Below are 57,671 nucleotides of genomic sequence, written 5' to 3'. Positions count from 1 at the left end.
GATTGCTCGCATTATCTGGCCCGCCTTTTGTCATTATCCACAAATGGTCGACCAGCTTGAAAGCGTTCGTTAACGCGACGACCCCCACAAACAGGGTTGTCGGCATCGTCAACGGTATCGTAATTCGTGTAGTCACCTTCCATGCGCCAACGCCATCCATAGAAGCGGACTCATACAAGTCCTTCGGAATGTTCTGAAGACCAGCCAAATAAAAAATCATGAAATAGCCGGCTTCCTTCCAGATCATCATCACGATCATAGCTCCCATTACCGTATCTGGATGACCGAGCAGATTCATATCCGCACGCCCTACCCATTGCGCCAACTGCGCCAGCAGCCCGTACTGCGGGGTATAAATAAACAACCAAATGTTAGCCACCGCTATCATCGGAACCATATTCGGATAGAAGAAGGCAACGCGGGAGAACGTCTTGCCCGCCATCGCTTTGTCCGCGAAGAGCGCCATCAGAAATGCCAAGATCATAGACGTCGGCACCGTGCCGACAGCAAACCACAAGTTGTTGCTGAACACCTTCTGGAACACCGGGTCGGAAAATAGGAACGCATAATTGTCCGCTCCGTTAAAGACCGGCTCCGGCACGGCCAAGTCCGCTTGAAACAGACTTAGCCACGCCGTCTTCAGCATCGGATAATATGTAAACAAAATTAGAAATAACAAGGATGGCAGCAGCAAGGCCCAAGCTAATCCGTTGCGCGCGAGCCGTTCTTTCCATGTGACGCTCATCCGCATCTAGTCCTCCTTGTGTGGACACATTGTTATTTATTGAACGGCTTGAGCGCACGCTCCGCTTCTTCTTGCGCCTTCTTCAATGCGGTCGCGGCGTCGGTCGTTCCAGTCAGGACAGCCTGCACCTGATCGGTCAGCGCTTTGGACACTTTGCCGTTGTTATGTGTAGACAATTCCGCATATGCATGTTCCAACTGGTCGCGCGCGACAACCGATTGCGGAAAATCTGCCGCATAGGTCTTCATGACGTCCGTCTCATAAGCTGATTTCCGTACTGCAACATATCCCGTATCAATACTCCATTGTGCCGCCTGCTCCGGCTCGGTCATGAACTTGATGAATTCCCATGCAGCCACTTGCTTCTTCGGATCAATATCTTTAAATATGTACAAATTTCCTCCGCCTGTCGGAGATCCATACTGCTTGCTCATCGGCAGAAAAGCGACGCCGAAATCGAACTTGGCGTTATTTTTAATATTGGTCAGGTTGCCGGTCGTATGAATCATCATCGCCGTCCTCTGCTCCAGGAAATCAGTCGGAACGGTGGCCCACTCAATGACGCCATCCGGCATTACCTTATGCTTGAGAGACAGGTCATGCCAGAATTGCAGCGCTTCAATATTTTCCGGTGTATCAAAAAATACTTTTTTGCCATCCTGCGTCATCAAGTTCTGCTTCGGGTCGCTCATGTTCTGTAAAGCAAACTGCTGGAACATCCAATAAGCAAAGCCGGAGCCCGGAACCTCGATGCCATGGCGCCCTGCTTTCTTTACCTTCGCTGCAACTTCGACAAGATCCGCCCACGTTTTCGGCGGTTGCTCTGGATCCAGATCGGCCTCCTTGAAGACATCCTTGTTATAATAAAGCACGATCGTGCTGCGTTGGAAAGGAATGCTATACGTCTTTCCCTCCACTTGCGAGTTCGCAAGAAAAGCCGGATAGAAATCTTGCAGCACGTCTCCGCTTTCCTTCGCAATGAAATCATCGAGCGGAAGTATCGCATTCGTGTCAAGCATGCTGAACAATTCCGTGGACAGCATCACGGCTACATCCGGCGGCTGCTGCGCTTGAATGCCGGCTTGAATCTTCGTCGTCGTGTCCGCGTAGCTGCCCGTATACACTGGCTTGACCGTAATGTTCGGGTGCTTCTCCGTAAATTTCTTCGTCATGTTCTCAACCACTGACGTTAGCGGTCCGCCTACGGCAATCGGATAGTAGAACGTCAGCTCAATGTTCTCTTCGCCACCGTTCGGCTTCTTGTCGCCAGATGGCTCTGCGCCGCTGATTCCTTGCCCTGCCGCCTTATCGGCAGCCTGCCCTGCGTTCGAGCTTCCCGACTGTCCGCATCCGACCAACATCGTGAAGCAGAGCAGCAGGAGCAGCATCCACTTTGCTTGCATTTGCATGTTACGATTCTCCCCTTCTAACGGTAACGTTCATAATGTGATGGCATGTCATTCACCACCCTCATCTACCATAACTTTCCTCTGGTAAGAGAGTATTAAGCTGATATGAAATTTTTGTTAATTTGTGACAAAAAACGACTGATTCAGGCGGTTCATTACGAGTGTATCCCTCAACACACGGCTTGCTGCAACTAGCGTTACGTGCCTGCTCTTTCTCCGTAAAGAAGATTGCCTTCAAAAGCCCTTTTGTTCACTCTCCCAACTATTCAGAATAATGTGAACCATATCGAATCACCGTTTGAGACAGATAAGTTTAAGCAAAGCGCTCAGAGTCTTCTTACCATTCACGGAATCCTTTCTACCTCCTATCATTAATCTATTTTCCACACCCTGTTCCTCAGAACCATCTCATTCAAATCGCTCCAATAAACTATTACTTCAGCTGCCGAGCTGTTGCGTATCTGAACCAATCACGGCAGCTCGCTAGTCCGTTCATAACATGCACGGATCGATCACTGCGCGCCGAGCCATTCATTGCAATACTGAGAAATGGGGAGAGTGGGCGAAAGGGATGAGCGGAACAGGGGGCAGTGAACACGAAGGATGTTGTAAGATACGTGGACATTATCTTTTGGATCAAAAAATCGGGCCTCCTCTTGGAGAACCCGATTCATTATTCAATATGGATACCAGAACGTTCCGTAGCCCTGTACTCGCCAAGCTATCGCTGCAATAAGCACGATGAGACTCGTGACGATGACGATATAATCCTCGCGGTGCCATACCGTCGCAGAATACCACGTCCGCTTGGAATGCTTGCCGAAGCCGCGCAAATCCATCGCATTCGAGATCGTCTCAATCCTGTGAAGCGAGGATTGGACAAGCGGAATGGCAATCGAGACGAAATGCTTGAGCCTTTGGCTCAGCGTCCCTTCGCCTTTGCCGAAGCCCAGCCCCCGTGCTTGCATAGCGTTCGAGATGTTGCGAAATTCCGCCTGCATATCTGGAATGTAGCGGAACGCGATGCTGAACGCGTAAGCCACCTTATACGGAACCCCTACCCGGTTCAAGCTGCTGGCCAAACGAGTTGGATGCGTCGTATAAATAAACAATACGGTAATCGGCATAAGCGACATATATTTCATGGATAAGGTCAGTACGTAAACTACCGTTTCAAGCGTAAGCACATTGTATCCCAAATCCAATATGACCGTCGTCGAGCCCGACACTTCACTTCCATAGGCCGGTGTAATGGCAAGCGTAAACAGAGAGTTAAAGATATTGAATACGATCATGAGCCAAACGAGGAGACGGATTCGCTTCCATGGCAGCTTGGCGGACAGCAACATGATGATCCCGATCAGAAAAAGCGGGACAAAGATACGAATATCCTGAAATAAAAAGACGACGACGGTCCAGACAGCCAAGACGATAAGCTTGGCCGCTCCGTCCATGCGGTGGAACAAGGTGTCACTGTCGATATAGAGCATTCCAGCCTTACTCATGATGATTCACCTTCTTCTCCTGCACGATAAAATGACGCACGAACGCTTCCGGTGCGGAGACACCGGTTAAACGCGACAGAGCGCCCAACGACGTTTCTTTCAAATTCGCCTGCGCGATTGCGTCTGTATCCGTCAACACATGCGCGGTATCGCCTACCGCAATCAGTTCCCCGTTGCACAGAACCGCGGCCCGTTCCGTATATTCAAGCGCCAAATGCATATCATGCGTAATAAAAAGAAACGACATGCCGCTGTCGGCCAAGTGCGAGATGAAGCTCATGAATTCGGTATAATGCTTATAGTCCTGTCCAGCTGTCGGCTCATCCAAAATCATCAGCTTCGGCTCCATAACTAAGATGGAAGCTATCGTCACCCGTTTCTTCTGACCGTAGCTGAGCGCAGATACCGGCCATTCCCGATACCCGTACAAGCCGCAGATGCGCAGCGTCTCTTCCACCCGCGTCTTCACTTCATCTTCCGATAAGCCGCGCACGCGCAGGCCAAGGGCGACTTCGTCCCAGATCATCGGCTGCGTAATCATATGATTCGGATTTTGCATCACATAACCGATATGTTCACCGCGGCGGCGAATTGACCAAGAATTGATCGGCTCTCCTTGCAGCCGGATGACTCCGGCATTCGGCTTCGCGATACCGGTCAGCAGATGGGACAGCGTCGATTTGCCTGCGCCGTTGTTGCCAAGCAGCGCAACGCGTTCCCCTATGCCTATCGCAAGGGAAACGCCGCGGATGATTTCCCGTTCCCCATCATAGGAGAAGCGGACATCCTCCATTTCGATGAGCGGAGGATGAGGAGCAGACTTTGATGCGGGTTCAGCGCTGTCCGCCCACACAGCCAGACGTTCCTTAACAACAGGGCTGGCGCTCACCTGCGCCAAGGAGGACGGCTTGTCCTTCGGCAGCAAGTCGCAGCCGGCATATTTCAACGCAGAGACGTAAAGCGGTTCCCGCAATCCGTGCTCGCGCATGATGCTGGAGGATAGAATTTCATCCGGTGTTCCCACCTTAACGATTCTTCCCTCTGCCATAATGACGACACGGTCGACAGGCTGCTCCAGCACATCCTCGACGCGATGTTCGATAATGATGATGGTCTTCTCGGTCTGACGGTGAATCTCCTCCATCAGCTCCATCGCATGCTTGCCGCTGGCTGGATCCAAATTGGCAAGCGGCTCGTCAAACAGCAAAATATCCGCCTCCATCGACAGCACGCCCGCCAGCGACACCCGCTGCTTCTGTCCGCCCGATAATTCGTGCGGGCTCTGATCGTGAAGCGGCAGCATGTCAACAATATCGAGCGCATGCGTCACCTTCGGCTTCATGTCCGCCGGTGCCATGCAGTCGTTCTCGAAGGCAAAGGCAACATCTTCGCCGACGGACAAGCCGATGAATTGACCATCCTGATCCTGCAATATTGTGCCGACGCTGCGGCTGATTTCAAAAATGCTGAGGTCGGCCGGACGCTGCCCTCTAAGGGAGTATTCTCCGGACAACGTGCCGCTGTAAGTAAAAGGAATCAGCCCATTGATACAATGGGCCAACGTAGATTTGCCCGAGCCGCTTGGCCCGGCAATGAGTATTTTCTCACCTGGATAAATGTCCAGATTAATTTGTTTCAATGTCGGCTCAGACAAGCTGCGGTATTGAAAGCTAAAATCTCGAAACGAGATAAGCGGTTCCTTCATAGATTCAATAGCTCCTGTCATCATGCTGCAATCTAGCAACCTATTTAAGTACGCGCAAATTCGAGTTGCGACGGTTCAATTTAAGTAATCCAAGCACAGCTGACACACCGAGAATCAAATGTACGGCAATGTTGGCAATGGCGGACGCATAAAATTGCACCCACATTTTGTCCGGCGCCTCGCCAAACAAATAGACATCAAGAATACTGGAAATCCCGTAGCCGACTGCCAAAGCAACCGATCCGGAAATAGCTAGTGTAACGATATTGCCTTTCGTGGAACGACCTTCATTTACGTTAAAAGAGCTGCTTGCATACACGAGCCCCATTCCTAAACCGGAAATCGCAGAACCGAGCACCCAAGACCACCAAATCGTGCCGCCACCCCATGTTAAATCGGTAATGATATGGCCGATCGCTCCGCTTAAAAAGCCAACGACAGGACCAAACAGCGCGCCGAAAATAGTAAGAATGGCAATGGCCGGGCGCAATCCCGTCTGAGGAACTAACGGTATCGTAATCGTGCTGAGCAAGCCGTACAGAGCAGCTCCAATACCGATAGCGACTACCGTTTTGGTATCAAAGTTGAAAATCGATTGTTTCATCCCATTCAACCCTTCCTTTTCACTCATTATAATATTTATCGACGCTCTCCCGTTCGATGTCCACTATTTACGCACTTATTATCATGAAATCCGAACGTTTGAATGTGATTCCGATCATAATATAAAGGATTTTCCATAGTATGGGTACAGGTTTTATTTACCAAAAATGATGTTTTCAAACACATTTTCAAGATATGAAGGTAAAAAACCGTGAAAAGTGGGGATTTTATGAACAAAAAGCGTCGATTTCCGTGAAAAGTTTCTGTTTTTCATGACTATTCCAGGTTGATATTTGCAAGAAACAGGCCACAGTTATCAGGCTGCGGCCATTTCTAGTTTATCCCATTGTAACAGGATGATCACTTATTAGACTAGTCGTTCAGTCATTCGCAACTGCTCGATCGTTCGCGCCCCAATGCCGAACATCGCGATGCGCAGCTCCGTCTCCACCTGTGCCAGCACCGCGTCCACCGCTGTTTCCGAATCGGCCGCCGCCGCAAGCAAGGAGCGTCCGAAGCCAGCTGCGTTCGCACCCAGAGCGAGCGCCTTGGCCGCATCGACGCCAGTGCGGAGCCCGCCGCTGGCCACCACCATGTGGTCAGGCAACGCAGCGCGCACCTGCCGCACGCTCTCTGCCGTAGGAATCCCCCAATCGGCAAAGGCCTCGGCAGCTTGCCGGCGAATCGGATCCGGGAGCCGCATCTTCTCGACTTGACTCCAGGAGGTCCCTCCCGCTCCGGCGACGTCGATGAAGGCGACGCCCACCTCGGCCAACTGCTTGGCCGTGTCCGCCGCTATCCCCCAGCCGACTTCTTTCACGCCGACGGGCACTTCCAATGCGCGGCACACTTCCTCGATACGGTGAAGCAGCCCGGCAAAGTTCAAGTCGCCTTCCGGCTGAAACACCTCCTGCAGCGCATTGAGATGCAAAATGAGTCCGTCTGCCTGCACCAGTTCCACTGCACGGCGGCATTCATCCGCCCCCATGCCCATATTTAACTGCACCGCGCCCAAGTTCGCGAACATAGGAATCGTCGGCGCCAAATCGCGCATCTGGAACGTGTCCGCGACGCCTGGATTCTCTACCGCCGCCCTCACTGAGCCGACGCCCATCGCCCAGCCGCGCGCTTCCGCCACGACAGCCAAGCGACGATTAATCGACGCCGTATGGCTGCTGCCTCCCGTCATCGAGCTGATCAAGAGCGGCGTCCGCACCGGCTTGCCCAACCAAGCGGTAGCAAGATCAATGTCGCGATAGTCGATGTCCGGGAGCGCCTGATGCACAAAGCGGTATCGTTCCAGTCCCGTTGTAATGCCAATACCGTTCACCGGCTCCTCCAAACAGATGCGAACATGCTCTGTCTTGCGCCGCCCGGTCAATCCCCCCGGTTCGGGCTGTCGCTCTTGCATTTTGGTACCCCCTACAGATCTGGAGTCCAACCATTCGGACTCCAGATCTTTCATTTATCTCGTTCATTTAGCGATAATTTCGTTTATTTTGTCGTCTGATCTCCAAAAATTTGCTGCTTCAATCGCTGACCTGTCGGAGTGGCAGCCAAGCCCCCGCGCGCAGTCTCCTTCAGCGTAGTAGGCATCGTCTGTCCAATGCGGAACATCGCCTCGATGACTTCGTCGCACGGAATGACGCTCTCCACGCCGGCAAGCGACATATCTGCCGCCACCATCGCGATGGCCGCGCCCATGGCGTTGCGCTTCACGCACGGCACCTCGACCAAGCCTGCAACAGGGTCACAGACGAGGCCGAGCATGTTCTTCAGCGCGATCGCCATCGCATGCGCCGCTTGGCGCGGGCTTCCGCCCGCCAGTTCAGTAATGGCTGCCGCCGCCATACCTGCGGCTGACCCCACTTCAGCCTGGCAGCCACCCGCCGCGCCGCTGATCGAGGCGTTGTTCGCCACAACCATGCCGAAGGCTCCCGACGTGAACAGATAGTCCACCATCTGTTCACGTGTCGGCTGCAGCTTCTCCTTGAGCGCGAACAGCGTTCCCGGCACGACACCGGCCGAGCCTGCCGTCGGCGTCGCGCAGATGAGCCCCATCGCAGCGTTCACTTCGTTCGTCGCCACCGCTTTGCTGACGGCGTCCATTATGGTTTCGCCGCTTAATACTTTGCCGGAGTCAATATACTGCTGGATCTTGACCGCATCTCCTCCCGTCAGACCAGAGTGGGAGCTAACACCTGACAGACCGCGCGCGACCGCTTGCTCCATGACGTCTAGATTCCGAGTCATCAGCTCGATAACCGATTCGCGCGACGTTTGGCGCACTTCCATTTCCTGCTGTATCATAATGTGCGCGATCGAGCACGAACGCTCTTCGGCAAGCGCGACTAATTCAGCTACATTGCGGAACATAATCTTGTCCTCCCTTCCTCGATGGCGTCATTAATCTTCCATGCGCAGCACGCGGTTAACCCCCGCTAGAGCGCGAATCTCATCTATAATGGATTCGTTTATCTTCTCATCCGTTTCAATGACCATGAGTGCCATCTTGCCTTTCTCCTTGCGGCTTACTTCCATATGTCCGATATTGACGTGCTGGCCGCTCAATATTTGCGTCACTCCGGCGATGACTCCATACCGGTCATGGTTCATTACGAGAATGGCCGGACATTGACCGGAAAGCTTCAGCTCGAACCCGTTCAATTCCGTAATTTCCACCTTGCCCCCGCCAATGGAGATGCCTGCTACTTCCATCTCGTCCCGTTCGTCCGACATCATAATGCGGGCGGTGTTGGGATGCTCAGGCACGGCGTCTTCTGTCGTAATGACTACCTCGATGCCGGCTTCATCGGCATACTGCGGCGCCTGCGGCAGGCGCGGGTCATTCGTGTCATAATCCAACACCCCCGCAATGAGCGCCACATCCGTCGCATGTCCCTTGTACGTCTCTGCGAACGAGCCGTACAAGGAAATATGCACCCGCTTCGGCTGTCTGCCGAAGATGCTTCGCGCAAGGCGTCCTATCTTGGCTGCTCCGGCCGTATGCGAACTGGACGGACCCACCATAATCGGACCAATGATGTCAAACACACTGCGATACTTCATCGCCCTTCCTCCTCTTTAGCGTTCCCCCAACGTTCTATCCAATCTATCCTGATGGTTCCACTATTCCACTCGTCTTGCTCGTTTCTATTGTACGCAACCGGTCCCGCTTTCTCCACGACGATAGCCGACCGCTGCAAGCACTTTCAGACTCATCCTACCAAGGCTTCGCCAAGAACACAACCCCTCCGGCACGGCGATTTATAGACGTCTCCCATTCAATCGTTATGTTGCAGAATCGCGGCGCATAAGTTGTAGAAATCTGACATGGAAAAGTTTTATATTGGAAGACATCACTTGCGAAGGAGTGACTGCATGCACGCGATTTACATGGGCAATGAACGCCTGCTCGTCAAGCCTGTTTACGGAGGGAAGCTCATCGTCCCTTCCGCTGATTTGAGCATTACACCAGAACTCGTCATGCACGGCGCGATGGAGTGGCCACTAACGAAGTATTTGGAGAATCACGTAAAAAAGGGGCACGTACTCGTCGATATCGGGGCTAATGTCGGTTACTTCACCGTCTCTCGCCCATTTGACGGGACCGTCCGGCCAAGCTGAACAAGCATAGCCAACAATATTTCAAGCATTACCGGGACGATATATCGGAATTCGAGACGGAGGCCATACGGCTGGACGATGCACTCGCGCATCTGCCGCATATCGACATGATTAAGGTAGACATCGAGGGGGGAGAATACCAAGCGTTTCTCGGCATGGAACAGCTGCTGGAGCATAACGTGAAATGTGTCGTCTTTGAATGAAACGAAATGATGCTGCAGGAACAAATGGAGCCATTCGCGGCCTTGTTGCGCCGCCATGAAGATGCTGGAAAGAGCTTCTACTTGCTCGATCATCATGGGGCAGAGGTCCAGATGCCGCTGGAGCAGGTACTATCCATAGGCAGCATTCCTAACGTCATCATGAAGTGACAATAGCCAGCATATATACTTGGAAGCTACAAACCGGAGGTTTGCGCCTCCGGTTTTATTCATTCATTATAAAATTCTCTGTCCGAATAACGAACCGATAAGTTCCTTGGCCAGCCTTGCCGTTTTGTTGTTCACATCTAACGTCGGATTCACTTCCACGAACTCCGCCGAAGTGACAAGGCCAGATTCGTGCAGCAGCTCCATCGCCAAGTGCGCTTCCCTGTAACTCACTCCACCCTGCACTGGCGTGCCCGTTCCCGGCGCTTCGTAAGGATCGACGCTATCCACATCGAAGCTGAGATGAACTCCATCCGTGTCGCTGCCGACAATGCGCAGCGCTTCCTGCACAACCCGTTCCATGCCCATGCGGTCAATCTCGTGCATCGTAAAGCAGGTAATGCCTTGCTGACGAATGAATTCTTTCTCTCCGGGGTCGAGGTCGCGCGCCCCGATAAGCACGACGCGATCCGCTCTCACGTATGGTCCTGACCACGGCATTTCCGCGAACTCGGCTCTGCCCAACGCAACAGCCAGCGACATGCCGTGAACGTTCCCGCTCGGACTCGTCTCCTCCGTATTTAAGTCGGAATGGGCGTCGAACCAAATGACGCCTACATTGCGATAATGGCGCGTCAATCCAGCGAGCGTGCCCATCGCGATACTGTGATCGCCCCCTAGCACGAGCGGAAAGCAACCGTCCGTTACGGCTGCAGACACCTGTTCGGCCAACGCGGAACAAGTATAGAGCACCTCGGCCAAGTGCTTCGCGTTCCGCGCGGGAACAGGCGCTTCATCCAACTGCTCTCTAGCTGGAGCCGCCGATGGCAAATTCACTTCGCGCTCCGCCGCCACTTCTATCCCCAACTGCTTCAGCTGCCGCAGCAATCCGGAGCGAACAATGCTCTCCGGTCCCTGCTCCGCTCCCGCTCTGCCAGCCCCTAGTCCGAATGGAACACTAATCATTGACAGTTTTCGATTCATCGTCATCGTCATCGACAACTTTCTCCTCCTTGCAAGCTAATATGCAACATAGTTCCAAGACTGATAAGCGGGTACGGCTATGCGCGAGCCAAAACGCGCTGGATACGCTCCAACGCCCAATCGAGCTCCGCTGCCTCAATAATTAACGGGGGCGCTAGGCGGATGATATTCTCATGGGTCTCTTTGCAAAGCATGCCAAGCCGCATCAGCATCTCGCAATACGGTCGTGCAGGCTCCGTCAGCTCCACGCCGATGAACAACCCTCGTCCCCTCACATTGCGGACTACCGGACTGTGAATGCCCTCTAGCCGCTGCTTAAAATACGCTCCCTGCTCCTCCGAGCGTTCGGCAAGCCGTTCGTCTTCCAGCACTTCCAAGGCGGCTACCGCCACCGCACAAGCAAGCGGATTGCCTCCGAAGGTGGAGCCGTGCGATCCAGGCTGCAGCAAGCCCAGAATCTCTTCATCCGCCGCTACGGCCGAGATAGGCAGCACGCCTCCTCCGAGCGCTTTACCCATGATATAGACGTCTGGCACGATCTGTTCCCAGTCGCAGGCGAACCGTCTGCCCGTACGCCCGAAGCCGGTCTGAATTTCATCCGCCATGAACAGGACGTTGTGCCGTTTGCATATTTCGTAGGCCTGGCGCAAATAACCGTCGGGCGGAATGACGATGCCATTCTCCCCTTGAATCGGCTCTACGAGAAAAGCGGCCGTGTTCGGTGTGATAGCCTGCTCCAGCGCTTCAGCATCACCGAATGGAATGATCGTGAAGCCTGGCGTAAACGGACCGAAGCCTTCCTTATATTCCTCCGCCGAGGAGAAGGAGGTGACCGTAATCGTCCTCCCATGAAAATTGCCGCTGCATACGATGATGTCTGCTTGATTGGCGGGGACCTGCTTATGGTTATATGCCCAGCGCCGCGCTGCTTTGAGGGCAGTTTCCACCGCTTCCGCACCTGTGTTCATCGGCAAGACCATCGCTTTCCCCGTGTAGGCCGACAGCTTCTCATAAAACGAGGCCAACGATTCACTGTGAAACGCCCGGGAAGATAGCGTCACCTTCTCTGCCTGGCGCAAGAGCGCCTGAATAATGCTCGGATGGCGGTGTCCGTGGTTCAAGGCCGAGTATGCGCTTAACATGTCCAAGTAGCGGCGCCCTTCCGGATCTTCTACCCATACACCTTCCGCTTTGGAAATGACAATAGGCAGCGGATCGTAATTCCTTGCTCCATACCGTTCCGTCGTGCGGATAATCTCTTCTGAGCCTGCCATTCACTATCCTCCTCTGTCCTCTACGAAATCGCTTTCTATACCATATTCAGAGTATAGCACACTGTTTCACATAACGGTAAAATATTGCCATATGTCCTCCAGGAAAATACAAAAGTTCCCGCCGCATTTCTCTAACACAATGCGAACGGGAACTGATTACATCGGGGTACTCCCCGTTTCCACACTTGGCCCGCCATGCTTGGAGAGCATTCGTGCCGTTATCTTGTCGGAGTAAAGCAAGGCATACAGCGCCAACACCAATGAAATTCCGCCGAAGATGAGCACCATGTATTGGAGCCCGATCGTATCGAGGAAAAAGCCCGTCCCAAGCAGGACGATTTGGAACAGCACCCGGTCTAGCATATTCCGGAACGAGAAGAAGCGGCCATGATAGTCCTTCGGAATGGTCGTCTGGAAATACGTCGACAGCAAAGGGAAGAAAAAACCTGCCGCCAGGCCGAACAAGCCAAATGACAGCAGCGCCACCCATCTGATATCCCCAAAGAACAACAGCATTTGCGAGATGGCGATAACAAATGAAAACGAGAGCAGCATTTTCAACAAATTCACTTTTCCGGAAATCCGTTTCACGAAAAATGCGGCAACTATAAAGCTTGTCCCCTCCACTGCATACAGCAGGCCCTTAATCTGCTGATCATGCTGCAATTCGCTAATGTTGATAACCATCAGGTTGAAGCCTCCGATAAACAGCGCTGGAATAATCGACAACCCGAGCGCCATGACAGCTACAGGGAGTTGTTTGAGCATCGGAACGATTTCCTTGAACCCGCCGCTCTCTTTGCCTTTCTGGTTCCTATTGCGATGTGGCGTGCCTGTATCCTCTACCTGCAAGAAGAAGGTGGACGCAAGCAGCAGCGCGTACGCAACGAGAGAGGTGAGATATAATGAGGACAGACTCATGACGGCCAACATCATTCCCGCCATCGCCGTTCCCAATATACGAGCGATAGTGGAAGCATTCATATGAACCCCGTTTAACGCAATCAAATCTTTATCTTGGACGATAAGCGGAATAACCGACTGAAGTGCCGGAAAGTAGAACGCCGCAGACACCTGCAAACTGACTGCAAACAGGACCATCCACCATACCGAATCCATCGACAAAGCGAGAAACATGAAGCACACGCTGACCATTCGCCCGATTCCGGCGTATATCATCACCTTCTTCTTGCTGCTCGTATCGATGACCTTCCCTGCATACGGACCGACCAGCACGCCTGCAAGCAGTCCCACAAATAAAATGAGCGATTTCATAAAGTCTGACGGCACGTGCTGCTGCATAAATTCCAAATTCGCGATAATTGAAGTCCACAAGCCGAGACCGGCGATAAACTCTCCGCTCAGCACAATCCATACGTTGCGGTTACTCCACATTGCATCCATCCCCGTTCTCCCACTAAAGTCTGTTAGAGGTTATTCAAAAAGTCCCCTTTTGATCATGAAGCTGCCCAGAATCAAAAAAGCTGCTCCGCCATCAAGCGAAGCAGCTCTAATTACGTATATGAATGATACCTGTATGAATGAGATATTTCACCTTGTAAATCTTGTAGAAAATGAAAATCGTTCTCAAATGAATGATTAGTAACATCATGCCATAAACGGTGCCAGCAGTCAATCAGTCCCAGCCCCTTTTGACGGGGGTCATTCCGGCCATCCGTGTGACAGTTCAAGGCAGTGGAATGGCGGAGTTTATCGGGGCGAACACAGCACCCGTACCGCACACACAACGCTAAGCTTTTGGTCGGCGGATCGACCCTCGGCGTGTAATTCGCCAGAAAGCTGGTGCGGAATGCGGGTATATGCACCGCAAGCCGTCTCGTTAAAGCAATGGTGAAAATAGGCGGGCAGCGGATTCCAAAAATCGGGTTATCATTTTCTTGTGCGCAAACTCTTCTTCCTCTATCGGCGTCGTGTACTGCAAATCCCGTTCAAAATCTTCAACCAACGCCGCCACACTATCCGTTCGCATCAAAATCGCATTGACCTCGAAATTCAAATGGAAGCTTCGCATATCCATATTAGCTGTTCCTATCGTAGCAATCTCGCCGTCTACTATAATAAGCTTGGAATGCAGAAAGCCTTTTTCATATTCATAAATTTGTACGCCCGTTTCCATGAGGCCGGGAAAATAAGAATGGGACGCAAGAAACGGCAGCCATTTGTCTGGCTTGGCCGGAAATAATAATTTCACATCGATTCCTGCCAATGCCGCTACCCGCAGCGCCGTAAAAATATCTTCATCCGGAATGAAATAAGGCGTAGCAATCCAAATGGACTTTTTGGCCGAGGTCAGCATTGAGAAAAAGACGTTTTTCATCGTTTTGAAATCTTGATCAGGCCCGCTTGCGATAATTTGCACCGCTCCGGCTGTCGCCTCCACCGGCCGCGGCAGCAAATATTCCGGCCCGTAGAGGTTGGCGGCCGTCGTATGCGCCCAATCCTGCAGAAATATAATCTGAAGCGTCTGCACTGCCTCGCCCCGCACAATCATGTGCGTATCTCGCCAGAAGCCGTACGTCTTGCTGCGGCTTAAATATTCATCGCCGACGTTCAGTCCACCGATAAACCCGACATCGCCGTCGATAACGACAATTTTGCGGTGATTGCGATAATTGACCCGATTCGAGAACAGCGGGAATTTCACCGCACCGAAGGCGGCTACTTCTACGCCAGCCCTCCGTAGATCATTCAGGAACGATTTTGGCAATTGCATGCTGCCTACTGCATCAACCATGAATCGAACTTCCACGCCTTGCCTCGCTTTTTCCATCAGAATGTACTTAATCTTCCGTCCGATATCATCGTCTCTATAAATGTAATATTCCATATGAATATGGTGAACCGCTCGGCCAAGCTCTGCAAGCAGGGCAGCAAACGTTTCTTCCCCGTTGTTCAGAATGCGCGTATCCGATGAGAACGAGATCGGGCTCTTGCTGAGACGGCTGGTCAGCCGCAGCAATTGACGTTGATCATCGGTAAACGAGCCTAATATTTGCTCCCTGCGAAGCAATGATTCGTTATCGATGAAGGCGTACGCTTGTCTGTCCTGCTGCGCTTTACGCGCATACCGCCGCCGCTTGCGATAGTTCTGTCCGAACAGCATATAAAATATGAATCCGACTACCGGAACGAGCGCCAACACTAATATCCAAGCCACCGTGCTGGACGGATGACGGTTCTCCATAAAGATAATGATTGCCAGCGTAATGACCGCCAGCGTCGTCATAATGCTTAGCGCTGTAGCAATTGTATTTCCAAACGTATCATTAATATATAGACCAAACGTCAACAACATGATGATGAATAACCCGACCTGCAGTGCTCTTCTCATCCACATGCTCCCCCATTCTAACTAGCCATTCTATCTATTCACCCATTTTCTCCTATTCCTATCGTTGTACTTATCTACATATACGCAGCATAAACCAATGTTTTTTCCAAATAAATGATAAGACGACTACATAACGCATAAACCCTTCCGGCTGATGGGACAATGAAGGTAGTGCACAAGCTATATTGCTTTACTATACCCGAAAACAACAACATCAAATATGTCATTGACAACGGTTACAATCGTATGACATAATTTTCGAACGAACGGTAGGTAGCTAAGTAGAGGCGGCCATCCGCCTATTACTGTAAACACAGGACCGTTTCTGCGAGATGAAGGAACAGCGAGGAATGGAGGAATTCCCTTTGACCGCAAACCGCATTCAACTCATCGCCCTCTCCCATTTTGCCAAGTATGGCTATGACGGGACGTCTTTAGCCAAAATCGCCGAAGACGTCGGCATCAAGAAACCGTCCATCTATGCTCATTATAAGAGCAAAGACGATTTATTTCTTCATGTTCTTCAAACCGTATTTATAGATGAGTGGAACTGGATTACCGATTTTTTCAATAAGCATGATCATCTGTCACTTCACGATCAGCTCACCCTGCTGATTCAATCATACCGTCAGCGTTATGAGCAGTACGATGTGCTGAAGTTCATTTTACGTGTTTCCTTCTTCCCCCCAGAAACGCTGCGGGAGCAAGTCATGGAGCGCATGAATGAATTTTTGGACCGGTTGGAAAATGGACTGGTTCCCCGAATGGCTCAAGCCCTCAGAACACAAGAAATATTTGGCGTGCATCCGGAACAAGCTTCCAAAGCGTTCATATGCATCCTGGATGGACTATTCGTAGAGCTGCTGTACGGTGGACCCGATCGCTTTGAGAAAAAGCTTGAAGCCGCTTGGTCGATATATTGGCGAGGGCTGACTATCAAGGATGATTAGCCTTGAACTAGCACAGGTCGCTTATCTTTGTTACAAATCTAAGTGAGGTCATCTGGGGAAACCGAGCGAAGCATCTGCATCTATTCACCCTCATTGGGATGTTGGAAAAAAGGGACCTTTCTACTGGAAAGGTCCCTTCGCTATGAATAATCATGTATCTCATAATGGATTGGCAATATCGAGTGACTCAATTCTAGAAACTTAATTTTAGTGACGCAATTCTGTTTTGCGAATCGTAACGCAATATTTATGCAGTCTTCGTCTTCTCCGCCCAAGTTACTTCCTTAGAAATAAATTCTTTAAGCAGCAGACCAATGGCCTGATATACCGGATGCTCCGCATGCTGCTTCAGGTCATCCCCGAAACGCGGCGCCCACCGCTTCAAATGATGCAGCACGAATTCACGCTGTCCGTTCATGTAACGGTCAAAGCGCTCTTCCGTCATGACGCTGTTCATCATCTTCTCAATCAGAACGGCCATGAACTCCAGTTCAATCGCGATATGATCGTCAGGCTCACCATTCATTTTTTTAAAATATAAGCTGAATTCAGCATACGTCTGCCGCACAACTTGAGCGTAGGACTTCGGCAGCATCTGTTCGCTGGCACGATACATCGTCTCGCACGGAGTCACGGGCAGTTGGCCCGAGGAACCGAAGAGGCGCATATATTCATCGCGCAGCGAAGAGAATACGGCGTACAACTCGTTAATCGACAAGTTCTCTAACAACAAGCGCAGCTGCTTGGCTCCTTCAGACGCGCAGGACATCTCCTGTAACCCCTGATGATTCCGCCAAGACATAATGACATCGAGCGTTGGCATTTCGCCAAGGAAATCGGCTAACAATTGATACACCGCCTTGCGTGTCTCCAAACGTTCTACGGTCTCATCGTTCCACTGCACCGGCTGTTCTGCCGTTAACAACATCGTCCGTCCCCTCCATATGATGATTTCTTCCTGCATCCATATTGTGCCATATTCAATTGTTAAAAGCTGTGACAAAATGCAAACAATAAGGAAGAAGAAAGCGTTTTATGTGACGCTTCTGTGAAGTGTATTTCGGTGCGTGATCCTGCCGAAACGGTTCACTGTTTTAGTCGTAAAGATTATTGTAACAAACGTCACACTAAAGAGACAGTTCCAAATGTTTCCTCATAATATAGGTGGCGCCGAAAGGAGACAACGATGAAAAAACAACCGCGCAAAGGATTTATCCGTCTTCGTGCCATCGTATCTTTTATAGCTATGGGCTTAATGGTGGCGGGCATTGGGATGGAGCAGGATCTCCGCTCCCTCATTTCCGATGTCGAACAGTCCAATGTGCAAACCACCCTTGATCCCGGTAAGGAAGCATGATGATGAACCATTCCGTTTTCAAAAAAGCAAACACGGCGCTCAATGTGCATGCCACCATGCTCCGCAATGGTCCCATCGCCTTTCGCGTGCATTATTGGGGCTTTATGCCGCAGCATTATAATAATACTGTGCATCGCCACTCCTTCTTAGAAGTGTGCTATGTGCTAAATGGCGAGGGCGAGTACACCGATGACGGACAAGAATACCCGCTAGCCCCCGGAACCGCCTTCTGTTCCCGCCCTGGCATCTGGCACCAGATTCGCAGCGATCAAGGGCTGACATTATGCTTCGTTGCCTTCGATATGGATGAGGAGCATACGGAGGATGATTACGCCCAGGCGTTCCAGCATATGGCCGCTCACGCCTTGCCTATCATGCCGGATGCCTCTGCGTCCCCGATGGCAAAGTTATGGGAGGCGCTGCTTGGCATGTTCGACGCCGGGCAGGCGATCTACCCGCCCCCTGTCCTGCAAGCGGCCTCGCATGCATTGCTCTATTCCATGCTGCCGCTGTTCACGCCGGATCCGAATCAGCTGCCGACCTCGTTCGGTGCAGAAGAAACGGCGCGTCCGGTCAACGACTTATTCCACCGGGCGCAGCTTTATTTGGAAGATAACTTGAGCGGTCCGCTGTCGTTAGAGATCGTTGCTCAGCATTTGCATATTTCCCCGCGGCATCTCTCGCGCTTATTCGTTCAGGAAAGCGGTCAAACGTTCGTGCATTACGTGCAAGAGCGCCGAATTCAGTCAGCGAAGGAGATGCTGCTCCGATCCAACGCCGCGATTAAAGATATCGCCGAGCGGTGCGGCTTTGAATCTGTTCATTATTTCACAAGAGTGTTCACCCGCAAGCTGGGTGTATCCCCCGCCCGTTTTCGGCGCTCGCAATTTGCCGAAGGGCGTTCCCGCCTGAAAGCCACACCTCGCACCTAAACGGAATCCATGTCCGTTTTGTACAAAAAAGGAGCTTCCTTGTCCAAATACAGCCTTCCCTTCTTTCATTACAATGGGGGCATAAGCGAACCGGAGAGCGATTACCTCTCCCTACGCAATGACCTGCGATAGAATGGAGGGCTTGCTTCATGTTCAACAAATACCCGCATAATGTGATTCATTCGTCCGTATCCTGTGAAGGCGACCGTCCGTTGGCGTGGATGCCGCAAGGACTTGAGCATGGTACAGAACCGATAGCGGAAGCGATTATGTCCGCCTTAAATAATTCGAATCAAGATAAGCTAGTCGTTGCCTTAGACAGCACGCATGGCGCAAATATGCGATTTGTAATTGCGCGCATTGTCGAGCGCCTAGATAGAGAACAGGTGTCCGCTCACGTCTACAGCACCACGAGCTTGATGCACAGCGGCGACACGCTGCGCCGCCAATTCCACCGCTATATTACCGACAACCGCGCTTTTGGCTATATGGCGTCGGATGCGGACGTTGGCGATTACTTTATGACCGATGCGAAAGAACGCTTCGCAGCCGCTGTGGAAGCCGATTCTGCGGTGCATTCGCACCGCTCTGACGCTTCTCGCAAGCAGATCATCCTGCTGTTCGGCCCAGGGGCGCTATGGATCGTTCAACCAAACGTTCACTTGTCCTTCTTCTTCGACGTATCCCGTGAGTATCAGCAGCTTGAGCACCGCAAAAACCTGTGCAACCTTGGCATGTCATGGAATCGGGATCATGTGGAAACATATAAAATCTGCCTGTTCCTCGAATGGCCGGTCTGGGAGACCTATCGGAAGCGGAACTTGGAGCGCTTTGACTATTATGTAGACATGAACAAGCCGAAGGAGCCCGTCGTTACGACGACAGCCGGCTTGCGCCGCATGCTGGAGCAAGTTGCCGCACAGCCGCTGCGAGTTAAGCCGTTTTTTGCGCCGGGCGTGTGGGGCGGCCAGTATTTGAAGGAGCTGTGCGACCTGCCGCAGGACTGGGTGAACTGCGCATGGAGCTTCGAGCCGATCGCACCGGAAAATTCAATGCTGATCCAGTATGAAGGCCGCATGATCGAGGTGCCTTTCACGCTGCTAATGACCTATGAATATAACCGCGTAATGGGAGAACGGCCGGTTGCGCTGTTCGGCGACTATTTCCCGGTCCGCTTCGACTATTTGGACACGATTGACGGCAGCAACCTGTCGTGTCAGGTCCATCCGAAGCAGGAATATGTAGAAGTGAACTTTAACGAGCATATGACACAGCAAGAATCCTACTACATTATGGAGCTGAAGGATGGCGCTAAAGTGTATCTCGGCCTGACCGGCCGCAGCACTCCGGACAGCTTCTTCGGTGCCGTTCGTGAAGCTCAGGAGACGGGTGTGCCGATGCCGTTCACGGATTATGTGAATGAGTTCGATGCCAAAAAAGGCGATTTGTTCCTCATTCCTCCTGGAACGGTTCACTGCTCTGGCGAAGGCAACCTCGTGCTTGAGGTATCCTCCACGACGTGGTGGTTTACGTTCAAAATATACGACTATTTGCGCAAGGACTTAGACGGCAAACCGCGCCCGATTAGCATTGAGCATGCCGAGCATAATGTCGACTTCGACAAAAATACGGATTGGGTCAAGCGCCATCTGATGTCCGAGCCGCAGCTGCTCGGTGAGCAAGGCGCCAACCAAGAGTATTTGCTCGGACAACATGACGATCTGCTGTTCTGCGTCAAGCAGGTTCATCTCTTCGACCGCTGGGAAGACGATACGAAGGGCGAGTTCGTCATGTACAATCTCGTCGAGGGCGAGCGCGTACGCCTCGTGCCGTTGGATAACGAAGCGAAGGCCGTGGAATTCGGCTACGCGGAAGCGTATATTGTGCCGGCCAGCGTCGGCCGCTACCGCCTCGAGAACGCCGGCGGCACTCCGTGCAAGCTCGTGAAGGCGGGCGTGGCGTCCAACTGGTCGACGCCGCTGCTGCCGCACGGCTGGCGCACAGGCGAGGAGGCCTGAGCGATGCGCGGCCCATCCTCGGCTGCGCACTGCGGCTCAGCGATAGCGCCGCAAGCGGTGACGCTGGCGCTGGACGCCGGCGGCACGGCGCTGAAGGCGGCCGTCGTCGCAGGCGGGCGCCTCGTGCCGAACGTGAGCGGCCAGTGGCCGTCGCGTTCGGAGGGCGACGCCGCCAGCATCGTGGCGGGCTTCGCCGACGCCTGTCGCGAGCTGCTTGGCGCTTACGCGGCCGCAGGCCCGGCTCGGCCTGAGGCGCCGATGCGCATCGGCTTCGCCTTCCCCGGGCCGTTCGACTACGAAGCGGGCGTGTCGCGCCTGCAGGGCCTGGGCAAGTACGACCGCCTCTATGGCGTCAACGTACGCGACGCGCTCCGCGCCGAGTTCTCCCGCCGAGCGGCGTCCGGCGAAGCATGGGCGGCCCCTCTGGCCAACGCCGACGTTCGCTTCGAGAACGACGCGACGCTGTTCGCACTTGGACTAAGCCGCCTGCACCCGCACGAGCGTCTCCTCTGCTTGACGCTCGGCACTGGGCTCGGCTCGGCCTTCATCGAGGCCGGTCGTCCCGTTGCGGGCCGCAGCGGTGTGCCAGACAGCGGCATGCTCTATGCCGAAGCGTATCGTGGCCGCCTCGTGGACGAGCAATTCGGCCGCCGCGGCATACTGGAGCTCGCTGAGCTCTTGGATGCGCGCCGCCCCGATCAGGATGTGTGCGACTTGGCGGAAGCAGCCCGCGGCGGAGATGCCGCTTCATTGCATGTCTTCCGCGAGTTCGGAACACGCTTTGCTGAGATGCTGTCGCCTTATATTCACGGCTTCCGCCCGCACCGGCTTATTCTGGGCGGACAAATTGCTAAGAGTGCCGATTTGTTCGCCGCAGAACTGAACGCGCTGCTGCAGCCATGCGAATGCGAGCTGCAGACGAACAATCAAGTGATGGAATATACGTATTTGGGTATCGATGCCCTGTTTCAAAGAGCACATGTGCCTTTCCATACGATTAACGATTTCCTTCAGGCCAGACGGCACGCCCGTCTTGGCTAGTAGACCCAGTGAAGTCCGGGGCAAGCATGATCACACCTCCCCTGACCTCCTATACCCATTAGAGGAGTGATTCACGATGAACTTGAACTTGGAACAATGTATTTCTCTTGCCGAGACACCCGCTCCGAAGCGGACTTGGACCATTTATGCCATCCACCATTCACATACGGATATCGGCTATACCGAGCGGCAGGAGCGGATCGAGCAATATCATGTCGACTTCATCCGCCAAGCGTTGAACATTGTACGCCAAGCCAAGGACGGAGCACAGCCGGAATGGCAGGGCTTCAAATGGACATGCGAAACGTTCTGGGCAGTCGAGCGTTTCCTTGAAAGCGCATCCGATGAGGAGCGCCAGCAATTCGCCGCTGCGGTCATAAGTGGTGACATCGAGCTGTCCGGCACCTATTTGAACATGACGGAGCTGCCGGATTACGATCTGCTGCGCAGCATACACGGCAAGGCGCAAGCTTACGCCAGATCGATTGGCCATACGATTGATTCTGCCATGACCGCCGACATTAACGGGTATGGCTGGGGTTATGCCGATAGCTTGCTATCCAACGGCATCAAGCACTTATTCAGCTGCATTCATACCCATCATGGCATGTTCGCGCTCGGCCGCAAGCAGACACCATTTTGGTGGGAAGCGCCAAGCGGAGCACGGCTTCTCGTCTGGAACGGCGAGCATTATATGTTCGGCAACGAGCTCGGGCTGTGCCCGAATGCGCTCGGCAAATATATGATTCAGGACGAGTTCGACAATCAGCTTATTGATGCGCACCATGACGACATTGCGCGCATCCGCCTGCATCGCTACGTGTGCAAGCTGGAAGAAGAGCGTTATCCATACGATTTCGTTCCCGTCATGCTGTCTGGCTTAGGCACGGATAACGCAGCACCGAACGGCCGCATTATGGAATTCATCCGCAAATGGAACGAGCAATACGGGGATACGATTCGCATCGAAATGACAACGCTGAGCGGCTTCTTTGCCCGCCTTAAGCAGGAGGATGTCAACGCGATTCCGGTATACCGCGGCGACTGGCCGGATTGGTGGTCGGACGGCGTCGGCTCGACGGCGATGCATACCCAGCTGTTCCGTGATTCGCAACGAACGCTGCGCCAAGTGAAGCGGCTTGATCCGGATGGACAGACCGTGACGGCCGACGAAATTGCCGCGGCGGAGCAAGCGCTCGTCATGTACGCCGAGCATACATGGGGCTATCATTCTTCCATCGCCGAGCCGTGGCATCCGAACGTGCAGCTGCTCGAAGTGCGCAAGCAGGCCTATGCTGCGGAAGCGAGCCGCTTGGCTCACCGGGCGCTGGATAAGACACTCTTAGCTCAAGGCGCTTCCACGCTGTATCCGGAGCGTCCATTCCGCTACCGCGTCGTCAATACGGAACCAGCGCCGGCGAATAAGCTCGTCACGTTGTCGATAGACGGCTGGGAGCCCGCCTTATTCCAGAATGGGTTGGAAGTGGTGAATGAAGCCACCGGCCAAGTCATGCCGCACCAGCTCCCACATCCTCAGGCAGTCATCGTCGAGGTGCAGTTGGCTGCAGGCGCTGAGTGCACGCTTCTCATCCGTCCGCAGGACGGCACAGGCCTGGCAGCCGGTTATATGACTTCCAGCACGAAGCTGGTCGGCAGCGATCGCGTGTATGATATGGAAGATCTGTTGGAGGATTCATCCGCGCACGATCCAGTCATCATCTCGCAGCACAGTGTCGAATCGCCCTTCATCCGTATCGAGTGGAGAGAGGACAGCGGCATCGTGTTATGGCGGAACAAGGAGACAGGAGCGGATCTGCTTCATCAAAACCGTGCATACGGCGCTTTCACCCCAATCTATGAGGTGACGCCAGCTGCAGACGCCACGAATCAGAGTCAGGTCTGGTCGGTGCGCAGCCGCATGGGCCGCAACCGCAAGGGTCTGCATGTTGAGCGTTCTGCCGGACGTCTCATCCGTGTCCGGCCGTTGGAGAACGGACCGCTCTACGCCACGGTCGAGCTATTGTATGAAGTGCCAGGCATGAGCTATTACGCCCTCTTCTTGAAGGTGTACGCGACGATGAACCGCGTTGACGTATCCGTTCGTCTGCACAAAGACAGCGTCTGGCTGCCAGAGAACGTCTATGTCGCGCTTCCGTTCACCAATGGCGATGCCACACAGGACACACTGTACGTTGAGAAGGCGGGCGCCGTCGTGCGGCCTTGGATCGACCAACTGCCTGGCACCTTGCTGGATTACATGTGCATTCAAGAAGGGCTGGCGTGGGTCAATGAAGCACAGTCCCGGACATTGCTCCTCGGCACGCCAGACACGCCGCTCGTACAGCTCGGCCCGCTCGACTACGGCCGCCGTCTTGTTCATACGCAGCAGCTGCAAGACGCCAAGCCGGAAACATACGCATGGCTGATGACTAACTATTGGGAAACCAACTTCAAAGCGACGCTTGGCGGATTTTATGAATTCCGCTACATGTTGGACGCGCGCGGCTCTGTGACATCGCCCGCACTGGGCGCGGAGCTGGGTTCGTTAGCGGGAGACTTTACCGTAGCCCGGATCCGATAATTGCTTCACGGCGCTTAATTATCCCTTTACATTCCAGCCGTCCGTTGTATAATGGAAGCGGCAATGCATATGAACAACTGCATAGTAATTTCGAAACACTAGGGGTGCTTGAACAGGCTGAGAGGCAGCGGCAACGCTGTTAACCCTTATAACCCGAACTAGATAATACTAGCGTGGGGAAGTGTAGTCGACTGATAGATATAGACTGTGGCTTCATCACGTATGGAGACTAGACGTTATCTCAAATCGAAACTGCACTTACTCATGGTGCAGTTTTTTTGTCGTTCTGCTAGCCAAAATATAACCGCAACAAGAGAGGAGTTTATTATGAATACTGCATCTTGCGGATCAAGCCGCATTGTCGGCTGCCGGTTCTCGATCTATCCGATGAGCGATCGGTTCACCGACATTATTATCGGGGCCTTACAGGAAACGAATATGTCCAAAGTCTGGTCCAAAACCGATGATGTCAGCACATGCGTGCGCGGACGGACAGAGCATGTCTTTGACGTTGTCCAGTCGATATTTTTGCATAGTGCGGCTAGTGGGGAACATGTCGTGCTGAATGCGACTTTTTCGATTGGCTGTCCGGGAGATTCTGAAGGGGATGTGTATTTGAGCGCAGACGACATCCGTCTGAATGCCGGACATAGCCAAGCCATCCAGATCGAGGTCGCTTCCCAATTCTCACTCTATCCACTCGGTTCTGCGAGCTACATGGATACGATTTACGATATTGTCGCGTTAGCGAAGGAAGAAGGCACCTTCGGCGGAAGCGCCCACTATGCGAGCCGTCTGGACGGAGACGCGCAGCGGGTATTCACTACATTGGAGCATGCATTTGTAAAAGCGCAAGCCTCCGACGCTTCACATGTCGTTATGACGGCGACAATTTCCGCCAACAGCCCATCGAAGAAAGAGCGCTCTTAGACGCGCGCAATACTTATGCATCGAGATAAATCGTGGTGAAAAGAGGAACTGTACATGAACAACCAATGGAAATTACGCGATATTATCGTGCTTAGCTCTTTATCCGTCGTATTCGCAGTTATTTATTTGCTTTTTTTGCAAGTGGGCAATGTGCTTGTTGGCTTCATGGGCCCGATGGGATACGAAGTTATATTCGGCATTTGGTTTATCGTATCGATTATCGCCGCCTATATTATTCGCAAACCCGGGGCAGCAGTCATCTCGGAGACCGTTGCTGGTGTCGTGGAAGTTCTCATCGGCAACGCCGTAGGGCCGATATTGATCGTGTCCGCCCTCATTCAAGGCTTGGGAGCGGAAGCCGTGTTTGCCGCTTCGCGCTACCGCAGCTATTCGACAAAGGTCCTTATGGTTGCCGGCGTCGGTTCCGCCGTATTCAGCTTTATTTGGGGTTATTTTCGCAGCGGGTTCGGGGCCTACTCCCTCGGTCTCGTCATTGCCATGCTCGTGGTGCGCTGCATTAGCGGAGCACTCATCTCAGGCCTTCTCGGCAAATGGATCGCGGATGCATTGGCGAAGACCGGCGTCCTGCGAAGCTTCCCGATAGCGAAGGAGCGCAAGTAAGATGACGGCTGGGCAGCTTCTTGCAACAGGCCGCAGTCATTCGGCTTCCGTTCCAGCAGGGGACGATCAGCACGACAGCAGGAAAGCAATTATGGCGGAAGGGCTGGCTCTCGCTTTCGAAGAGCACGACGCGCCCGTTCTTGCCAATATCGACGCTGCAGTTCACGATGGCGAGACCGTGCTGCTGCTCGGTCCGAGCGGATGCGGCAAAAGCTCGCTCGCCTTCTGTCTTACTGGACTGTATCCCTATGCAATCGACAGCCACGTGGAGGGGCGCGTGAGCATATACGGCAAGCCGCTGGCAGACTATGAATCGGGAGACATCGCACAGCTCATCGGCATCGTTTTTCAAGATTTCGAAAGTCAGTTCTGCATGCTGCGGGTGGAAGAGGAAATCGCCTTCTGTCTCGAAAATTGGAATTGCCCTCGCGCGGACATGGACCATATCATACGCGAAGTGCTTGATAAAGTAGGTTTGAACGATTGGCGCCATGCATTCATCCACGAGTTGTCCGGAGGAATGAAACAGAAGCTGGCCCTCGCCTGCGCACTGGCTCTTCGCACGCGGATGCTCGTGCTGGACGAACCGACGTCGAATCTCGATCCGTATGCGAGACGCCAGTTCGCCAATCTCGTGACTGAGCTCGCGCTCAAGGAAGGTCTTACATTGCTTATTATCGAGCACCAGCTCGATGATTGGATTGGCATAGCGAATCGCCTGCTCGTCATGGATGCGGACGGAACAATCGTCTACGACGGACTGCCCGCTCCATATTTCAAGCATCACGTTGCCGAGGCCAAGGCGCATGGCATTTGGCTCCCTCGCGCGCTTGAGCTGCAGCAGGCGTTAGCGGAGGATTTGTCGATGGTCGGAAAGGCAACTGACGTGTCCTCAAGGGATTTTGCCGACATCGCTGAAGACGCAGACGATCCGCCACTGACGGAGCAGCAGCTGCTTGCCAAGCTGTCATCCCTTCCCCGCGACGCTCAAGCGACGGCGCTAAGCCTATTAACACCACTGAAGACGAAGCGGTCATATACCGAAGACCGCGTCTTCCTTCAAGCGCACGAACTCGTATTTCGCCGAAAAGGGCGCGCCGTCATCGATGGTGTCTCTCTTACGCTGCGCGCCGGAGAATGGGTGGCGCTTGTCGGGCCGAACGGGGCTGGAAAATCCACGCTCGCCTCGCTTCTGTCCGGGCTAACTCAGCCAGATGAGGGGAACATCCTGTTGCAGGGCATTCACCTTCATCGTTACGCTGAACGGGAGCTGAGAGCGTTCATCGGGTACGTGTTTCAAAATCCGGAGCATCAGTTCATTGCAGATACGGTGCGCGACGAGCTTGCGTTCGGCCTGCGGCGGCAAGGCATCAGCGAAGAGGATGTTCAAAGCCAGGTCACCGACACGTTGACACGCTTCCGCCTGACTAAAATAGCGGATGCCAATCCGTTCGCGCTGAGCCAAGGGCAAAAACGGCGTCTCAGCGTAGCAGCTGTCCTGACCGACAGCCAGCAGCTGCTCATGTGCGACGAGCCAACATACGGCCAAGACGCCTACGCCTCGAAGCAGCTGATGGACATGCTCCATTCACGGGTGCAAGCCGGTTCGGCTGTTCTTATGATTACGCATGATATGGAATGGGTTGAAGCGTATGCCGACCGTGTCATCGTCTTGTCCGAGGGACAGATTCGCTATGATGGATCTCCGGCCTCCTTATGGACGGAACATGCTTCTCTGTTGGAGGCCAATCATCTGCGAATGCCGATGAATTATTCGGTAGCCGGGCGGCTCCGCACTCAACTTGCGGAAGGCGGTGAACGGAGATGATGCTGCGGGATTGGAATCCGAGCATCAAGGGACTGGCGATCATTCTTGCCGTCATTCTGTTGTCACTCACCTTTGATCCGGTAACGCCACTCTTGGCGCTCGCCTTTACCATCCTGTTCACCTTCGGATTGGGGCGGGTACCTTGGCGCAAATGGCTATTGGGCTTTGCTCCCTTTCTTATCATGGGCTTTGGTTACGTCTGGACGGCACTTCTATTTCCGCGTTCAGCCGATCCCGCTGCAAGTGCTGTGCTCTGGCAGTGGGGCTCGTTCATTGTGATAGAAGCAACCTTCCATCAAGCCTTATCTCTAGGCCTGAGAGTGCTAATTTTCTCCGCGCTGTCGCTAATTTTCATACTGACGACCGACCCTGTCCGCTTCATGCTGAGCCTGATGCAGCAATGCAAGCTGTCTCCGAAATGGGCGTACGGCATACTGGCTGGCTATCGCTTCCTTCCGTTCTTCAAGGAAGAGCTGCGCATTCTTCAGCACGCCCACCGCATGCGCGGCGTCGAACGCGAACGGGGCTGGAAGAACAAGCTGCGCGCTTGGAAGCGATATGCCATTCCGCTGCTTGCCTCCGCAATCCGCAAGTCAGAACGTGTGGCAGCTGCTATGATTTCCAAAGGCTTCAGCGGACGGCGCGATCGCACCTACTACACGGAGCTGCGCGTCACTTGGAAGGATTGGCTCTTATTAGCACTGCTGCTCGGCGGGATCACGCTATGCTATTACCTGTCGTGGAAGCTCGGGTATACACAGTGGTATCGAGGACAATTGTGACAAGATGCTGCAGATTGGCCTGTTTTTTTAAAGTTCCATAATGAAGTGTTCGAACTTGGGGGAGGTGAGAGCTTGGTGGCCCATCTCCCTCATGTTCATCCTCTTATGCTCATTCTCCCCTTGAATCAGAAAAGACTTCATATAGATGAGGACCAACCTGCGTTATCCACGTTAAACGTTATCCATTTCTATTTCCGCATCCAGTTCCACACTTATTTCCACGTGCATTTCCACATCCATATCTATTTCCTATACTCCCTGTCTCTTTGGGAGATCGTTGCTAAGGACCGATATACCAAGCCATGTTGCGATAAAAAAAGGTCCAAACGGGCTCCATGCTCTCCCATTCAGACCTTCTTGGCGAAGTTAACCCGCCTGCACTCTCCATTTTGAAAAGGCAAGACGGTTCAATAGAAATGAATAACGGAAATTTACCGGGAAGTCCCGCCTTCTGCAAGCTCGATCTCACCCGCCACATCGCGGCCTGTTAGATCAGCGTTCATAAAACCCGATGTTTCCGGAAAATGAAGATGCAGCTCCGCTGGCTTGCCAATCTGGATCGTTCCGCTAAGCAGCGTAAAATCTAGTACATGTCCGCCGCCTGTGCGGTTATCATCCACAAAATGCAGATGGTAGCCTGCTACAGACAAGCCTTGGGCGAATTCCGGCATTCTAAATCCGGCCATCGTGCCCTCGACTTGATTAAGTGTAAATACCGGCTGGGATTTTGTTGCTTCGACCAACGTCGGGTACGGACGCTTCTGCTTAGTGACCGTACGCGTCACCACCTGTTCGAATTGTCCATCCATGCGCAGCGCATAGAATAAGTTTTCACTCGGGAGGAAGCTGTCAATTAGCGTTTCAAGCTCCATGCGGTTCAACGGGCGATCGATGGCGAACGTCGTCTCCGGCTGAAAATAGGTCACCGAAGCGAACGGCGTCATTTCCTCCGCATGAACCGAATTGACGCTCCCATCATGTCGAAGGTGATAAAATTCCCCATCGAACGCGATTAATTCCCCGTCTAACTCATCAAATGTACCAAGGCCGAAGTCTCCGTGCCGAGCCAATTCCTTCATCGTCATGCTTCCTTCGTAGACACCATCCAACAAGGCGCTCATCGTGGACGTCTGAAAGATGGTGACGGGCTCTAAATCACCCCGTCGCGCTGCATGGCCGGCAAGGGGCTTATTGTTTGCTGCGTAATCTTGCAGTTTTTTTATGTCTTGTAGGTCTTGCATTGGTTGTAATATGGCTTTCATGATATTATGCCCTCCTTGCTTTTTAATGGAATTGGTCCGGCAAAAGCATATTGCCCAAGGCGATGTTGTCACTGTAATCGACCGGAATATCGATGATGACAGGCCCTTCCGCCGCTAGCGCCCGCTGCAGCGTTGGCACCAAGTCATCCGGATCCGTAACACGATAGCCCTGTGCCCAATAGCTTTCGGCGAACTGCACCATATCCGGCTGACCGAAGTTCACGCCGGCGGTGCGTCCGTATTTCATCTGCTGCTGGAAGGCGACCATGTCGTACGTGCCATCGTTCCATACGAGATGCACAATAGGCAATTTCAGCCGTACAGCCGTTTCCAGCTCCATGGCGGAAAAGAGGAAGCCTCCGTCGCCCGATACCGAGACGACCTTCTCGCCGGGGCGCACCAGCGCTGCCGCTATCGCCCATGGCAGCGCGACACCGAGCGTCTGCATCCCGTTGCTGAACAGCAGGCGGCGCGGCTCATAAGAGCGGAAGTAGCGCGCCATCCAGATGTAGTGCGAGCCGACGTCGCACGTTACCGTCACCTTATCATCAATCACACGGCGCAGGCCGTGTATAATTTGCAGCGGGTGCAGCAATCCTTCCTGCACATGCTCCGGAGGCTCACAAGCTTCCAATAGCTTGGCTTGCAAGGAATCACACAGTCTGGAAGCTTCCGGCGTGCGCTGCAGGCCAGACAAGTGCTTCGTTAATTCCTGTATCGTCCGTTCAATGCTGCCGAGCAGCTCTAAGTCTGGTTGGTAATCATGGTCAATATCAGCTTGGACCTCATCCAAATGAATAATGTGGCGCAGGCCATCACTATTCCAGAACTTCGGATCATATTCGACTGGGTCATAGCCTACCGTCAGAACGACGTCGGCTTGCGCCAGCAGATCGTCACCAGGCTGATTGCGGAACAATCCGATCCGTCCAAAAAAGTGGCTTTCCAGCTCGCGCGAAATGGCCCCCGCCGCCTGGAACGTCTCTACAACCGGTAAATTCGTATGTAAGATCAATTCACGGATCGCATAGGTCGCTTCCGGTGTGCTAGCTCTCATACCGAGCAAAATGACTGGAATGCTCGCTCCGCGCAGTGCTTCGGCTGCTGCCCGAATCCCTTCGGAAGGAGCAGCCCCCAGCTTCGGTGAAGGAAGCGGACCGATAGCCGACACTTCGACCGGACTCGTAATGACGTCCTGCGGCAAGCTGACGAGCGCTGCACCTGGGCGCGGCGACGTCGCTGCCCGGAATGCATTCGTGAGCACTTCGGGCAAATTGTCTGGATGCTGTACTTCGACGCTGTATTTCGTCACCGGCTGGAACAATGCCGCGTTATCCATCGATTGGTGTGTCCGCTTCAACCGATCCGCACGCGATACCGCCCCGCTCAAGGCCACGACGGGGTCCCCTTCTGCCGTAGCGGTAACGAGCCCGGTGGCCAGATTGGAAGCGCCCGGCCCCGAAGTGACGAGGCATACGCCCGGCTTGCCTGTTAGGCGGCCGACTGCAGCAGCCATGAACGCGGCATTCTGTTCGTGGCGGCACACAATCAAAGAAGGGCCTTGATCTACTAGTGCATCGAACACACTGTCTACCTTAGCCCCCGGAATGCCAAATATGTGAGAGACGCCTTGCCGCTTGAGACATTCGACGACGATGTCTGCCCCGCGGCTTACGACTGGATGTTGTGGTTGTTCTTTCGATGTGTTCATGTCGTTCACCCTTTCCATGTCCACTTTATCTGCTCAGACTGCATAACGAATATATACTAATGAAATAAACGTATTAATACAGACTGAAACACAATGCGTAAAAATCAATTAAAATAATCAGTCTGTATTATATATAATACTCCTTTTTTCCGTTTTGTCCATTCGCAATTTCCAACCGTTCGTGGTATCTTCGATTTAACAGTAGATATGTATGAAAGGATGAATCGAGATGAACGAAAAGTGGAACTCACTAATGAAGTCAATGGAAAAGGAATCACTTACTGCACTGCTCATTACCGATCCGAAGCATGTGTACTATTTGACTGGGTTTGCCTGTGATCCGCATGAGCGCTTTCTTGGCCTCGTCATAACGCAGCATGAGGAACCGGCACTGATTGTGCCTTCTCTCGACGGAGATAAAGCGGCCTCCACTTCCTCTGTGAAGCGGATCGCAACCCACACAGATACAGATAACCCCTACGATGTGCTGAAGCAGCATCTGCCGCATGGCCTTCCGCTTCTCGGCATCGAGAAAAATCATATGTCCTTGCAGCGTTTTGAAACGTTAGACCATGCCGTGCAGGCGCAGCGATACGCGGATGCTGGCCCAATTCTGCAAAGCATGCGGCTTATCAAGTCGGAAGAGGAGCTCGCGCAGATGAAGGAAGCAGTAAACCTCATCGAAGACGTGCTCCGTCAATGTGTAAGCCAGGTAAAAACAGGCATGACCGAAATCGAAGTCGTGGCGGAATTGGAATACTTGATGAAAAAGCTCGGTTCCGATGGCCCTTCCTTCAGCACGATGGTGCTTGCCGGAGAAAATGCCGCACTGCCGCACGGCATTCCGGGTACACGCAAAATTCAAGAGGGCGAGCTGCTGCTGTTCGACCTGGGCGTATACTTGAACGGCTATGCTTCCGATATAACACGCACGTTTGCCGTCGGTGAAGTAAATGCGACGTGTAAAGAGATTTATGACACAGTGCTTGCCGCGAACGAAACAGCAATCGCAGCCGTGAAGCCGGGTGTCACGTTCGGCAGCCTGGATCGGACAGCCCGTCAGGTCATCACAGAGAAGGGCTACGGCCAATACTTTACACACCGTCTCGGACATGGTCTCGGCATCGATGTTCATGAGTATCCGTCCATACACAGCCAGAACGATGACCTCCTCCAATCGGGCATGACCTTTACGATTGAGCCGGGCATCTACGTTCCTCAGGTGGCAGGCGTGCGCATCGAAGACGATGTTGCTGTCACCGAGACAGGTGTTACAGTGCTGACCTCTTATCCGAAAGAACTGACCGTTATCGGCGTATAAGTCAAATAAGCGGCATTCATCTTTGCCCCCCTTCCATTTCATAAAGATTTCACTAGTGAAAATGGAATTGAAATACAATCAATACTTATTTACAATAAAATCCGAAGACATACGCCGTCCATTGGGACGATAACGCTCGACCATACATCGCCCTTTCGGGCTACTGACCCCTATTCGGGAATGCGAAGCCTTCGCCTTTTCGACAGGGGTCTATTTTTTCGTTGTGACACAGCCAGCCGAGAGGAGTTCTATCAACATGAAGATGTTGAAAGCAAATGACCGCGAATCGGCGCACTGCATCTGGAAGCGTTATCCCCCTGCTTTATAGTAAGCTATATCGGCGATTATGCCGCCACCTCAATATGGGGCGCTCATCGTTCGCAATATATTGCTTGCTTCCCCGATGTGACGCTGCCGACGATACTGAAATTCGTCTTCGCCGCCGTCTTGTTCGGCCTCGCGAGCCGCGGCGGAACGGACACCGTTCGCCATTGCGATTGACACTAGCAGCTAGCGCAATCGGTATGGCTGCTTGGACGGAACTTCCGCTGATTGCTGCTTATAAAGCAAAGGCGAGGACTCGTTTCATCCTCACCTTTACTTCGTTCTCCCCTTCCATCAGGAGGCGGTATTCACGATGACGAGGCATGACGCTGCCAAGTGAATCACCGATGACTCTTCATGATTTACGAAATGTTCCAAGCATTATGGCGCGTTCAGACGGAGGGAGATTTGCTTCAACCTCACCTTCGCCTCATTCTCCCCTTCCGTCAGAAAGGCGGTACGCTCCTATGACGACGCTAAATGCCCGCTGCCAAGTGAACTGTGCCTTCATGAGCGGTCGCTTCACGGCACAGTGTTTATACAAAACGGGATGTGCCTATGACGCTATCCTACCTGATTGTATGGGAGAGTGATTATAAGGGTCATCGAACCAATGCCCGACATCATGTTTCTTGGCTCAAAACAAACATTTATGTTTCAGTTCATCTCTCATCCTATGAAAGATACTCATTTGCAGGGGGATAATGGGTTGCTGTCATTCTGAATGAAGGGGAGAGTGAGGCAATGGATGAAACGGACAATACAAGAAAGGGGCTGGCTGTCCCAAAAGGTCTGAATCTGAATGACCTGAAGGACAGTTCCCGTTTTAGCTGAAGGACGAGATGAATCTCTCTTGCCACTTGCTGCATTGGATTTCGTACAATGGAATGGCAGCGTTTATCTCTTTACGGTAAGTTTCATTGGAATTCATGCAGTGGCTTGACTCTCTTTCCGCAGCAACAGCTGAAAAGCAGCCAGATCCACTGCACAAAATACAGTCTACATGCCGTTTAGTCGCCTAAATCGTACATTCCACTGTATATTTTCCAATGGGGCTTGTTTCCGCAAGAAAGTTGAGTTGCCCTGTATGGCGATACAAGCAGCGGACGCGAGTTGCTCTGTGTGCGTTACTAACAGCGAGTGCGCGATCGCTCTGCGTGCGCTGAAAGCAGCGGGTGCGGGACAAGCTTTAAAGTATGCTCTGCGCTCAACGTCTGGGCGGGGCGGGACGCAGCCGACAAAACGCAAAATGGTGAAGCAGAAATAGTCTCTGCCCCACCATCTTTTTCGTTTATAGATTTCTTTTTATTTCTTTATGCCAAGCGTGAAGATTTCCGCGCTGCCCAGCTGAATCGTTACGTCTTGGTTGTTCGCGGACGCAATGCTGTCGCCCGTGTGCTCCAAGATGTTGCTGCGGTAGAAGTCTGTCGCCGCTTCTGGCAGACGGACGTTCAATGTCTTGCCTTCGTGCGCGATGTTGAACCAACGGCCGACCATGTCGCCTGACTCTTCCGCCATCTTAATCGAGGAGAAAGCCACGCCTTCGCCTTCCCATGCCAAGAATGCATGGTTCGCTGGGAGACGTCCTTCGTGAACGTCCACTTGGCGAACGATCCAAGGTACTTGGAACGAATGTGCTTCAGCATGCACGCCCGCAGCTACAGCATCACCCGCATGCGGAATAATCGCATATTCCGCCGTATGCGTGCCAATGCACTGCGCTTCCGGCGTAGGGAAGTAACCCCAGTCGCCCAACTCGCCTGAAGAGCGGAGCAATGTGACGCCAATCGTATTTTTATTGTCTTGCGACACTTCGTATTCGAACAAGCCTTTGTTCGCTACCGTCAAGCCTAGCTTGCCGTCGCTAACGCTGACGAACGTGTGTTGGTGCTGATCATTGCTCGGATTCTCCCACTCTTGTGCCGGCACGTTGTTGCGGCGCGCCACTTCGAAGATCGATTCCGCCAAGTGCGTTTCAGCTGTGAAGCCGCTTGGGAACAATGCTCTGACGCGGTGGTCTTTGGACTGGTTGTCCATTGTCACATGCACGTCCACGCGCTTTGCCCCGCGATCCAGCGTGTACCGCGTTACGATGCGAAAAGGCACCATGTCGGTCGAACGCTGTGCCTTCCGTCTCGGGAAGTCGACGATGTCGAGCTGCTCTTGCTTCAGCGTCTCGTCGGCGGAAACCGGAATGCTCCAATGATGCGTGACCTCGATAACCGAACGGAACGGCGTATTTTCGACGACATTGCGCTCTGCCTTCAGTCCTGCCGTCGTCAACGGCTTCGAGCCTTCCGGCATGCGGAACATGTACTCGTTGCCGATATCGCCCGCATCTTCATACACGTTCAATCCCGCATACATATGTCCGGTCTCTTTGTCCGTCAATGTAAGCGATCCGTCCTCGGCCACTTCCGCTTTCAAACGATCGTTCTCCAACGTAAATTCGCCGGTAACAAGGCCTGCAGATTGTTCTTTCGCAGCTCCTGGCACCCATGCGAGCGTCTGATATCCGAATGCCGGAATATCTTTCGCCTGCAAACGCACGTTGATGGAACGCGCCATGTATGGTTGACGGAATTTGTCCTTCGGCAAGTCATAACCGAAGGTAACGCCCGCATCTTCCCATTGGCAATCCAGCACGTTGCCGTCCGCATCGACGACTGCGCCCGGAACGATCGGCTCCTGCTTCATTTCCGCAGCCAATTTCGTCGGATGCCCTTCGCGGAAATAACGGCGCGACAGCTCGAGCTTCACTTCCACGATACCGCTGCGGTCATAGCCCGCCGTGTTGAACACGGTGAACGGTACCATGTCTTTGCCGCTATATACAGTCGTATCGATTTGCTTAAGCAAGCTATCGACCGTTTCATTAATAATCATTTCTGTCATATGCTTCGACTTCTCGAAGCGTGTAACCATCTCACGGTGCACTTCGTCCACGCTGCAGCCGCAGATGCTGTCGTGCGGATGGTTCTGCATCAGTGTCTTCCATGCATACACGAACAGGTGATGAGGATAAGGCTTGCCTGCTTGATGCGCAAACGCAGCGAGCGGCTCTGCCACTTTCTCCAGCAGCGTCTGATTCTCGGCGTTCATCTGCTTCAGATAGACGCGGGAAGAAGCCGTATTGACGAGTGTATACCAGCCGTCCGTACGTTGGCTGCGCAGTTCGCCTTGAATCGTCTGCAGGTTCTCCGGCAACTCTTGCTTCAGCTCATCTACATAGTCGTTGAAGTTAGAGTGAACGAAGTCAACGTCCGGGAACAGCTTCTTCGCCACTTCGATCGCTTGGGACAAATCAGTCTGAATCGGCTGGTGGTCGCAACCATTCATGAACAGCAGATGGTTCGTCGACGCGAATTTCTCTGCATTTTCAATATGTTTTTCCCAATAAGCGACTGCTTGCTTCTCTTCTACAGGAACTTCCATGCCGTTGCAGTACCAGTTCGCGAACAAAATACCGATGACACGCGATCCGTCTGGGGATTGCCAGATCATTTCGGAGAACGGAGACTCATAAGCCGCATCCTCAGACACTTGGTTGTTGAAGCCAGTCGGCTTCACGCCGCGGCCGAATACAGCCACGTCAATCTTGGCTTGCTTCAGCATTTGCGGAGCTTGTCCCATATTGCCGAATGAATCCGGGAAATAGCCTACCTTGGAAATGTGTCCGCCGTAATGAGCGCAGTCACGATGCCCGATCTGCAGGTTGCGCACGTTCGCTTCACTGCTCGTCAGGAACTCGTCCTGCAGAATGTACCACGGACCGATATGAATGCGGCCTTCATGGATATACTTTTCCAGCTTGCCTTTCATTTCCGGGCGAACTTGCAAATAGTCCTCCAGCATAATCGTCTGGCCGTCCAAATGGAAGCTCTTGAAGCCTGGATCGTGCTCCAACGTGTCAAGCAATGTATCCATCAATTCAATCAGTAACGCATGATGATACTCATATGGCATGTACCATTCGCGGTCCCAGTGAGTGTGCGAGATAATGTGGGCTGTCTTTTTCGTCATGTTCAATCCCTCTCTTCCTCTAGATGTTATGCTTTCAACCAGTGTTCGCGATAAATCAGTTCAGAGAACAAGCTATTCGACCATGCAAACCATTCACGTGTGAATAGCGCTGGATCGTCGACATTAAAACCTTCGTGCATATATCCTGTATCGGCATCCGTCTCCGCAAGCAACGTCATTAACGAATCGATTTCTTCTTGGGAATTCGCCGTTAACCCTTGCATCGATAACGCAATGTGCCAGATGTAGCGTTCAGGCGTATGCGGGCTGCCGATGCCCTTCGCTTTTTTGCCGGCATAGAAGTACGGGTTCTCTTCGCTTAAAATAAAGCGGCGCGTATTTTGATAGATTGGATCGTCAGCCGTCGTATACCCGAGATACGGAATTGCGAGCAAGCTAGGTACGTTCGCATCATCCATCAGGTTAAAGTTACCGAAGCCGTCTGTTTCATATGCATAAATCTTGCCGTATTTCGGGTGGTGGAAGACGCCGTAATTTTGAATGCCATCCTCAATTTCTTCGTGCAAGGCACGCGCTTTTGCGGCAAACGGAGCATCTTGGTACACCGTTTCTGCGATTTCCTCCAAGTAACGCAGCACAACGACTGCGAACATGTTGGAAGGCACGAGATAACCGAATGTGCACGCGTCATCGCTTGGACGGAAGGCAGACCAGGTCATTCCCGTATAGTTAACCGGCATGCCCATGCCGTTGTTCTTCAACGTATCGGTTTTGCGGCAATCCATACGCTCGAAGCGGTATGGAGAGTGCTCGAAATGACGCTGCTCAGCCGTCCACAAGTCCATGATGATATAGGCGACCGTCTTGAATTCTCCGTCGAACAACGACGTATCCCCAGTCTCTTTCCAATAGAGATAGCTGAGCTGTAACGGATAGCACAAGGAATCGATTTCGTATTTGCGTTCCCATACCCAACCATTCAATTTCGTTTGGTCGCGGTGATGGATTTCGTCAAGCGGAATTTCTTCTTCATTAAAAGCATTGGCATACGGATCGATTTGAATGTACTTCAATTGTTTGCGTACCAGTCCAGCAATTACGCGGCGAACGTCAGCATCGTCTTTAGCAAGCGGCATGTACTGACGCACTTGAGCGCATGAATCACGCAGCCACATCGCCGGAATATCTCCGGTAAAGACATAGGACGTGCCGTCCTCATGCAATTTGGTCGTTGTTTGCAAGGTGTTCGGGAAGCAATTCAAGAACAGCTGCATCAATTTCGGGTTACCTGCCAATTTTGCCTTCGCTTCTTCCATCACGCGAAGCACGGCTTGCGGTAGACGTTCCATATCGGCTCTCTCCTTCTCCAATCCATCTGTGTGTTTTCTCTATAACAAATAAATCATTAAATATGTCAATCATATTGTATATAAGACATTGTGAAAATACAACTCATATAGTTCATGTTCAAAAAGGTCACTGAGCAACCTTATATAAACACAATCAGGTGAAGCCAACGCTTCACCTGATTGCACACATTGGGCTATTCATTTCGCTTATGCATTGTTGTCATTCCATGTTGTCAAATCTGCTGCAAGGCGAGATGCTGTTGCCTTATATGAATTACTGCTGTCTTACTTCTTGGATGCTTTCCACTCATCCAATTGTTTTTGCATTTCTGCTTGAACTTTGTCCAAACCAGCTTGTTTGAACTTCTCAACCGCTTTTGGAACATATACTTTCGGATCTACTGTTCCTGTGTACAAGGAAGCGTAGAATTCTTCTTTTACGTTCTGCAAAGCAGCAACTTCCGTTTTCACACTGTCCCCATTGAAGTGGAATCCAAGCAATGGCGCATTTTTAGCGGAATTGTTGAACTCTTCAAATTGTTCCCATTTGTCTTTAGGGTCAGTAGGCAGCTTATCCAAGATGAAGAAGTTACCCAGTGTAAAGGACGGCATATCGTAACCATCTGTTTTCGCAGGCAAGTATTCGATTGTTTCGTCGTCAATGCGTTTGTAGTGAACACCTTCGATACCGTTGTTAATCAGGTTGCGCAAGTATTTGTCAGAGTTCAACAGGTTCAGGAACTCCATCGATTTCTCCGGATACTTGGAGTTAGCGGAAATACCGTGCATGGAACCCATTACGGACCAGTTGTATACATATGGCTCTGTGTAAGGCGTGGAGACGACTTCATAGCCCAATGTTTGGGACCAGAGGTTGTCTGCGAACGGTTGTGTATCCGGCATGTCAATAAGCCATTTGCCTGTTTTCATTTCGTCGCCGTTTTGAGCCGTTGCAGCGTCTTTTTTCAGATAGCCTTTTTTGTAGTAGTCATGCATTTTTTCGAAATTCTTCATCATATCCGGTTGTTCCAATACGTTAACCAATTTCAGGTCATTCGTATCAGTCAAAGCTACACCGATTGGCAAGTTCTCGGATACCAAGTCGTAAGGAACGCCGAATTTAAATTGCTTGTCAGCGGAGATTGGATACAATCCTGGTTCGCCTTCTTTAACTTTCGCAAGCAGCGGCTCCAAGTCTTCCAATGTTTTCACGCTGTTAATGTCAAGGTTGTATTTATCAACATATTCCTTATTGAAGCGGAATACTTTTTGCGCAGGCAATTCTTTGTTAACTGGAATTGCATACGTTTTGCCGTCGATTTTTGCCCCTTCCAGGAAGGATGGGTGAACGTTTTTCTTAATGTCTTGGCCATGTTTCTCGAGCAGGTCATCCAGTTCGTAGAAAGCGCCTTTTTTAGCATTCGTTACATAATCAAATGCCCATGAGCAAGTGAAAGCGATGTCATAAGGTTCGCCAGAAGCAGCAATTACACCCATCTTTTGGTTATAATCGCCCCAGTCGAACATTTTCATTTTTACGGTAACGCCGATTTTGTCAGCTGTGTACTCGTTTACTTTCTCCATAACTTTGTCAACGTCTTTTTGCGGTGTACCAATCGTGTACCAGATCAGTTCAACCGGCTTTTCGTTTTTCCCTGCTTCACCTGTGCCGCCAGTAGCTTCTTCTTTTTTGCTACCGCAGCCTGCCAGTGCCAAAGACGCGACCAACATGAGGCAGAACGTCATCAGCAACATTTTTTTTGCCTTAGCCATTTTGTTTCCTCCCCTTTTGTACCACACATTGTTGTGTATATTATTTCCGAACTGGCGGCATCTATTATGAACGGATGCCGCCGCCCGGGAAATAATCAAGATTGTAGGTATGTGTTACTCTTTAACAGCACCAATCGTCAATCCTTGTACGAAATAACGTTGGAAGAATGGATACGCACAAGCAATCGGCACAGTTGCCAACACGACGAGCGCCATGCGCGTCGCTTCTTGCGGCAGCGAGCGGAGCAATTCAAGCGATTGACCCGAAGAGCTTAGCTGCGCGTTGCTGAGCAGGAACTGCATGCTGTTCTCGATCCGCATCAACATCGATTGGAGCGGAACGAGTGCCGGATTGTCAATGTAGAGCAAGGCGTTGAACCAGTCGTTCCAGAAGCCGAGTGTTGCGAACAATCCGATCGTGGCAATACCCGGCAAGGAAATCGGAAGCACGATTTTGAAGAACGCCCGCAGCTCGCCGGCCCCGTCTATTTTCGCAGATTCAATAATTGCATCCGGAACGGTCGTACTGTAGAACGTCCGCATGATGAGCACGTAGAACGCGTTCATAACGAGCGGAAGAATGAGTGCCCAGATGGAATCCTTCAAGCCCAATACTTGCGTAACTACCATATACGTCGGTACGAGTCCGCCGTTGAACAGCATCGTAAAGAATGCGATGAAGGAGAAAAATCCACGGTACGTAAAGTTTTTGCGTGAAATCGCGTAGGCGTACAATGCAATCATAGCCAAGCTGACAACCGTACCGAGAATCGTAATAAATATCGTTACCCCGTAGGAACGAAGCAATTGATCCCCCGCTTTGAAAATGTATTCATAAGCAGAGAAGCTCCATTTATCCGGGAATATGCTGTACCCTTTCGTCGCTAACGATGATTCGTCCGTCAATGAGATGACAATAACGAACAGGAACGGATACACACACAGGAAAGCAAAACCACCGGCAATAATGTTGAACAGGATGTTCATGCCTTTCGGCAAGTCATGAACGTCACGATGTTTTTTCTTACGCAATGTCATTCCCCCCTATCCTAGAACAGTGCATTTTCTTTGTTGAATTTTCGTACAATCCAGTTCGAGGTCATGACGAGAATGAAACCGACTATCGATTGATATAGACCAGCAGCCGTACTCATCGAAATTTCGCCTGTCGCCTTCAGACCACGGTACACGTAAGTATCGATAACATTCGTAACCGCGTACAATGGACCCGAATCGCGCGGAATTTGATAGAACAGACCGAAGTCAGCATAGAAAATCCGACCAACCGCCAGCAAAGTCAAGATAGTGATGAGCGGCGTAATTGATGGAATCGTAATATGGCGGATCTGCTGCCATTTGCTCGCTCCGTCAATCATCGCGGCTTCATAGTACGTCTTGTCGATACCTACAATAGCCGCCAAATACACGACGCTGGAATAACCGATCCCTTTCCACAGGTTCAAGAACACCAGAATGTAAGGCCAGTACGTCGTCTCCGAATACCAAGATAACGGGTCTTTGCCCATCCACGTCAGGAATTGGTTCATAACCCCTTTGTCTACGCTCAGGAAGCTGAACGTAAAGTATCCGACGATAACCCAAGACAAGAAGTGAGGCAGGAACATCCCCGTCTGATATACTTTAGCTAATCGCTTGTTGACGATTTCGCTCAAGATAATAGCCATCGCCACGGCACATACGAGACCAAGTGAGATAAACACCAAGTTGTATAAAATCGTGTTACGTGTAATGACATAAGCGTCATTCGTACTGAAGAGATATTCGAAATTTTTAAATCCTACCCATTCGCTCTGCTGTAAGCTAGCGAGGAAGCCGTCTCTGCTAAAACGATAATCCTTGAAAGCGATCACAGTTCCGAACATCGGCAGGTAGGAGAAGAACAAAAACCACAAGGCTCCTGGCAGAACCATGAGAAGAAAGATCCGATTGCGGTTTAAGTTCGAAAAAGCATTCTTGATGGATTGCATCCGATCATCCCCCGTTGCTATGTTGTACATTTAGCGTACCCCAATTAATACGTTTCCAATAGTCAACAAACTTTAGATTTGGTGTACAAAATAAAGAAAGGGCTTTCACGCCGAAACTATTGCTCCGTTTCGATGTGGATGCCCTTTCCTATTATGGTTTTCATCCCAATTCAATCTGTCTTCCAATGGATTTCACGGTATTCTTTAGGAGAAATGCCGACGTACTTTTTAAATTGTTTGTAAAAATAACTTTTGTCCCAATATCCGACTTTCACCGCAATATCTGTCATGCGAAAGTTCGTTTCGACTAACATTTCCTTTGCTTTTTTAATCCGTGTCTTATTCAAATAATCGGAGAAGGTGGATTGCACTTCTTTTTGGAACAATTGACCTAGGTAGACCGGATTAATGTTATAAATCTGACTCAGCGTCTTCAGCGACAATTCCTCCGCGTAGCGGTCATGAATGTCATGCAGCACTTGCTTCACGACCGGACTCATATCTTCCGGTTCAGCCAGTCGTTCAATCATGCGCCTGGCCACCTGCATCACATGCTCCTTCAATGCATCCAACGTCTGCATGTGATACACTTCATCGAACCAATCCTGCTCATCATCCAGCTGCAAGATGGCTGAATCCTTCATAGATTGCTTCCAAGCAATCAGGAGCTCCACCGCAAAATTACGAATGTCACGGGGTGCCACCCCTTCCGTCACGGACAAATGGTCGAAATCCCGCTGCAGCTGTGCGGCGATTCCGCCCCGGTCACGGGCATACAATAGCTTCACATAGGGTTCCGTCTCTGGTTGAACGGCAGCCGGACGCGAGGAGCGGTAGCTTGCGATCTCATCGCAATCGACGACATCGTCATCGAGCCGTACGAGATGATACGGCTGCACCTGCTTCGCATGTGTGAAGCTCAGCGACGCATTGGCGTACCCGTCCTGCACACTGCCTATCGTCACTTGCAGCGGCGTCAGCAATCTGCTCTCCGCTTCCTTCTTCCACTCGCGCAGCTTCTCCATAATCGGCTGCTTGTCCGCAGGTTGGCATAAGCCGAATACAATGGCCGTCTCGCCATCCCACTCCCTGACGCAGAAGCCTCCAGACGCTGAGTCGAGAAGCGCTCTTGCCTCCTTAGCAACCGCTTCCTGCTTTTGATAGTCCAATTCATTGTCCATCCGAACCTCAGGCCGAACCAATACAACCATATAGTATGGATGCTTGAACTGAATATCGAGCAAATCGGCACGCTGCTGCAGCTCTTCCAAATGGATATGATCGCGCAGCCAGCGGTACAGCACATTATCGCGCAAGATGTCGCGGTTATGCTGTTCAGTCATATGGTGCATGCGGGACTGGTCTAATTTTTGCACTGTATTTTCCAACGTTGATCGAAATTCCTCAATATTAATTGGCTTGAGCAGATAGTTCTCTACTCCCAGCTTGATTCCTTCCTTTACATATACAAATTCGTTATATCCGCTTAAAATGATAAATCTCGTGTGCGGATGAACCTGTTTTACTTTTTCTATCAATTGAAGTCCCGTCATCTTCGGCATCATAATGTCGGTAACGACCAAATCGACAGGCTGGTCTTTTAATATATCCCATGCCGCTTCACCATTTTCTGCTTGACCGACAATGCGAAACCCGTAATCGTTCCATTCTAAAATCGATTGCAAACCATCAATAATAAACGGTTCATCATCGACTAAGAACACATCATACATCGTTTATCCCCCCAACCCTAGTCCACCTATTAGTTAAGCGGCACGCAAATGGTAACGATCGTGCCTAGGTTCAATACACTGTCAATCGTCAAGCCATATGATTCGCCATACAAGATTCTGAGGCGTTCCTGTATATTTTTCAAGCCAAGCGAGCCATGATCTTGAATCTGGGCTTCGTCCAGCTCTTGCTGAATTTGCTTGAGACGTTCCGGTTCGATCCCTTTCCCGTTATCGGAAATGCGGATGACGAGTTCCTCTTCCGACTGCATCACTTCAATTAAGATGTGATTGTCGGTCCGCTCCAGACCAATACCGTGAACCAAGTAATTTTCGATGATCGGCTGCACCGACAGCTTCATAATATTATAACCGCCCAGTCTTTCATCCATATGGATCGTGTACTGTAGTTTATCCCGGTACCGGATTCGGGTCAATTCCAAGTATCTGCGGCAGTTCTCGATTTCTTCATTGACTGTAATGACCGTCTTATCTTTAACCATATGTCTGAACATCGAAGCAAGGCTATAGATCATCTCCCCCACATCATGAACGCCTTGCGAGATGGCACGCATCCGAATCACTTCCAACGTATTGAATAGAAAATGAGGCTTAATCTGGGCTTGCAGCGCGATAAGCTCCGCGTGCTTCTGCTTCAATTCTGATTTATAAAAGCGGTTGATATACTGCTTCAAATCTTCACACATTTTATTGAAGCTTTCCGAAATCAGACCAAGCTCGTCTTCCCGATCCACAGGCAAACGCGTATTCAAATTGCCGTCCTGCACCTTCTTCATCGCCTTGACGATCGTCTGCGTGCGGCGGGACAGATGGAGCACAGAAAAATAGGTCAGCGTCAAAACGGTGACAATGCACAGAATCGTAACGATGCCGATTGTATTTCTGATCCCGGATAAATGATCGGTAATCGCGGCTTGCGGCAAAGCACCAACTACCGTTAGTCCAAGCTTGTTCGTCTTGGATACGATGACGTATGACTTCTGCCCATCCAGATCAACCGCTTGCGACTTATTCCGGTCTATGGAAGCCAACTTGTCAAAGTTCGGCCATACTTGACCATCATAGGCCGCTTGGGCGGGATATACGATCTCCCCTTTCGGATTCAGGACAAGCCACTGCTCTCCTCTAATCGAAGACCCGAGCTGGCGCGCAATCCCATTGGCATTGAAATCTATCGAGATATGCCCCGCCGTCAATAGCGTCTCCGGACTGCTGATGCGTGTCGTCACAGTGAATAACGGCATATCTCGGGTTGTGTCCGTAGTGTTCACCAGCTCCTGATCGCCCTGTTCGACATCCGAAGGAGCTGTATCGGCAGTTCCGTTCTTCGCTTCAGTTCCCGCCTGCTTCGCCTTCTGACTCATATAGGAAGGATTCTGAAAACCGTAACGCTCCCGTCTCCATTGTTCATTCAGCCCGGGCTCCTTGCTCCAATCATACATTTTGCCGCTTAACGCTTGCGCACTGTACATCAGGGCAAATTGCTTCGTAGGACTGATCAAATTAATGTTCTGCAAATCGGGATCTTTCCAGAATTGCAGTACATAAAAATCCTGTAGATTGCGGGTAAAAAACACGTTGCTTGAGCTATACGTATCGAGGCGGTAGCGAATGTATTGCTCATATCCTTGCTCGAGCAAATAAACCGTGTCGCGTATGAGCATATTATCTTGGAACACCTGCTGGGTTATCGCCTGCGCCAAATCGTATTTCTGATCCAAATAGCGATTCATGTTATCCACAATGCGCTGCTGCTCCAGCAAAGCAGTATTAATATCGTTGCGCGCAAAATATTGGTAGGCGAACACGGATACGGTGAGCAAGGAAGCGACCGCGATAAAGGAGTACACGGCAATCAATTTATTGAACAGCTTTTTCTTGAAATGCTTTTGATAAATTTGTTTGAACATGATGGCGCTTACCTCCATCGTTAAATTAACGATTTGTCTGTGGCAGAGGTCACTTACAATGTCCCCTTTGAAAAGTTGCCTTTTTGAATACGGGCTATTCGTTTTTCGGCAGATTCGTGCTTACATTACACCCTTCTTATTACTTTATCAAACGTTTGCATGTAGAAGGAGAACCAAATGGTGCCAGAGCCACATTTTTTACTGTAAAACTACAATTCCTTCACTAGACTTTACCATACACCTATAATATCATAATCAATATATTAAATATAAATTAATTGCGTTCTAAAGAGGAGGCCCTTCCTATGTTCTTAACGGAAAACAAGCTGCAAGCTCGCTTGCAGGAATTGAACGACTTGCGTTACCGCGATCGTATTGGCATTCCGGTGTTCCACAGCCAGGTCAACGAAGGGAAAGAAATTGCGCCTGAGCTGCCCGAGGGCGGCGAATGGACCGATCTACGCGTCGGCGAGAAATGGAAGGGACGCGACCTGTATCTGTGGATGAAGGCGTCACTGGATGTTCCAGCCGAATGGTCTGGCCGCAAGGTACTCGGACGATTTGACTTCGGCTCGACAGGCGGCGGCAACAATTCCGGCTTCGAATCACTATTCTACTTCGAGGGCAAGCCGTATCAAGGTGTTGATTCGAATCACCAGGAAGTATTTTTCCCAGAGCGTGTCTCGGGCAACAAGCTTGATCTGACGTTCCGCCTCTGGTCCGGTCTGGAAGGCGGCGGTCAGCCACAGGAGCAAGAGCATGACATTAGACGCGCCGAGCTGTGCTGGCTCGACGAAGCTGCGGACGATTTGTTCTATACCGCATGGGCTGCGCTCGATACGAGTCAGGTATTGGAAGAAGGCCGTCCAGAGAAGCCGTTGCTGTTAAAGGCGGTCAATGACGCATTCCGCCTGATCGATTGGGCGGTGCCGGGCTCTGACGAGTTCTATGCGTCAGTGGCGGAAGCGCGCGATACCCTCCATGCTCAGATTGACCGCATCGAGAAAGCATCACCGGTAACAGTGCAATGCATCGGCCATACGCACATCGACGTCGCTTGGCTATGGCGCTTGAAGCATACGCGCGAGAAATGCGCACGCTCCTTCTCGACGGTGCTGCGCTTGATGGAACAGTTCCCGGATTATGTGTTCCTGCAGACGCAGCCGCAGCTCTATGATTATGTGAAGAGCGATTATCCAGAACTGTATGAAGGCATTAAAGCCCGCGTGAAGGAGGGACGTTGGGAAGCGCAAGGCGGCATGTGGCTTGAAGCCGATTGCAACCTGACGAGCGGTGAATCCCTCGTGCGGCAATTGCTGGTGGGCACGCGCTTCTATCGCGACGAGTTCGGCCAAGAATGCGATTATTTGTGGCTGCCGGATGTGTTCGGCTATAGCTGGGCCCTGCCGCAAATATTGCGCAAATCAGGCATCCGCACGTTCATGACGACGAAGATCAGCTGGAACCAATACAACCGCATTCCGCACGACACGTTCAAATGGCGCGGTATCGACGGTTCCGAAGTGCTGACCCACTTCATCACGACGCCAGAGCCTTGGAGCCAGCCAGGTTCCTGGTTCTATACGTATAATGGACATATCATTCCGAAGACGGTCAAAGGAATATGGGACGGCTACCGCAACAAGGAACTGAACCAGGACCTGCTCTTGTCCTATGGCTATGGCGATGGCGGCGGCGGTGTCAACCGCACGATGCTCGAAATGCGGCGCCGTCTGGATAAGATGCCAGGCATGCCAAAGATCGAGACAGGAACCGCAGGCTCGTTCTTCAACAAGCTGCACGAGACGGTGGATAACACGAGCGAATACGTCCATACGTGGGACGGCGAGCTATACTTAGAATATCACCGCGGAACGTACACGAGTCAAGCGTACAACAAGCGGATGAACCGCAAGCTTGAGCTCATGTACCGCGAGGCTGAATGGCTGAACGCGCTCGACAGCTTGCGTTATGGCTGGGAGCGTTATCGCCACGGCGAGTTGAACGAAGGCTGGAAGATCATTCTTCGCAACCAGTTCCACGATATCATTCCGGGCTCCTCGATACACGAAGTGTACGAGGACAGCACCGCGGAATATGCGGAAGCGTGGCAGCTTGGTGAAGGCGTGCTGAACGAGTCCGTGCAGAAGCTCCTTCCGGCTGGCAGCACGGGCACGTTCACGGTGTGGAATGGATCGCCTTGGACGGCCACCCACTGGGTGAGCATCGATGCGGCCGCAAGCGGCGCAGCTGGCGCATGGCTGGACGCAACGGGCGGCACGCTGCAAGCCCAGCGCACGGATGGCGGCTGGATAGTCGAGGTGAAGGACGTGCCGTCCATGGGCTTCACGACGATCCGCTTCCGGGCGGAAGAAGCTCCAGCTGCAGCAGATGTATCGAGGTCGCCATTTGCGGTGAGCGCTTCGGGCATGGACACGCCGTTCTACACGCTTGCGTGGAACGAAAATGGCCAGCTGACCAGTATCTACGACAAGCAGGCAGAGCGCGAAGTGCTGGCGGCAGGCGCACGCGGCAACGTGCTGCAGGTGTTCGAAGATAAGCCGCTTGCTCACGAAGCATGGGATATCGATCTGTTCTATCAGGAGAAAATGCGTGAGGTGACGACGCTGGAATCTGTGGAAACGATGGAGAACGGCGAACTCCGTGCAGTCGTCCGCTTCACTTGGACGTACATGAAGGCGACGATCGAGCAAGATATGATCGTTTACGCGCATAACCGCCGCATCGACTTCAAGACGGAGGCTGATTGGCGCAATCCGAAGCAATTGCTGAAGGTGGCGTTCCCAGTCGATGTGCGTGCAACGGAAGCGACGTACGATATCCAGTACGGCAACGTAAAGCGGCCGACACATTGGAATACGAGCTGGGATTGGGCGCGGTTCGAGTCCGTGGGCCATCAATGGGCAGACTTGTCCGATCGCGGCTACGGCGTCAGCTTGATGAACGATTGCAAATACGGCTATGACATTAAAGACAACGTCATCCGCCTGTCGCTCATCAAGTGCGCGACTCACCCTGACCCGACGGCTGACCAAGGGTACCATGCATTTACGTACTCGCTGCTGCCGCACACAGGCGATTGGTATGCGGGCCATACCGTTCAGGAGGCTTGGATGCTGAACAACCCGCTCCGTTGTACCGCAGGCCGAGGCGAGCAGGATGAATTCTCGATGTTCCGCATCGACGCGCCGAACGTCATGATTGACGCCGTGAAGAAGGCGGAAGACAGCGATCAGGTTGTACTGCGCGTACACGATTTCTCTGGCTCCCGCAGCAACGTTCGCGTGATAAGCGACCTGCACATCAAGTCTTGGCAGGAATGCGACTTGATGGAGCGTCCGCAGGGCGATGTGCTGAAAGACGAATTTGCCTTTACGCTCAAGCCGTATGAAATTCGTACGTTCTTGGTTACGTTGACATAAATCCAACAAAAACAGCAGCCTGCACCGGCACTTCGGTGTAGGCTGCTGTTTATCTTTACTTCTCTATATCCGTATTAAACTTCTGCGCTCCCTCTTCGTGAGCCGTTGTCGAAGCGCAACCAACTAAAACGGAAAATAACAAACCAAAATAATCGTATTACTTCGGATCAAAAACACCTCCTCCACAATAAGGTGAATTAGCTATTGGGGTCCACCAACTTATCAGCAGTTCCACCTGCAACGTATTGATGGCATTTTTCGCTACAGGAGAAACAAATACAAATAAGCTTATCTCATCTTCCATTGGATTTTGTCCAATGGAACAGCACCTATGCCTCTTCTACAACAGGTTTCATTGGAATTATCCAATGCTTTGCCATTCCATTGAGGAGCAATCACTGAAAAGCGCCAAATCCACTGGACATAATACAGTCTGAAAGCCATTTAGCCACTTAAACCGTACATTTCACTGTATATTTTCCAATGGAACTAACTTCGACTGCGGAGAACAATCTAGCTCAAGTTATTTATAGTAGACTTACGTTCTGTTTCCGGATACCCCTTTTAAATAGCATTGTTCATGCATGATACACCCACTAGCCACTCCGTAATCGTGTGCTATCTTATTCATTAGACGAAGAGCTCATTTAAAATGTTAATAAAAAGAAAAACTCCCCTAGAGGTAACAATTGAAAACACATCTTAACCTATGTGTTTTCTCATTGTTAACTACAAGGGGATAGCGCATGTTAACTATTTAATTTCGGATAACTTTGCCCAAGAAACGCTTCACCGGGCCGTAAGGCGTATCCAGCACTTCGTAGAAATTGACGATAACCGGGTATCTCACACTTACCATGTCAATATTCTGGAAGATGATGTTCTGCTCGCCCTCTGCCAGACGAGGCTCCTCGACGAGCGAGAACAGCTTCGTTCCGAGCACGCGGCCGCCGTGATCCGTCATTTCCAATCTGATTTTGGACAAGCTCGGATCGGCCATTACCTGTTGGGCGCGATCGATATTGAGCTTCAGCTTCAATGCATATGAGGTTGATTCCATTATCGAATTTCCGTCCCGGAGCCACTTGCCCTCCCAATCGTCGATCTTCAATCGGAACGGGTACATGTCGAACAACAAATCACCTGTATAATCAGGACTCGTCTTAAAGCGGAACGTATCGACGACGAATGGATACTCCTTCTCTTCGCGGCTATCAACAATATGAAGCAGCAGCTCTTGTCCCTTATCCCCATCAGGCAGAACGAACAGATGCGATTCAACGACAGCCGCATTCGGAATGAGCGCCTTCTTGTCTGTCTTGGAACCGATCCGTTCTCCGCCGAATCGGGCTCCGTCCTTATTCTCCAATTCAGCGTGGAACGATGGCAGCACAACGGAAGAGCCGCTCTTGTTCTCGAGCTTGAAGCGAAGCAGCAGTGCTTTGAAGCCCGCTTCTTTGTTCTCCAGCGTCGTCTCTTCCTCGATCGATACTTTCAATCCCTCGGGGAACAAATCAACCCCCGCTCCGAACTTCATCGGCTCCCGCAGCTTGTAGTCGGTCGGTGTCACTTGGGCTGACGCTTGCTTCGTAATGTTAATGAAGAGACGCCCTACTTGATACGTAACAGCTTGCGTCGCATCGGCCGCTCCCGGAGGCTGGAACGATTCCGGCGTCATCAGCTGCAAGCCGGTCAGCTCCGCACGGGGCCCTGTCTCGACCGCAAATCGGAGGGTCGCACCTTCCCCAGGCAAGAGCGACTCGGGAACTTTACCAAGCTTCTTGCTGTAATACAGTTCATTGTTAGACCAGGCAATCAACTTAAAGTCAGGCACACTTTCCCGTATGCTGTTCCGGTTCTCCACGCGGAACGTGACGACATGGATGGACTCCAGCTTTTCTTTGCCGCGCTCTGCCGCCTGTTCCGGCTTGCCTGAGCTCTTCACGATGCTTATCGGCGTATAGATAAGCATCGATGTATCAGACAATGCGCTCAACTGAAAAGGTTGGCCCCACTCCTTAATCGACTCAGGATCGGTTATCGGCGTGTAGTCATTCTCCCATGCCTGCTGCGGCATATTCATTGTGGCGATGGCAGTCTCCTTTTTCGGATACACCTCACGATTGATTTCCTTCCATATAAATCGGACAGGAGCAGCCGTTTCCTCAGCCATCACATGGCTCATCCAGCGCCATTCGGCCATTTCGCCCGGCGACAGCACGCGCGCATTGTTCGAGCTGGGCTCCATGGCGTACTCCGCCTTATTATCCATTTGCACGAACAGCTCATAGTCAGGCAGGCGAAGCCGTTTGCCCGATTCGTTCTTTAGCTTAATTACAGCGGCAACCTGCCGCCCCTCAGTCGTATCGCTATTGATGACATCGGCTAGCTCGATTTGTAATCGGAACTTGGCCTTCATATATTCCGTTGCATTGGGTGTCGACGTTTGTACCGGTATAGTCGGATTAGTGTTGTTAACATTTTTAGCTTTATTAGCGGTATAGTCCGGTTTTTCCTGAGTCCCCTGATTGACCGGGTTGGCTACGTTAGGCTTCTCCCCCTTGGCGGCATGAACGGTTGCACGACCGTCATCCGCAGGTTGGCGCGCGTAGACCGAAGTCGAGCCAACGCTGATTCCAAGTAGAACAGCGGCAGCTGTCAATTGAATCAATTTTCTATTCATTTCTCGCCATCTCCTTTACTGCGCAAGCCGCACCTGCTGCTTATCCTTTAGTTGATGCTGACCTGAGACTATAATGGACTCTCCTTCCCGCAATCCGTCCGTCACCGCATACATGGCTTCCTCCAACGGACCCAGAGTGACAGAACGCTTCACTGCCTTACCGTCTTTATATATAAAGACGAATGTCGCTCCCTGGTCGCGCACGACTGCGTTCGCCGGCACGACAGGAACCTCGCGCTCTTTCTCTCCCGCCAGGCTGATCTGAACCTTCATTCCCGGCTTCAGTTCAAGCTTGGCGTTATCCGCCTTCATCTCGATGGCATATGTGCGCGTATCCATATCCATGACGGAGGACAAATATGTGATCGACCCCGTATAGCTCTTATTCCGGTTGCCGGAAATGTAAAAGGATAACGTCTTTTTGCTGTTTACGTGCGCCAGCATATCTTCTGCCAGCTTCGCCTGAATGCGAACGGTACGTATGTTAGCAACGCGGCCTAGCTTCGTTCCCGCCGTCACATTCATCCCTGTCAGAGCTTCCCATTCCGTCAATATGCCATCGGTAGGCGCTTTAATATCTGCTTCTTCCAGCGCGAGGTTCGCCTCCGCCAACTGATACTGCGCCGCCGTGATTTGATCCTCTGCAGTCACATCGGACTGGACGCGCTCCGCTGTATCCAGCTTCATCTTCAGCACTTGCAAATCAAGGCGTGCGTTTTTAAGCTGCATTTCTGCCTGTTCAACCGCTGTTTTTTCCACTGTTCCCTCGTCATACCCGTTTTTCAGCTTGTTCAACGCCTTCGTCTGCTCCTCGATTTGCACTTCCAGCTTCGTAATCGACAAGCGCACATCAGCCATATCGGTACGCCGGCTCTCTTGAGAGGTCACAAGCAGCTTCTGAGCGCTCTGCAAAGCGCTCTCTGCCCGCTTCTTCTGCAGTGCGATGCGGGTCACATCCGTCTGGGCCACTACTTCCCCGCGGCGCACCTGATCTCCGCGCTGCTTCAGAACCGAGACGACATCGCCTCCCCCCTTCACTACAATGTCCATCGTGACCGCTGGAATAATATCAGCTACCACTTCCGCTGGCGCCCCCATTGGCTGCTTAGTCACAGCCATCGTCTTGACCTCAGGTATGGACGTTGGCGGCGCGCTCTCCGTTCCCAGCTCCTTGGCTTGGTCTGGCTGAGAGCATCCGGCAACGACGGCAATCGCTCCCGCAAGCAAAGCCAACAGAAGCACCTTTTTCATTCGGCGTTCTATTTGTGTTTGTTTCATGCATTATATCCCCTTTCCTGCGGCATGCGGCGCTGCATCGTTCCCCTGTTGTCCGGAAGTTCGCTTGCCGCCTCGCTGCAGCCGTGCAATGATATCGTATATAATCGGAACGACGACCAACGTTAAGAGTGTAGAAACCGTCAGTCCCCCGATAACGACGACCGCCAAGCCCCGTGAAATCAGCGTCCCGTGCCCGAATCCGAAAGCAAGCGGCAGCAAAGCCATAATCGTGGCTCCCGCTGTCATAATAATAGGACGCAGACGGGAGAGACCCGCTTCGACTAAAGCTGGGCGCACATCCAAGCCCGCTTCGCGCAGCTGTTGCGCCTTGTCGATATACACGATGGCGTTCGTCACCACGATGCCGATAAGCATCATAAAGCCGATAAGCGATGTAATATTGATCGATTCATTGGTTACAAACAGCCCAAGCACGCCGCCGATAGCCGCGAACGGCAAGGAGAACAATATGGCAAATGGCGCGCTCGCATTACCGAATGCCAGTACCATAATCAAATAAACAACAAATACCGCTGCAGCCATCGCTACAAACAGCTGACTGAAACTCTCGCCTATGTCCTCACTTACGCCCGACACAGAACGGCTGATGCCTTCGGGCAGCTCAACGAGATCCAGCCCGGCCGCAACCTGCGCGCTAATGCCGCCTTTGTTTTGACCCATGATCTTCGCGGTTATGTTGATGACCTGTTTTTGATTGTCCCGCTTAATGGAAGCAGGCGCTTGCACCCGTTTGATATCCGCGATATCAGCGATCGCTATCGTGTCTTGAGTCGGTGTCTTCAATTGGATAAGGCCGACAGACTGCAAGCCGTTCCGTCCCCCACCCTCGGTTTCCACTACAGTAGGAAGCAGCCCTTCCTCATACCGGTACTCGCCAATCTTGTCTTGGAACAACCACGTTTGCAGCGTGTTCTGTACGACGGCAGGGGTAAGGCCGAATTGATTCGCTTTCCGTGGATCGACATCGATAACAACTTCCGATGCAGCTTCACTCAAGGAATCCTTAATTTCGGACAATTCAGGGAACTGCTTCATTTCCTGCTTGATGACGGCGGCAGCCCGCTCAAGCTGAGCAGCATCTTCTCCGTACAGCACGTAGGTGAAATCCGGCGCCGATCCGGCTTCGCCAGACAAGGTGCGCGTATCCAATTCCGATCCAGCCGGCAGCAGCGCAGCCAGCTTCGCTTTATACTCCCGTTTCACCTGCCCAACGTCAGCCTCTTCAATCACTTCCGTATACACTTGTGCCATATATGGGAGTGGGTTCGGATCTCCACCATAGCCAACCAGCGTCTCAATGAAAGTGAACAGAGGGCGGTCCTGCCCATCCCGGGCCGCACGCAGCTCCGATTCCATTTCCTTCAAGATGAAATCCGTCGTCTTCAAGGAGCTCTCATAGGGGAGCTTTACCGTGAAGAAGAACTGCCGCGGCGGATTGCCTTCCGGCATAAATGTAAAGGAAAGCTGCGGCACGACGGCCACCATCGTGACGATGAACAGCAGACCCGATATAAGCAGGGTCTTCAAGCGGTGAGCCAAAGACCACTCCAGCAATCGTCGGTAGCCGGACGCAAGAGCCGATGGCTTGGACTCGTCGTGCCCCTTGACTTCAGCCTGCTTCAGCACGATCAGCTTGGCAAGCATCGGGATAACGGTCAAGGCAACCAGCAGCGATGCCATCAAGGCGCAGGCCAGCGTAATGGCGAAGGGACGGAACAATTGACCGGCCGGTCCGCTAATCATGCCGATTGGCGCAAATACGCCCACTGTCGTCAACGTGGATGACGTGATGGCATTCGCCACTTCCTTGGTCGCCAAGGCGATGACCGACTCATTCTTCTCAGTAGCCCGCTGGAGCTTGGAATATATATTTTCAATGACGACGATGCTGTCGTCGACGACGCGGCCAACCGCTATAAACATGCCGCCTAGCGTCATAATATTAAGCGATATGTCCATCCATTTCATAAGCAGCAGAGCGATAAGCACAGACAGAGGAATGGACACGAGCACGATCAGCGTCATCCGCATATTTTTCAAAAAGACAAGAATCATAACCGACGCCAGCAAGGCGCCGATAAGCCCTTCGCGCACAAGCCCGCCAATGGATTCTTTCACCTGGTCCGCGTAATTGTAAACCTTTTTAAAGGTTACGCCGGAGAGCGATGACTTCCACTGCTCCATCAGCCGGTCGGCCCCATTGGAAAACTCAACGGCATTCGATCCGCTCGCCTTGTACAGCAAGATGCCGATGGCCGGTTGGTCGTCTAATCTAGCCATGAATTTGGACTCGGTAATCTCTGCGATCTGCCCTAGTTCAGCAAGATGCACAGTCCCTCCAAGGGCAGTCTGCAATGAGATTCCCTCCAGCTGCTTCACGCTGCGGAGTCCGTTATCCATACGGGCAAGGAGTGTGTTCCCGTCAATCTCCACCGTTCCCGCAGGTCCGAATGCAAGGGCGCTGCGCAGCGCTTCCGACACATGTGCCGGCGCAAGTCCGTAAGTACGGAGCCTCTCCGGCGACAAACGGATGTTGAGTGTTGTACTGCTCGCGCCGATAATATCCATATGATCCAAGCCCCTTAACGCTTGAAATCCCGGCTTGATCGTCTTCTCGAAATGCTGCTCCAGTTCGGACTGCGTCATGCCTTCATCCGCATATGCCGCCAAATAATAGGAAGGGATCGATGCTACTCCGAGCGTAGATACATGAGGCCGTTCCATTCCAGACGGGAGTGAAACTTCTTGAATCAAGCTCTCGATATCCGACTTCTTCCGCTCTGGGTCCACACCTTCCTCAAACGTCACGAGGATCGAAGATATTTGGTCGCTGGACGTCGAGGAAATTGACTTTAAGCGCTCCATGCCGGATATTTTTTTCTCTAGCGGCTTCGTCACCTCTTCCATTACGTCCTGTGGAGGCGCCGGATAGCTTGCAGTCACTAAGACTAGCGGGAACGAAATGTCGGGCATATTATCTATCTTCAAGCCCGTGGATGCATACACTCCTCCCCCGAACAGCAACGCTACGATAATAAGAACCGCAGCCACATTTTTCATTGAAAATCGAATCAACGAATTCATAGTTTCCTCCTTGTCTCCTCCTTTACGGCTCCATGTTCCAATGCACCGGCTTAGAACACAACGTAACAATGAAATATGAACGGAGCATGAACAAAGGAAAATTAAGGGACAAAAAAAACCATAACCGCAGCGAACCCGGTTATGGTCGTGGAAAACATACATTACCTTTTTACTTTGAATAAATAGCAAGGCAAGAGACACTATTGGCGAATTATCCTTTTATTAACGGCAGTGTCACCGTCACCTTCGTTCCTTGACCGCTCACGCTTGCCAGCGCAACCGTCCCGTTATGCAGAGACATGACCTTGTTCACAATCGCCAAGCCGAGACCGCTTCCGTTCCCGTCACGCCGTCGTGATCGATCCGCCTTATAGAACCGATCGAACACCCGGTTCAAATCCTCTTCAGGTATGCCGATACCATTATCGGAAATGACAACTTCGATTCCTTTTGACTGGCGGGACAACACGATTGTGATCGTTCCGTTATCCGGAGTGAATTTCATGCTGTTGCCAATCAGATTCATCCAGACGAGACTTAGCATGTCTTCATCCGCGATAATCGTGACTGCCTCCAACTGCAGGTCCATCTGCAATGATTTGGCTTGCCACTGCGGTTCACAAGCAACAATGACTTTACGTATCTGCTCGTCTAACGAATAGGCCCTCATATTTACAGGATGATGCTCTGATTCCAAGGAAGCGAGCTGCAGCAGATTGTCGCTCACACGGGACAAGCGTTCGCTTTCCGTCATGATGATCTGCAGGTACCGTTCACGCTGCGGTTCGGGGACAACGTTATTTTTAAGCGCCTTGGCGAAGCCGAATATCGACGTCAATGGGGATTGAATCTCATGCGAGACATTCGAGACGAAATCTTGCCTCATTTTCTCCACCTGATTCAACTCTTTGGCCATATAATTGAAGCTGGCCGCCAATTCTCCGATCTCATCCTTTCTCTTCATGCGCAATTCAGTCGTAAAATCACCCTTTGCCATTCTCCTTGTAGCCACGGTCATCTTCTTCACCGGAAGGACGATATAACGCGCAGCCACGAGGAAGCACAGGCTCCCCACTGCCAGCACGACGATAAGCACCATAATAATGAAGCGCCCGATGACGTTTGAGCCGCCGAAGGACAACTGCAAAAAAAGCGCCTGCCGTTCTCCGTCAATATC

42 protein-coding genes and 1 riboswitch (2 of these 43 cut by a window edge) are annotated in these 57,671 nt (G+C 51.9%); of the genes, 15 read left to right on the top strand and 27 right to left on the bottom strand.

The window, feature by feature from the left end:
* From LQV63_RS07805 to sdaAB, 8 genes are all read right to left on the bottom strand, one after another.
* Window positions 1-745: the 5' portion of a carbohydrate ABC transporter permease gene (locus tag LQV63_RS07805; protein ID WP_233696279.1), read on the bottom strand. Its footprint begins 146 nt before the window's first position; 745 of the gene's 891 nt are visible here — the first part of the coding sequence; its start codon is at window positions 743-745; its stop codon lies beyond the left edge, outside the window.
* Between the two features lie 32 nt (window positions 746-777).
* Complete coding sequence (locus LQV63_RS07800; protein ID WP_233696278.1) at window positions 778-2,154, bottom strand: ABC transporter substrate-binding protein; 1,377 nt, start codon at window positions 2,152-2,154, stop codon at window positions 778-780.
* A gap of 677 nt (window positions 2,155-2,831) precedes the next feature.
* Window positions 2,832-3,659 carry an energy-coupling factor transporter transmembrane component T family protein gene (locus LQV63_RS07795; protein ID WP_019424632.1) on the bottom strand — a complete coding sequence of 276 codons (828 nt, stop codon included), beginning with the start codon at window positions 3,657-3,659 and terminating at the stop codon, window positions 2,832-2,834.
* Window positions 3,652-5,364 (bottom strand): ABC transporter ATP-binding protein, encoded by a 1,713-nt coding sequence (locus LQV63_RS07790; RefSeq protein WP_233696277.1) that lies wholly within the window; start codon window positions 5,362-5,364, stop codon window positions 3,652-3,654. Before LQV63_RS07790 ends, LQV63_RS07795 begins: the two co-directional genes overlap by 8 nt.
* 40 nt (window positions 5,365-5,404) lie before the next feature.
* Window positions 5,405-5,968 (bottom strand): ECF-type riboflavin transporter substrate-binding protein, encoded by a 564-nt coding sequence (locus tag LQV63_RS07785; protein WP_026011377.1) that lies wholly within the window; start codon window positions 5,966-5,968, stop codon window positions 5,405-5,407.
* A 366-nt stretch (window positions 5,969-6,334) separates the two neighbouring features.
* A complete protein-coding gene (fni, locus tag LQV63_RS07780) occupies window positions 6,335-7,378 on the bottom strand; it encodes a type 2 isopentenyl-diphosphate Delta-isomerase (RefSeq protein ID WP_233696276.1) in 1,044 nt (347 codons plus the stop codon).
* An 83-nt stretch (window positions 7,379-7,461) separates the two neighbouring features.
* Entirely contained in the window at window positions 7,462-8,343 is an 882-nt protein-coding gene (gene sdaAA, locus LQV63_RS07775; RefSeq protein WP_233696275.1) for an L-serine ammonia-lyase, iron-sulfur-dependent, subunit alpha, read from the bottom strand.
* Between the two features lie 30 nt (window positions 8,344-8,373).
* Entirely contained in the window at window positions 8,374-9,036 is a 663-nt protein-coding gene (gene sdaAB, locus LQV63_RS07770; protein WP_233696274.1) for an L-serine ammonia-lyase, iron-sulfur-dependent subunit beta, read from the bottom strand.
* Between the two features lie 312 nt (window positions 9,037-9,348).
* Between sdaAB and LQV63_RS07765 the strand changes: the two genes are divergently transcribed.
* Both LQV63_RS07765 and LQV63_RS32000 read left to right on the top strand, forming a co-directional pair.
* Entirely contained in the window at window positions 9,349-9,594 is a 246-nt protein-coding gene (locus tag LQV63_RS07765; protein WP_233696273.1) for a hypothetical protein, read from the top strand.
* Window positions 9,591-9,797 (top strand): FkbM family methyltransferase, encoded by a 207-nt coding sequence (locus LQV63_RS32000; protein ID WP_407672900.1) that lies wholly within the window; start codon window positions 9,591-9,593, stop codon window positions 9,795-9,797. The genes LQV63_RS07765 and LQV63_RS32000 overlap by 4 nt, the downstream gene beginning before the upstream one ends.
* A 234-nt stretch (window positions 9,798-10,031) precedes the next feature.
* On the opposite strand, the gene rocF is transcribed toward LQV63_RS32000, so the two are convergent.
* The 4 genes from rocF to cls all read right to left on the bottom strand — a co-directional run bounded on the left by rocF (window position 10,032) and on the right by cls (window position 15,572).
* Window positions 10,032-10,958, bottom strand: coding sequence for an arginase (gene rocF / locus LQV63_RS07755; protein WP_019420938.1), 927 nt, complete (start codon window positions 10,956-10,958; stop codon window positions 10,032-10,034).
* A 65-nt stretch (window positions 10,959-11,023) separates the two neighbouring features.
* Window positions 11,024-12,220, bottom strand: coding sequence for an ornithine--oxo-acid transaminase (locus LQV63_RS07750; protein WP_019420939.1), 1,197 nt, complete (start codon window positions 12,218-12,220; stop codon window positions 11,024-11,026).
* A gap of 156 nt (window positions 12,221-12,376) precedes the next feature.
* On the bottom strand, window positions 12,377-13,615 hold the full coding sequence (locus tag LQV63_RS07745) for an MFS transporter (protein ID WP_036703967.1): 1,239 nt from the start codon (window positions 13,613-13,615) through the stop codon (window positions 12,377-12,379).
* Between the two features lie 445 nt (window positions 13,616-14,060).
* The gene (gene cls / locus LQV63_RS07740; RefSeq protein WP_233696271.1) at window positions 14,061-15,572 is read right to left on the bottom strand and encodes a cardiolipin synthase; all 1,512 of its coding nucleotides are present in this window, start codon (window positions 15,570-15,572) and stop codon (window positions 14,061-14,063) included.
* A 365-nt stretch (window positions 15,573-15,937) separates the two neighbouring features.
* Here cls and LQV63_RS07735 point away from each other — a divergent pair, with 365 nt between their 5' ends.
* Window positions 15,938-16,522: a TetR/AcrR family transcriptional regulator gene (locus tag LQV63_RS07735; RefSeq protein ID WP_019420942.1), complete on the top strand. Its 585-nt coding sequence runs from the start codon at window positions 15,938-15,940 to the stop codon at window positions 16,520-16,522.
* A 247-nt stretch (window positions 16,523-16,769) separates the two neighbouring features.
* Here the strand turns inward: LQV63_RS07735 and LQV63_RS07730 are convergent, their stop codons facing one another.
* Window positions 16,770-17,450: a TorD/DmsD family molecular chaperone gene (locus tag LQV63_RS07730; protein WP_233696270.1), complete on the bottom strand. Its 681-nt coding sequence runs from the start codon at window positions 17,448-17,450 to the stop codon at window positions 16,770-16,772.
* A 258-nt stretch (window positions 17,451-17,708) separates the two neighbouring features.
* Here LQV63_RS07730 and LQV63_RS07725 point away from each other — a divergent pair, with 258 nt between their 5' ends.
* From LQV63_RS07725 to LQV63_RS07685, 9 genes are all read left to right on the top strand, one after another.
* Window positions 17,709-17,879: a hypothetical protein gene (locus LQV63_RS07725; RefSeq protein WP_019420944.1), complete on the top strand. Its 171-nt coding sequence runs from the start codon at window positions 17,709-17,711 to the stop codon at window positions 17,877-17,879.
* A 2-nt stretch (window positions 17,880-17,881) separates the two neighbouring features.
* Complete coding sequence (locus LQV63_RS07720) at window positions 17,882-18,811, top strand: AraC family transcriptional regulator (RefSeq protein WP_233696269.1); 930 nt, start codon at window positions 17,882-17,884, stop codon at window positions 18,809-18,811.
* A 149-nt stretch (window positions 18,812-18,960) separates the two neighbouring features.
* Window positions 18,961-20,829, top strand: coding sequence for a class I mannose-6-phosphate isomerase (locus LQV63_RS07715; RefSeq protein ID WP_233696268.1), 1,869 nt, complete (start codon window positions 18,961-18,963; stop codon window positions 20,827-20,829).
* A 3-nt stretch (window positions 20,830-20,832) separates the two neighbouring features.
* A complete protein-coding gene (locus LQV63_RS07710) occupies window positions 20,833-21,870 on the top strand; it encodes an ROK family protein (protein WP_233696267.1) in 1,038 nt (345 codons plus the stop codon).
* A 76-nt stretch (window positions 21,871-21,946) separates the two neighbouring features.
* Window positions 21,947-24,451, top strand: a complete 2,505-nt coding sequence (locus tag LQV63_RS07705) for a glycoside hydrolase family 38 N-terminal domain-containing protein (RefSeq protein ID WP_233696266.1) — start codon at window positions 21,947-21,949, stop codon at window positions 24,449-24,451.
* A 90-nt stretch (window positions 24,452-24,541) separates the two neighbouring features.
* Window positions 24,542-24,648: riboswitch (TPP riboswitch) on the top strand.
* Window positions 24,649-24,778: 130 nt separating this feature from the next.
* Complete coding sequence (locus tag LQV63_RS07700; protein WP_233696265.1) at window positions 24,779-25,381, top strand: Ykof family thiamine-binding protein; 603 nt, start codon at window positions 24,779-24,781, stop codon at window positions 25,379-25,381.
* 54 nt (window positions 25,382-25,435) lie between these two features.
* A complete protein-coding gene (locus LQV63_RS07695) occupies window positions 25,436-26,002 on the top strand; it encodes an ECF transporter S component (RefSeq protein ID WP_019420950.1) in 567 nt (188 codons plus the stop codon).
* A gap of 1 nt (window position 26,003) precedes the next feature.
* Window positions 26,004-27,830, top strand: a complete 1,827-nt coding sequence (locus LQV63_RS07690) for an ABC transporter ATP-binding protein (RefSeq protein ID WP_233696264.1) — start codon at window positions 26,004-26,006, stop codon at window positions 27,828-27,830.
* Entirely contained in the window at window positions 27,827-28,612 is a 786-nt protein-coding gene (locus LQV63_RS07685) for an energy-coupling factor transporter transmembrane component T family protein (RefSeq protein ID WP_233696263.1), read from the top strand. The genes LQV63_RS07690 and LQV63_RS07685 overlap by 4 nt, the downstream gene beginning before the upstream one ends.
* A gap of 431 nt (window positions 28,613-29,043) precedes the next feature.
* On the opposite strand, the gene budA is transcribed toward LQV63_RS07685, so the two are convergent.
* Entirely contained in the window at window positions 29,044-29,874 is an 831-nt protein-coding gene (budA, locus tag LQV63_RS07680; RefSeq protein WP_267933945.1) for an acetolactate decarboxylase, read from the bottom strand.
* A gap of 22 nt (window positions 29,875-29,896) precedes the next feature.
* The gene (gene alsS, locus LQV63_RS07675; protein ID WP_233696262.1) at window positions 29,897-31,585 is read right to left on the bottom strand and encodes an acetolactate synthase AlsS; all 1,689 of its coding nucleotides are present in this window, start codon (window positions 31,583-31,585) and stop codon (window positions 29,897-29,899) included.
* Between the two features lie 229 nt (window positions 31,586-31,814).
* Between alsS and LQV63_RS07670 the strand changes: the two genes are divergently transcribed.
* Window positions 31,815-32,906, top strand: coding sequence for a M24 family metallopeptidase (locus LQV63_RS07670; RefSeq protein WP_233696261.1), 1,092 nt, complete (start codon window positions 31,815-31,817; stop codon window positions 32,904-32,906).
* 357 nt (window positions 32,907-33,263) lie between these two features.
* Here LQV63_RS07670 and LQV63_RS31340 read toward each other — a convergent pair whose 3' ends face one another.
* Window positions 33,264-33,398 (bottom strand): hypothetical protein, encoded by a 135-nt coding sequence (locus LQV63_RS31340; RefSeq protein ID WP_267933944.1) that lies wholly within the window; start codon window positions 33,396-33,398, stop codon window positions 33,264-33,266.
* 919 nt (window positions 33,399-34,317) lie between these two features.
* Here LQV63_RS31340 and LQV63_RS07665 point away from each other — a divergent pair.
* On the top strand, window positions 34,318-34,497 hold the full coding sequence (locus LQV63_RS07665; RefSeq protein ID WP_233696260.1) for a hypothetical protein: 180 nt from the start codon (window positions 34,318-34,320) through the stop codon (window positions 34,495-34,497).
* Window positions 34,498-34,535: 38 nt separating this feature from the next.
* Here LQV63_RS07665 and LQV63_RS07660 read toward each other — a convergent pair whose 3' ends face one another.
* The 7 genes from LQV63_RS07660 to LQV63_RS07630 all read right to left on the bottom strand — a co-directional run bounded on the left by LQV63_RS07660 (window position 34,536) and on the right by LQV63_RS07630 (window position 45,985).
* Window positions 34,536-37,253, bottom strand: coding sequence for an alpha-mannosidase (locus LQV63_RS07660; RefSeq protein WP_233696259.1), 2,718 nt, complete (start codon window positions 37,251-37,253; stop codon window positions 34,536-34,538).
* Between the two features lie 26 nt (window positions 37,254-37,279).
* Window positions 37,280-38,563, bottom strand: coding sequence for a glycoside hydrolase family 125 protein (locus LQV63_RS07655; protein WP_019420960.1), 1,284 nt, complete (start codon window positions 38,561-38,563; stop codon window positions 37,280-37,282).
* A gap of 285 nt (window positions 38,564-38,848) precedes the next feature.
* Window positions 38,849-40,336 (bottom strand): ABC transporter substrate-binding protein, encoded by a 1,488-nt coding sequence (locus tag LQV63_RS07650; RefSeq protein ID WP_233696258.1) that lies wholly within the window; start codon window positions 40,334-40,336, stop codon window positions 38,849-38,851.
* 114 nt (window positions 40,337-40,450) lie between these two features.
* Window positions 40,451-41,374, bottom strand: a complete 924-nt coding sequence (locus tag LQV63_RS07645) for a carbohydrate ABC transporter permease (RefSeq protein WP_026011015.1) — start codon at window positions 41,372-41,374, stop codon at window positions 40,451-40,453.
* 11 nt (window positions 41,375-41,385) lie between these two features.
* Window positions 41,386-42,324, bottom strand: coding sequence for an ABC transporter permease (locus LQV63_RS07640; protein WP_026011016.1), 939 nt, complete (start codon window positions 42,322-42,324; stop codon window positions 41,386-41,388).
* A 170-nt stretch (window positions 42,325-42,494) separates the two neighbouring features.
* Window positions 42,495-44,057, bottom strand: a complete 1,563-nt coding sequence (locus LQV63_RS07635) for a response regulator transcription factor (RefSeq protein ID WP_233696257.1) — start codon at window positions 44,055-44,057, stop codon at window positions 42,495-42,497.
* 29 nt (window positions 44,058-44,086) lie between these two features.
* Complete coding sequence (locus LQV63_RS07630; RefSeq protein ID WP_233696256.1) at window positions 44,087-45,985, bottom strand: sensor histidine kinase; 1,899 nt, start codon at window positions 45,983-45,985, stop codon at window positions 44,087-44,089.
* A gap of 305 nt (window positions 45,986-46,290) precedes the next feature.
* On the opposite strand from LQV63_RS07630, the gene LQV63_RS07625 reads away from it, so the two are divergent.
* On the top strand, window positions 46,291-49,428 hold the full coding sequence (locus LQV63_RS07625; RefSeq protein WP_233696255.1) for an alpha-mannosidase: 3,138 nt from the start codon (window positions 46,291-46,293) through the stop codon (window positions 49,426-49,428).
* Window positions 49,429-50,185: 757 nt separating this feature from the next.
* On the opposite strand, the gene LQV63_RS07620 is transcribed toward LQV63_RS07625, so the two are convergent.
* The 4 genes from LQV63_RS07620 to LQV63_RS07605 all read right to left on the bottom strand — a co-directional run.
* Window positions 50,186-52,111 carry a hypothetical protein gene (locus LQV63_RS07620; protein WP_019420967.1) on the bottom strand — a complete coding sequence of 642 codons (1,926 nt, stop codon included), beginning with the start codon at window positions 52,109-52,111 and terminating at the stop codon, window positions 50,186-50,188.
* A 15-nt stretch (window positions 52,112-52,126) separates the two neighbouring features.
* Window positions 52,127-53,389, bottom strand: a complete 1,263-nt coding sequence (locus LQV63_RS07615; protein ID WP_233696254.1) for an efflux RND transporter periplasmic adaptor subunit — start codon at window positions 53,387-53,389, stop codon at window positions 52,127-52,129.
* A gap of 3 nt (window positions 53,390-53,392) precedes the next feature.
* The gene (locus LQV63_RS07610; protein ID WP_233696253.1) at window positions 53,393-56,494 is read right to left on the bottom strand and encodes an efflux RND transporter permease subunit; all 3,102 of its coding nucleotides are present in this window, start codon (window positions 56,492-56,494) and stop codon (window positions 53,393-53,395) included.
* A 211-nt stretch (window positions 56,495-56,705) separates the two neighbouring features.
* A protein-coding gene (locus LQV63_RS07605; RefSeq protein WP_233696252.1) for a sensor histidine kinase crosses the window boundary here: on the bottom strand, window positions 56,706-57,671 show its 3' portion. The gene runs 396 nt beyond the window's last position; the window shows 966 of its 1,362 coding nt (coding positions 397-1,362); its start codon lies off the right edge, out of view — the gene reads right to left on this strand; its stop codon occupies window positions 56,706-56,708.

This window comes from Paenibacillus profundus (assembly GCF_021369635.1).
In the GTDB taxonomy this organism is placed as follows: Bacteria; Bacillota; Bacilli; order Paenibacillales; family Paenibacillaceae; genus Paenibacillus_B; species Paenibacillus_B profundus.
The sequence above is the reverse complement of the archived record's forward strand: the minus strand, read 5'-3'. Positions and strand labels throughout refer to the sequence as shown.

Excerpts from the sequence above, each read along its gene's own strand:
- LQV63_RS07650 (WP_233696258.1), bottom strand. The coding sequence starts at position 40,336 with ATGGCTAAGGCAAAAAAAATGTTGCTGATGACGTTCTGCCTCATGTTG.
- LQV63_RS31340 (WP_267933944.1), bottom strand. The coding sequence starts at position 33,398 with ATGGCGAACGGTGTCCGTTCCGCCGCGGCTCGCGAGGCCGAACAAGAC.
- LQV63_RS07670 (WP_233696261.1), top strand. The coding sequence starts at position 31,815 with ATGAACGAAAAGTGGAACTCACTAATGAAGTCAATGGAAAAGGAATCA.
- LQV63_RS07750 (WP_019420939.1), bottom strand. The coding sequence starts at position 12,220 with ATGGCAGGCTCAGAAGAGATTATCCGCACGACGGAACGGTATGGAGCA.
- alsS (WP_233696262.1), bottom strand. The coding sequence starts at position 31,585 with ATGAACACATCGAAAGAACAACCACAACATCCAGTCGTAAGCCGCGGG.
- LQV63_RS07630 (WP_233696256.1), bottom strand. The coding sequence starts at position 45,985 with ATGTTCAAACAAATTTATCAAAAGCATTTCAAGAAAAAGCTGTTCAAT.
- LQV63_RS07685 (WP_233696263.1), top strand. The coding sequence starts at position 27,827 with ATGATGCTGCGGGATTGGAATCCGAGCATCAAGGGACTGGCGATCATT.
- LQV63_RS07655 (WP_019420960.1), bottom strand. The coding sequence starts at position 38,563 with ATGGAACGTCTACCGCAAGCCGTGCTTCGCGTGATGGAAGAAGCGAAG.
- LQV63_RS07690 (WP_233696264.1), top strand. The coding sequence starts at position 26,004 with ATGACGGCTGGGCAGCTTCTTGCAACAGGCCGCAGTCATTCGGCTTCC.
- LQV63_RS07800 (WP_233696278.1), bottom strand. The coding sequence starts at position 2,154 with ATGCAAATGCAAGCAAAGTGGATGCTGCTCCTGCTGCTCTGCTTCACG.
- fni (WP_233696276.1), bottom strand. The coding sequence starts at position 7,378 with ATGCAAGAGCGACAGCCCGAACCGGGGGGATTGACCGGGCGGCGCAAG.
- LQV63_RS07705 (WP_233696266.1), top strand. The coding sequence starts at position 21,947 with ATGAACTTGAACTTGGAACAATGTATTTCTCTTGCCGAGACACCCGCT.
- LQV63_RS07615 (WP_233696254.1), bottom strand. The coding sequence starts at position 53,389 with ATGAAACAAACACAAATAGAACGCCGAATGAAAAAGGTGCTTCTGTTG.
- LQV63_RS07700 (WP_233696265.1), top strand. The coding sequence starts at position 24,779 with ATGAATACTGCATCTTGCGGATCAAGCCGCATTGTCGGCTGCCGGTTC.
- sdaAA (WP_233696275.1), bottom strand. The coding sequence starts at position 8,343 with ATGTTCCGCAATGTAGCTGAATTAGTCGCGCTTGCCGAAGAGCGTTCG.
- LQV63_RS07790 (WP_233696277.1), bottom strand. The coding sequence starts at position 5,364 with ATGAAGGAACCGCTTATCTCGTTTCGAGATTTTAGCTTTCAATACCGC.
- LQV63_RS07660 (WP_233696259.1), bottom strand. The coding sequence starts at position 37,253 with ATGACGAAAAAGACAGCCCACATTATCTCGCACACTCACTGGGACCGC.
- sdaAB (WP_233696274.1), bottom strand. The coding sequence starts at position 9,036 with ATGAAGTATCGCAGTGTGTTTGACATCATTGGTCCGATTATGGTGGGT.
- LQV63_RS07625 (WP_233696255.1), top strand. The coding sequence starts at position 46,291 with ATGTTCTTAACGGAAAACAAGCTGCAAGCTCGCTTGCAGGAATTGAAC.
- LQV63_RS07665 (WP_233696260.1), top strand. The coding sequence starts at position 34,318 with ATGGCGATACAAGCAGCGGACGCGAGTTGCTCTGTGTGCGTTACTAAC.
- LQV63_RS07730 (WP_233696270.1), bottom strand. The coding sequence starts at position 17,450 with ATGTTGTTAACGGCAGAACAGCCGGTGCAGTGGAACGATGAGACCGTA.
- budA (WP_267933945.1), bottom strand. The coding sequence starts at position 29,874 with ATGAAAGCCATATTACAACCAATGCAAGACCTACAAGACATAAAAAAA.
- LQV63_RS07785 (WP_026011377.1), bottom strand. The coding sequence starts at position 5,968 with ATGAAACAATCGATTTTCAACTTTGATACCAAAACGGTAGTCGCTATC.
- LQV63_RS07720 (WP_233696269.1), top strand. The coding sequence starts at position 17,882 with ATGAACCATTCCGTTTTCAAAAAAGCAAACACGGCGCTCAATGTGCAT.
- LQV63_RS07620 (WP_019420967.1), bottom strand. The coding sequence starts at position 52,111 with ATGAATAGAAAATTGATTCAATTGACAGCTGCCGCTGTTCTACTTGGA.
- LQV63_RS07715 (WP_233696268.1), top strand. The coding sequence starts at position 18,961 with ATGTTCAACAAATACCCGCATAATGTGATTCATTCGTCCGTATCCTGT.
- LQV63_RS07645 (WP_026011015.1), bottom strand. The coding sequence starts at position 41,374 with ATGACATTGCGTAAGAAAAAACATCGTGACGTTCATGACTTGCCGAAA.
- LQV63_RS07610 (WP_233696253.1), bottom strand. The coding sequence starts at position 56,494 with ATGAATTCGTTGATTCGATTTTCAATGAAAAATGTGGCTGCGGTTCTT.
- LQV63_RS07640 (WP_026011016.1), bottom strand. The coding sequence starts at position 42,324 with ATGCAATCCATCAAGAATGCTTTTTCGAACTTAAACCGCAATCGGATC.
- rocF (WP_019420938.1), bottom strand. The coding sequence starts at position 10,958 with ATGACGATGACGATGAATCGAAAACTGTCAATGATTAGTGTTCCATTC.
- cls (WP_233696271.1), bottom strand. The coding sequence starts at position 15,572 with ATGAGAAGAGCACTGCAGGTCGGGTTATTCATCATCATGTTGTTGACG.
- LQV63_RS07765 (WP_233696273.1), top strand. The coding sequence starts at position 9,349 with ATGCACGCGATTTACATGGGCAATGAACGCCTGCTCGTCAAGCCTGTT.
- LQV63_RS07745 (WP_036703967.1), bottom strand. The coding sequence starts at position 13,615 with ATGTGGAGTAACCGCAACGTATGGATTGTGCTGAGCGGAGAGTTTATC.
- LQV63_RS07695 (WP_019420950.1), top strand. The coding sequence starts at position 25,436 with ATGAACAACCAATGGAAATTACGCGATATTATCGTGCTTAGCTCTTTA.
- LQV63_RS07795 (WP_019424632.1), bottom strand. The coding sequence starts at position 3,659 with ATGAGTAAGGCTGGAATGCTCTATATCGACAGTGACACCTTGTTCCAC.
- LQV63_RS07710 (WP_233696267.1), top strand. The coding sequence starts at position 20,833 with ATGCGCGGCCCATCCTCGGCTGCGCACTGCGGCTCAGCGATAGCGCCG.
- LQV63_RS07725 (WP_019420944.1), top strand. The coding sequence starts at position 17,709 with ATGAAAAAACAACCGCGCAAAGGATTTATCCGTCTTCGTGCCATCGTA.
- LQV63_RS07635 (WP_233696257.1), bottom strand. The coding sequence starts at position 44,057 with ATGTATGATGTGTTCTTAGTCGATGATGAACCGTTTATTATTGATGGT.